Below are 57,671 nucleotides of genomic sequence, written 5' to 3'. Positions count from 1 at the left end.
GCTTATTTATACAGCTCTGTAGCTAGACGGAAAGCCAAAAATCCAGGAATCAAAGCGGTAAACAAAGCCACAAAGATTTGAGTATCTGATAAAGACATGATCAAACGTCTCCTGTTAGATTCGAGATGCCCATATATGACGGGTTGTTCACCAATTTCTGATAAATTCTGCTATTGTGGAACGACTTGTTACAAGCCGTAATAAATTTCTTGAATCAGATCCTCAAAATCCCATTAACAACAAGATTGCTTAAAATAAAATTAATTTCTATAAAGTATAGAGGTCAACCTGAAGTTCACCATGATGTCCGCAACGGCGTTGGGACCCAAACCAGATATCAACTAAAAATCGTTAGCCAAAAAATAATTGCCATATCGGCGTAATCTAACAAAGGAGTGATCTAGTAAACCGTTCAAGTTCGACGGTTCAATTATTATTTATCTAAAAGTTCTATTCAAAATCCTTCCCGCTCCTTCAGCCATCTCACACTGGCTCTCTCCCCCCAGAGAGACGGATTGAGAAAACGATTGAGATACTCTCAGGTCATTACCCACAATGGGCGATCGCTAAAATTGCACTATCTCCATTTTTTAACCGTTTTTAAAATGATTTAAACCACTGGGTGACTTCTTTTGGATATTTCTAGACCTGCTCGACCTCAGTTTGACCGTCAGATCAGACGGGTACAGCGAGATGTTTTGCGTATGGGCGCGCTGGTAGAAAATTCCTGTTGGCTTGCCCGCAAAGCTTTGTTTGAACGAGATTTAGAAGCTGCAACCCAAGTCGCAATTCAAGACAAACAGGTGGACCAATTTTATCGCCAGATCGAAGTCGATTGTGTGAACTTGATGGCGCTACAATCTCCTGTGACGCAAGACTTGCGGATGCTCAGTGCGATTATGCAACTGGTGCGCGATCTCGAACGCATTGGCGACTATGCCAAAGATCTGGGGGAAGTTGCCGTTAAACTTTTTCCCTACCCGCCCCACCCTTGTATGGATCGGATTCAAATCATGACCGATCGCTGTCGAGCCATGCTGGCGATGAGTTTAGAAGCCCTATCTGAGCTGGATGCCGAATCGGGATTGGATATGAAAATTAAAGACGATGCCGTAGATTCTGACTACGACAGTCTTTATAAATTGCTGGCGCTACAAAATAATGTTCAAGGGGTGATCGAACCGATCGTGTTGATGGTGCTAGCCATTCGCTATTTAGAACGTATGGCAGATCACGCGACCAATATTGGCAAACGAGTGGCTTATATTGTCACCGGGCAACGATAGGCTGACACTCTAGTGGTGTTGATTCGTTGGAGAGACGCGCTCTGGGAGTCTTGGCAGAAAATTAACAACATATTTGAAGCACGACCACCCGCAGAAATGGCTGGGATACAAATTCGCCTGAGATTTGCCTGAGAAACGTGACGAAATTTGTCAACACGATAGAATCTACGGGCGGATAAATAAAATAAAATGGAAAAAGTGCGAAATTACTGATAATGTTTGCACTTAATTGTAGAAATACCTGTTCATGGCTACGACTCACCCCCCTGGAGGTACTTCGTAAGTGTTACAGGATGTGGATTTGCTCTTAAATCTTGAGCCTGGAGCAATTGCCTTGCAGGTAAGTGCCAAATCGTGTGGGTCGTTTTTAGGAGGTTCCTATTCCAATCAATAGATTTCTTGTCGAGAGGAGTAAACGGTGGCGCAGCTGCCGCAATCCCAACCATCTCATGGACAAGAGGTCTAATGTAGGGACATTCTGATGCGAGTGGCGTATGTCATGGGAACAGGGATACCTCTTGACTCAGCAATCAAAATTTTGATTGTCAGATCGAGCAGGGTTATAGTGTGGAGGGCTAGAGGACGACTGACTCTAGTTCTATAGCGATCGCCAAATCAGTTAAGACAGGATGCAGGGGTGGAACTCCTGGCTGGGAGTGTAGCCTTCATACCCCCTGGCTTAAATGGGATGGCTAACGCTATAAAACACAAACTTGACTCTATCGGGTTAAGAGGTGTGTGTATCAGCAGTGCAAGGAGAGTCTAGTAAACCCAAGCAAAAAATTGGAAGGGGGTGAAGAGGGTCAACCTCTTTGTAGGAGCGTAGCTTCTAAACCTCCAGGTCGTATAATTTGGTGTTTGCCATACTAGTTCTTTTTATTAGGACTGCGTCGCTGGGGTAAGCTGGATTAGCACAACCGTTTCCGGTAAAGTTCATCCCTATTCAGGATTAGCCAGAGATTGGGGTTTACAGAACGGGTTGAGATAAGTCAGATACCTGAGATTAGTTTGGTGTGCATAGTGGCATTTAGCTAAGCAACGGATTTGGTTAAGTGCTCTTTTGCTAGATGGGTTGCTGCGAGTCTGACTTAAGTTGTGTGCTGTGTCAGACGCAAAGCCAGCAATGTTTCTATGCTGCTTCAGACGCGGATGAAGACGTTTTAGGACACCGTTGAGTCTTCGTTCCATCGGCAGTCAGTTGCGATCGCCAATGGGTTTGAACGGGGGTAGGGAGTGCGCCCTCACACAGAGAGACCACCTCTGCATCCAGTTCAGCCCTGAGGATCATCAATTAAATAAAACCCAGAGGTCTATGTTTGCAAGTACAGCCACGCCGTGCTGACAACCATACCTCGCCGGTTTTATAAAATTCACCGATCCGTCCGTAACAGATCGCTACCGGAAACAGTTTGAGGAAAGGTCAGGAAACCGCAATTCGATAGATCAAGGATCAATCGCTACATGGAATTTTCAATCGCATCGCTACTAGCCAATTTCCCAGACGATAAGCTGGTAGCCCCTAAGGTCTTAGAAAAAAAGCTCAATTGTGAGGATGAGTTTAGTCTTCGAAAATTACAGATCGCACTAGATGCTTTAGAGAAGATTGGCATCTTAGTCAAAGATCGAGGCAAATATCGCCGCATATTTGAAGAAGATGTCATTGAAGGCAAGCTCCGGTGTTCTAGTAAAGGCTTTTGCTTTGCCATTCAAGATGTTGAAGGCACAGAAGATGTTTATGTGCGCGAAAGCCACTTGAATACCGCATGGAATGGCGATCGCGTCCTGGTAAAAGTCACCAAAGAGGGCAGTCGTAGACGTAGCCCCGAAGGTGAAGTCCGCCTGATCTTAGAACGAGCTAACTCATCGGTCTTAGCCAAAGTCAAACAGGTTGAAGATGCCTATCACGCCGTTCCGTTAGACGATCGGCTGCTGTTTGAGCTTGCTCTCAAAGCCAATGGGGTCAACCTGGAAGAAGCGGTTGAACAACTCGTTCATGTTGAGATCCTGCGCTATCCCTTAGGGCAAAATCTACCCGTCGGACGCATCGCCAAGATTTTAGGAAGCGACGCTCAAGCTGCTTCAGATATAGACATTGTGGCGTGCAAACACGACTTGCCCCAGGTCTTTCCCGATGCCGTGATTCAGGCAGCGAAAGCCCTTCCCAGCAAGCTGCGCAAGACGGACATGAAAAAGCGGCTGGATCTGCGCAATGTGCCGACTGTCACGATCGATGGTCCACCCAGGGCAAACGGGCCTGCCATTGACGATGCCCTGACGGTAGAACGGTTGGATTCGGGGCAATGGTTGCTAGGCGTGCACATTGCTGATGTTTCCTTTTATGTGGCAGGTCAGTCATCCATCGATCAAGAAGCCCAACGGCGGGGTACGTCGATCTATTTGGGTGAAACGGTTTTGCCCATGCTCCCGGATGCCGTCCATCGCTGTTGTGCCCTCGAAGCCGGACAAGACCGCCTGGCAATTTCGGTTCTCATTACCCTGACGGAAACAGGGGAAGTGGTGGATTTTGAGATCCAGCCCAGCGTGGTCAATGTAGATTATCGGCTGAACTATCAACAGACCCAGGCGATTATTCAACGCAATAACCCTGAAGAGTTGGCAGCCCCGTCGGCTTATCCCCTGCCATCGGTCGATGAGTTGCAGCAATTCAGCCCGATTTTTGAAATGCTGGATCAACTGTTTACCGTCAGCCAAGCGATCCGCATCCAGCGGCAACGTCGGGGTGCGTTTGATCTCAACCTGCCCGAACGGATCTTCCCAGATGAGGCAAATCCAGAATTAGGGAAGTTCCTTTCCACCAAGTTTCAGTATGACGATGAAGGCGCATTGGGGGCGATGGTGGTGTCGTCCTTTTTGCCTGCGCGCTCGATCGTGACAGAGATGATGTTGTTAGCCAATCAACTCATTGCCTCTCATCTCAAAGCGCTCCAGGTGCCAGCGTTGTATCGGGTGCATCGCACCCCTGACCCCGGCGATGTTCAAGAACTGCTAAAACTGATCAGCAACATGGGGATCGACTATCACCTCGATAATGAGGAAGTGGTCAGCCCGATGGACTATCACCGTTTGACACAACAGTTTTCCCAGTCTAAGGCTGAGAAGGTGTTGACCTATCTGTTGCTGTCTACGCTGAAACCCGCCGTCTATAGCATCACTCCCGGTAGCCACTTTGGGCTGGCGTTAGAAGCGGGTTATGTGCATTTCACCTCACCGCTGCGACGCTATCCAGATTTATTGATCCATCGGGTGCTGCATGCGGTGTTTGATCATGGGCGCGATCGCAAATCCAGTCGGTCTAAAGAGCAGGTTGATTTGCGCAGTAGCTCTTGCCACGACAAAATTAGCTGGAATGTTTTGCCCCCCGATGTGCAAACCCATCTAGAAGAACATTTTGCCGCGATCGCCATGCATTTGAGTGAGCGCGAAAAACTGGCTCAAGAGGCAGAGGCAGATCTGGAAGGGCTGAAAAAAGCAGAGTTCATGCAACAGCACACTGGCGAAATCTTCCACGGGTTGATTACGGGGGTGCAGTCCTATGGGTTCTTTGTTGAAATCGAAGAGTTGCTGGTCGAAGGCCTGGTGCATGTCAGTTCCTTAAAAGATGACTGGTATGAATATCGCTCGCGTCAACAAAAACTCGTCGGTCGCAAAAACCGTAAGCAATATCGGTTGGGCGATCGCGTCGAAGTTCAGGTGAAGAGCGTCGATTACTATCGTCAGCAGATTGACCTGGTGGCAGTGGGTGGTGGTAGTGAAGCCGGAGATGAAGATGGCGATGAGCCAATCTCCGAATCCTATAACTCGGAACCCTATAACTCCGAACCTTACATCTCGTTGCCTGATGATGACCTGGATCCAGAATTTGACGAAACCGGCGATCGCCGCGAAAGCAACAGCGAATTTGTCGAAGACTACGATTAGGCTCGTACCGAATTTTGGTTGAGAGAGCGGCGAAGCCGCTCTCTCAACCAAAATTCCAGGGTCATGCATCTCAGGATCGCTATAGAATCAGAAAAAATCAACGTTCTGAATCAGATGAATGGAAGCCATGCTTTGCATGGCTTCCATTCATCTGTCTGTAATTTATTAGGGCGCAAAGCGCTATCCAAAACGTGTCTCTTTCTTCCTCTTCTTCTCTGCCCTTGATCTTGGGGATCACCGGAGCATCGGGTTTGATTTATGCGGTGCGGGCGCTCAAATTTTTATTAGCGGCTGAGTATGCGATCGAGTTAGTTGCCTCAAAATCTACCTTTATGGTTTGGCAAGCAGAACAGGGTATGCGGATGCCTGTAGAACCCAGCCAGCAAGAGGCGTTTTGGCGACAGCAGGCAGGGGTGGAAACGGCGGGTAAGCTGCGCTGCCATCCTTGGGGCGATGTCGGTGCCAATATTGCCAGCGGGTCATTTCGTACCTTAGGTATGGTGGTGATGCCGTGCAGCATGAGTACGGTCGCAAAACTAGCCGCCGGACTCAGTTCTGATTTGTTAGAACGGGCAGCGGATGTGCAGTTAAAAGAAGGACGTAAGTTGGTGATTGTGCCCCGCGAAACCCCGTTTAGCCTGATCCATTTGCGCAACTTGACCACACTGGCAGAAGCGGGCGCTAGAATTGTGCCAGCTATTCCTGCCTGGTACCACAATCCCCAAACCATCGACGATCTGGTCGATTTTGTCGTAGCACGGGCGCTGGATCAATTGAATGTAGATTGTGTCCCCATCCAGCGTTGGCAAGGGCATTTAGCAGAAGAGTAAAGTGCAGCCGGAGACTGTATGCCCGAATCCGGCAGACCGTTCCGGGAACACGATTGAAGGTATTTTCGAGCTTGAAGGTGTACCAGATTGCCTCCGAACAAGATCACTACGCTCAGCTTTATCAGCGCTGTCGAGATACTGAAGGGGTGGAATATATCGGCTCGTTGCCGCAACCTGCTTTAGCCCAAGAACTGCAACAGGTGACGGCGCTAACCTATCCCAATATCTATCCGGAAACCTTTTGTAAATCTGTTTTAGAAGCAATGGCGTGTGGTCGTCAGATCATCACCAGTCATCTGGCAGCATTACCGGAGACTACCGCCCGGTTTGCCCGACTTGTCCCGATCAACAGCACCGTCTCACCTCTTTCTAAAACCGTTGAGCTAACGCTTGCAGAACGGACAGACTATATCAACCACTTTGTTAGAGAAACCGTCGAGATCTTGCAAATGGCTCAGGCGGTTACGACTGATTGTCAGACGCTTCTTTGCAACGACAAGTCAGCTACATTCAGCAAAACTGTACGTGGTCGGTGCGGGCGCAAGCCTGGATCCAATGGTTGACCCAGTTAAGCGGCTAAGAGACTTGCCTGTCATTCCTGGTATCCAGGCTCAGCCTGAATATCACTCTAATGCGGCTCAGCCGTTAGACTAAGGAGGCGGAGCTAGAGAATTTCAATGCAATGCATTGGAATAAGAATTGAACCAGAATTGGCGAAAGATGTTTGCCCAAAAACATCTCGTCTATGATCCACGCCCAACTCCTATGCCCGAACCCCTATAGCAGTCGAGGGGTTGATTAAGACTAAAGTTGTGTGAGAACCCTCGCGGAGCAAGGGTTCTCACACAACTTCCTGATTTAACCGTCTCGACAATTGCTATGGATATCAGAAGATATCAGATCCTTTCTGATTGCTCTATGCTGTCTCGTAAAAAGTGAAGTAGAGCAGTGATCAACCCATCACACGAAACCACACGAGAGACGAGCGTTCTCAAACCCTCGTGGTCTAAGATAGCGTTAACCGATTTCGTCATCATTTTTTGCGGCAATGGTTAGGGAACCACCGAGGTGATTTTGCAGCATCGTCAGTCTAAAGAACCGCATCGTTCAAAAACATTTCGTTTCTGGCGAAGATCCATTCAGCCTGTCAGCTTGCGAGTCAAGCTACTGATTGGTTTTAGCATTATCTTTAGCGTTGTGTTTGCTGGGGCTTTTTTTTGGTTTTATACCTTTGCAACCGAAAAAACTCTGTCTCGCTTAAAAACGGATATGCGATTTACCCTGCAAGGAGCGGCAGCGGGTGCTGATGTTGATGAACTGCTTGCCTTGTATCAAAGTGGCGATCGCAATCCCAATGGCTTTTCCGATGACCCGCGTTACCGTCGTCAATTAGATTGGTTTGAAACCGTTCACAGCATTGAACCCCGCGCATGGCTCTATTCCTACGTTGTTGGGTTGCCAGAGTCCAATCGCCGGGTGGGTTCGACGACTAACACCAAAGAGCAGTTAGAAATTGTCTATCTTGTTGATTTGTGGGCAAATTATGACGCCTCAAAAGCCGCACACTTTCTAGAATCGCAGCAGGCGGGTCAGGTCGCGCACCACGTCTACCGAGACCGACAACTGTATGAAATGCCCGACATCTATCAAGACAAGTGGGGAGCATGGCTTTCGGCGGCGATTCCGCTACGCACCCTGGACAACCGAAGCGTCGTCGTTTTGGGGTTGGATATCGAAGCCGACTATGTGTTGAAAGTTCAAGATGCTATCCGCAGCCGCATTTTGATTTCTTTCATCATCACCTACGGCATCTTGTTTATCTTGATCTACATTCTCTCGGGGATGCTGACCAAACGCCTCTCGCAGTTAACGTTGTCGGCAGAGCAAATTGGTAAAGGGAACTATGGGCTAAATTTGTCTTCTTTAACTGGGGGGCAGTTTCCCGATGAGATGAGTACCCTGGCAAAGGTCTTTGAGAGCATGGTAGACAGCATTCGCACCCGTGAGCGTTTGATTCGAGAGGGCAAACAAGCAGAATATGAAATGCGCCTTGCCTTGCAGCAAGAGCGAGAACTGAATGAACTGAAGTCGCAGTTTGTGTCGATGGTGTCTCATGAACTGCGGACGCCTCTAACCGTCATTCGTACCTCGTTAGAGTTGCTAGAGCGATATGGGCACATGACGACGGAAGACAAGAAGCAAGAATATTTTCAACGCAGCCGAGTTGCCGTCGAAAATATGACGCAATTGTTGGAAGATGTGCTGACCCTTGGCAAAGCCGAAGCCGGGAAGTTAGAGTTTAAACCGATCCTGTTGGATTTAGAGCAATTTTGCCAGGAAATTGCCCAGGAAATTCAAATGGGAACAGGCTCCAAGCATATTGTGTTGTTTCAAAGTCAGGTGAGGTGCGAAAAAGCAGCGGTAGACCCCAATTTATTGCGATCGATTCTGACCAATTTGCTGTTTAATGCGGTGAAGTATTCTGAAGAAGGCAGCAAGGTAGAGTTTGCCTTATCGGTTTTGGATACGGAAATCATGTTTGAAGTCCGGGATCATGGCATTGGCATTCCGTTTGAAGATCAGCCGCGTTTGTTTGAATTGTTTCATCGGGCTAGCAATGTCAGGATGATTCGGGGCACTGGGTTAGGGCTGGCGATTGTCAAACAATGCGTGGTGGCGCATCAGGGCACCGTTAAGTTTAATAGCCAGGAAGGGGTGGGCACCTCGTTCACTGTTCTGTTGCCCCTGCTGTGTGAAGATGCCCTAGAAACTTATGAAAATGGTGCGGATGTTGCTTAATGGTCGCAGATTTAATTAGCTCAGAGATTTAAGTTTAACAGCACGGTGCCGCTGCGCTTTCGAAAATAATGGCTCGAAAACAGTCGTCCAAACATAATCGTCGGTTTTTCTTGATGTCGTGATCGCACGATCACCCGTGGTTGAGGTTTTTTAAAGAGGTTTTCGTATATGAGTCGTGGCATTTATATCACTGCTAACGATAAGGTGATAGACCAAGCGATCGCCCTCCTCAAAAGCATTCGTCTCTATGATTCAGAAACTCCCGTCATCCTGATTCCCTACGACGATCATTATCACAATGCGGCTGCCGTACTGGGGCAACAATTTGGCGTCAAAGTCTACGACGATCTAGAGTTTATCGATCGCTTATCCAAAAAGCTACAACAGACGTTTGGCGAAGCTTTTTTTGCTCGACCCAACCAATTTCGTAAACAAGCCTGTTGGTATGGTCCCTTTGATGAGTTTCTGTATATCGACACCGATATCGTCGTTTTCGAAAAGATTGCCGACACCCTCAACTATCTTGCGGATTACGATTTCATTTGTTCGGACTATCAACATGCTGGCGGCATTAAAAATGTATTCAGTCCGGTTGTGTTAGACCAAAACGTATTTACCGAAGCAGAGTGTCAGGATATTTTTAATGGTGGGTTTTGGGGGTCTAAAAAGAATTTGATCTCTGAATCAGAGTTGTACGAGACGTTTAGCGAATGTGCTAGCCATCCCGATTATTTTGACTTCTCTGAAAAAACATCTGACCAGCCCATCATCAATTACATGATCTTAAAACGGGTGCCCCGTCGTCTCAATCTCGTCCGTAAACCGGGTAAGGGACCTGGTAACTGGGCTGGCAGCTCTCACTTCATTCAGAAAGACTACGTTCTGGTTGATCCTAAAGTCGATCAGCCGCTTCAGTATTTACATTGGGCTGGCATTCGCATTCAACCGGGTTGCCCCTATTGGACAATTTGGGAACATTACCGTTATCTCAACGAACCAAAACCAGAGTATGTTCCGCCGCCGCCAGCGTCCAAGAGTCTTTGGCAGCGTATTTTGGGCAAACTCAACGTGAAGTAAACCATCATCCTCAATTCCCATGACAACTAGTATTGTTACCGGCGTAGCAGGTTTTATTGGCTCTCATCTAGTAGAAGCGCTCCTGAACCGGGGTGAGCGAGTGATTGGTATCGATCACTTCAATGACTACTACGATCCAATGCTCAAACGCAAAAATATTGCCACGTTTGCCAATCATCCGTCGTTCCAACTTATTGAAGGCGATATTCAACAGCTTGACTGGAATGGATTATTCCAGGATGTGGACGTGGTGTATCATCAGGCGGCTCAGGCAGGGGTTAGAGCTAGCTGGGGCGATGGGTTTCGCTCTTACACCGAGCGCAATATTAACGCGACCCAGGTCATGCTAGAAGCTGCCAAAGATGCCAAACAACTGCAACGGTTTGTTTACGCTTCGACCTCATCGGTCTATGGCAATGCCGAAACCTTTCCTACGTCTGAAACGGTTTGCCCCCAGCCCGTCTCGCCCTATGGCATTACCAAACTGGCAGCCGAGCGGCTCTGTTGGCTGTATCAGCAAAATTTTAAAGTGCCTGTCACCGCACTCCGCTACTTTACGGTCTATGGACCGCGCCAGCGTCCGGATATGGCATTCCATAAATTCTTTAAAGCGGTGATTGATGATCAAGCGATCCCCGTGTATGGAGATGGGATGCAGACGCGAGATTTTACCTTTGTTGCCGATGCGATCGCCGCTAATTTGTTGGCGGGCAGTGTGCCGGAAGCAGTGGGTCAAATGTTTAACATTGGCGGTGGTAGCCGGGTGGTGTTGATGGATGTGTTGGCAACGATGGAAGAGATCGTCGGTCAACCGATCAAACGCGATCACAAAGGGTTAGCCATGGGCGATGCACGGCATACGAGTGCCGATGTCTCGAAGGCTAAAACGATACTGGGCTACGATCCTCAAGTCCCATTGCGCGAGGGGCTAACGAAAGAATGGGAATGGGTCAAAACCTTATATTGCTAAGGATCATGGATTTAATAACCTGTAATTCTTAGGTAAGGGCGCACAGCGGTGCGCCCCTACAGAGCACTTGACTCATAGAAATTATTTAATCCGCGATCCTAATGCCAATTTTTTAGGAAGACACGTCCAACCGATGACCCCCTGTAGTCCCCCTTGGCAAGGGGGACGGCGACAGCCGGGGGTAAATCAGGCGCAGCCTCATCTAAAAACGGTATAAGGCTTCCAGATTTAGCCTTACGCATTCAGGTTAGGACAAAGGGGCGTGGGGGCGTAGCCCCACGCAGGGGTTTTACCCCTGCACCCCGTCCTAACGTCAGTGCGTAGCACTATATTTTTTGAGAAAGCGATCGCCAAAGGCGATCGCTTTCCGGTTATTTACGAGTGTTGTGGGGCGCAGAGCGCCCCACAACACCGGACTGAAGCAATCTGCCCAGCGCTACAGAAGCAGTATTATTTCCCTTTTTGTTGGCTATAGCGTTGCTTAAAGATCTGTTGTTGTTTCTTATGATCGACGATGGCAGATGGATAGTTACAGCGATCGCGTTCTCGTTGTGGAATCGCTCCGGTCACCAGTTCTTCGGTGTCTAGGCTGCGTAACTCTGGCAACCACTCTCGAATATATTCTGCATCTGGGTCAAATTTTTGTGATTGACTGGCAGGGTTGAAGATGCGCAACGGTTTGGGATCCATGCCACTGGAGGCACTCCATTGCCAACCTCCATTATTGGCAGACAGATCGCCATCCACCAACTTTTGCATAAAGTAAGTTTCGCCCCACTGCCAGTTGATGATCAGATCCTTAGTCAAAAAACTAGCGACGATCATGCGGCAACGGTTATGCATCCAGCCTGTTTCGTTTAACTGTCGCATGGCTGCATCGACGATTGGGTAGCCCGTTTTACCTTCACACCATGCCTGAAAGTGATCGGGATTATCGTCCCAGGGAAAATCTTTAAAGGGAGCGCGATAGGGACCGTCAGCTAAAGCTGGAAAAAAGTAGAGTGCATGTTGATAAAACTCACGCCATGCCAGCTCTTGTTGCCAGGTTTGAATATTGGTTTGAGTTTCGTCGCTGCGGCTACGCTGATAGGCAGCATGGGCAGATGCCCAAACGGTACGGATGCCGATCGTGCCAAATTTTAGGGCAGCGCTGAGGTAAGAGGTGCCGGGAGTAGCAGGAATATTGCGTTGTTCGTCGTATTGCTCAATCGTGTGATGGCGATCGCAAAAGTCTTCTAATCGCTCTTGTGCGGCTTGCTCTCCAGGTGGAAGATAGAATTCGTTGTCCCAAACAAACCCCAAATCTTGAGCCGTTGGCAGGGGGATGCTTCCAGCCGCTTTTGCCTGTTCTAGCGCTTTGGCAGACAGTCCCTCTGCGTTTGCCAGAGCTGCGAACGGTGCCTGTTTGGGTTTGCTCTGCCAGTTGCGCCAAAACGGTGTGTAGACGGTGTAGGGATCGCCTCCGCCGGTGCGAATCTCGCCCGGTGCGTGTAGCAGTTGATCCCAGCTGGTATGAACTTCGATGCCTTGAGTTTTGAGGGCGTCAGTTAATTGGCGATCGCGTTCTTTGGCATAGGGTTCGACATCGAGATTCCAAAATACTGCGGTTGCCTTGAGCGCAGTCGCCAGTCGGGGCAGGGCTTGGATGGGTTGATCGTGCACAATCAACAACTGGCTTCCAGCTTTGGCATAGCTTTCTTGCAGTTCTTGCAAACTGCTGATCATGTACTTGACCCGAGCTGGTGCAATATCGCCTCGCTGCAAGATATTTGGGTCTAAACAAAATACCCCAACGACTTGAGGACTCCGTTGTCGTGCCGATGCCAACCCCGCATTGTCGGTTATCCGGAGATCTCGACGATGCCAAAACAAAACTAAATCAGACATAGCGTATCTAAAGAGCGTGAGTCTAATAAACTATAGCGCTTCGCACTCGGATAGGTTGCGGGTCTGGAGTGAGAGCCGCACTGTGTATTTCACGCCATTGCGCCGTGCTGTGGCAGTCGAGGGTTGTATTAAGACAAAGGTTGTGTGAGAACCCGCGCTCCGCGCGGGTTCTCACACAACCTCCTGATTTAACCGTCTCGACGGTTGCTATATATCTTTCAAAGATCAGTTAAAAAGGGACGTGCTAACGCAAAGCTCGCGATCGACTTGGCATCAATGGGTTCACCCGACAAAATTGCCTTTTCAAACTCTTGAGGGGTCATCAAGACCGTCTCAATGTCTTCATCCAGGTCTTGTTGAGGGGGTTGCTCCAGCTTTTCTAGCTCTTGCGCCAGGAACGCATAAATTACTTCATCAGAATAGCCCGGAGCCAGAAAAAATTTGCCGAGCCGATGCCATTTGTGCGCCCGGTAGCCTGTTTCTTCTTCAACTTCACGCTGAATTGTGGTTGCCGGATCTTCGTGTTTTTCGACGGTACCTGCGGGAAATTCGAGTAAGCGACCGCAGGCAGCAAACCGATATTGCCGAACTAAAACTAATTTTCCGTCGGGTGTCACAGGAATTGCTAATGCCCCGCCGGGATGGCGAATGCATTCCCAGTTACCTTTGGCACCATTGGGCAGACGCAGACTGTTAACTTCAAAGTTAAATTTGCGACCGTGATAAAACAGTTTTTGTTTGAGTAATTGAGGCGGTTCTTGACCAACAGACATGGGTAAAGAATATAAGGGGTTAGGGATTACAAATCGGGGCAGAGTAGAGGATTCGTGTTTTTGAGTCATCTTCCCACATCTGACACCCGGCACCGGACATCTGACACCTGTTATATGTGTCAATCGTTCACGGTTATGGCTCATTCGTCAATTGTTCCAGTAGTCGGATGACGGGTAAGCCGGTCGCGACGGATCGCTAATTAATCTTTACAAGTGTTTAAGAGCACAACCCGTCAATTTTGATCACTCCCGATCGATCGATTTGCTGAGCCAGGTCGGCGATCGCCTTTCTAGAAACCGGATCAACCCAATGCGGGGCAATTTCGGCTAGAGGAACCAACACAAAAGCACGTTCGTACATGCGAGGGTGGGGCACCTGTAACCGGGGTTCATTTAAAATTTGGTCATCAAATAAAATTAGATCCAGATCGAGTAACCGGGGTCCCCAGCGTTCCCGCCGGACTCGACCAAACTGGATCTCGATGTCTAGTAAGGTCTGGAGCAATTGTTGGGGGGTGAGATGGGTCGAAAGCAGAGCGCAGGCATTGAGATAGTCTGGCTGCGGGGGACCCACGGCAACCGTTTGGTAATAGTGCGACTGGCTGTGAAGGGTAATGCTGGGCGTATGGGCGATCGCCTTTAGCGCAGACTCCAAAATCTGGTGGGAGCTACCCAGATTACTACCCAGGGCGATCGCCACGCGCTCTCCCACATATTGAATTTGCGTCACAGCAGTAGGTTCCTAAACGAATTCGCAGGCGTTGGTTGAGGGTTTACCAGGTCGGGTCTACATAGAGATTGATCGTCATTTGGTTACAATCTGGCGGCACTGCACTGATACAAGCGCAGACGGTTTCATCTCCATTTACTTCGACTTCGCAGGCATGGCAAGACCCCATCAAACAGCCAGTCGGAATGGATAAGCCAGCACGATGAGCTATTTCTAGCAAGGGTTCTCCAACCTGTGCATCTACTGTCACGTTATCGGGTAAAAAAAGAACCTGGACAGTCATACGTTTGTGAGCAATAAACGACAAGTTACTCGCTGACCTTTGTCGATTCTAAACGGAGAAGCAACTGTACTGATACCCATTGTCATCTGCCTGAGCAGGGTCAGGCTTCTCAATCTGTTCTGTAGCACTTCGTTCTATAAGCGTTAACTCTAATGAAGCATTGCATCTTAAAAATAGTCAGCTATTCCGAAGCCGCATCTGATATTCAATCGATTCGGTATACAGTGTTTCAGCTTGAACAAGGGGTCGATCCAGGCATCGAGTTTGATGGTCAGGATGATACCGCAACCCACATTATCGCGTGTCTAGATGGGCAACCTGTGGGGACGACCCGAATTCGATTTTTGAGCAATGAGTTAGCTAAGATTGAGCGGGTAGCGGTTTTGCAGAAATATCGCCGCAAGGGTATTGGTAAGAAATTGATGGCAGAGGCGATCGCCTGGTTGAAAACTAAACATATCCCCGAAGTCAAGATCAACGCCCAAACCCATGCCAAAGCGTTTTATCAGAAACTAGGGTTCCACCAGGTAGGCGCTGAATTTAATGAAGCCGGAATTCCTCATATCGAGATGCGCAAGTCTCTAACGTAAGAGATCGATTTCACCTGAGAGATCTGCCAGTTAAAAAACTCCCAGTGTTGTGGGGCGCGGAGCGCCCCACAACACTGGACTGAATCAATCTGCACAGCGCCATAAGCGGAATGAAGCTATATGGCAATTCTTAATTGTGTGCAGTATGGGGTGATGGGTGAGAGCCTCGCGGAGCGAGGCTCTCACCCATCACCCGTAATCTCTCCAGGTGCGAAGCGCTATGGTTCTTGACGCCATTGGGTTTAAGACAGGGATGAGTTGAACTCGATGGCGTAGAGTGCCACGGTTCAACCCGACAAAAAATAGGGAAGTTCTCTATCTAGTTTGGGGAGAGATGCAACAGTTCTATGCCGTTAGTTCTATGCCGTTAGATAGAGTACCCAAAACTTTTTTTATCTATCTTAAGTTGTGTTTAAAGGGGGCTGATTAATCGTTACGTTTATCGATGTAATTCATCGGTTTAGAACGCTGCTTTTTGTTGCGTAGACTACATTCAGCCAAGTGACTATTATTGCCTCTCTATTTTGGCTGATTGACATCTGCCAAATGTAGTGTTCGATACCAGATATCTAAGCCCTTGGGGGCAATTCTAAAGACTTTCTTAAATTTTAAGAATTACATCGACTGAGGCAGAAAAACAGAGTGGTCAATCCTGCTGAAATAGACCTGTCAAATCTATAACTCGTGTTCTGCGATCGCTATTCTGTAAGGGTTTTAAGATTTTCGCTAAAAGAGAAAACCAATTGATCAAGACGATAGAAAAAATCTTGGAATAGGATAGACAGCAGTTTATGAAAAAATACTTCACATTCAATATTTAAGAAAGCTTCAGCGTTAACAGTTTTGCATAATTGTCAAGATTATTATGGGTATATCCCCTCTAAACATTAGGTAGGCTTCTCGTTGAATTTGCGGAGGATGTTTGTCATCCTTAAGTGTGTGAGGGGAAGAATGCTCTGCAACAGCAAAACTTTTTAACCAAAACAACCTTTGAATCAATAACTTTACTGAAAGCCATGAATACTTGTCCTTGCTGTTCTTCTCAACTTTTACGCCACGCTCGTCATAATCGCGTCTATTGGTTCTGCTCTCATTGTTGGCAAGAAATGCCCAATCTATCGATGGCGATCGCTAACAGTAAATCATCCCTATCTCAACTTTCCACATTCAGCGAACATCTAGAAGTCGCTCGTTAACATTAAGTCGGCGATTCATTGCCTGTTGTTAGCCATCCAGTCGTAGAGAGCTTTCTGATTCATTGATTGGATCACGATCAAATTTTTGTTGATTATGGGATATGTATTGTTGTCAAATCATTGCACTCCATAAAGAGTCTATTGGACGAGAAATATTCCATACTTAGTTCTTGCTAAAGCCTATTTACCTGACCCATGCAACTTCGTGTTACTGCCAGTAAAAGTCATTAGATGTGATCGAACATAAAAATTTTTAAACGTTTAATAAAAATATGGTGCGGCTCAGCCGCACCATATTTTTGTTTAAAGTCAAGTACATTCGGGGGCTGGAGATTGTCTAAGAGCAGCCCCAGCCTGTTAATCGAGTAGTTTGTTATAGGTATGAATCTGACGGTAAGCCAGTGGGGTTTACGTTCAAACTCACATCAGCAGTTGGAACTGTTTTACGTTTAGCCGAGGTTGAAGTCTTGGGCAAACTGCGCCAGTAGATTTCTTGTGGTCTACAGACCTGAGCGTTGGTAGACAAGGCTTAAAACGGTTTGTGTGGGTGAACGTTTATGGAGAATTGCAACCCCTCCAGGATTATGTTGTCCCAGAGCTTATAGACTTGGAAGAATTAATTCACAGACGCACAAATTTGCCTGTCTATCACGACAGAGTTAGTGTTGCTGCCTAGGAGCCAGATTAAAAATGACGTTACCATTTGTCGTCGATGTTGCGATCGGACTAATTTTTATCTACCTGACGTTGAGTTTATTATCATCAGAAATTCAAGAAATTATTGGCACTATTTTGCAATGGAGAGCAGAGCATCTCAAGAAATCTATTCAAAACTTGTTAACAGACGAAACCTTAGCAGATAAGTTATATCAAACCCCCTTTATTCAGTCCTTAAACCAGGAAGGGCGCGGTAAAATCTCAGAGTTTTTTAGAAAAATCGTTCATGTTGTGCTGGATGCTTACTATTCAATTTCTGGTACACGTAGCGTGTTTGGTAAAAACAAGAGTGGACCGTCCTACATCCCTTCTGAAACGTTCTCTGCGGCTTTGTTACGTCAGGTTAATGTCCAAGAAATCAGTCAAAAAATTAGCGAACTGACGATCAAAAAGTTTGTGGAGGACAAGCTAAACCGGATCGAGTCAATTTTAGATGCCTTACGAAATAGCGTTGGTGACTATTCTTTACTAGAGGATGAGTTTTCTAGTCTCCGGCAAAACTTACAAGAGATTGCCGATAATTTTATTGATGGTCGAACCTCGCTGACAAAAAGCATTGAACGGACAACCGACCAACTTCAACAATTTTTAGACAATACGGAATCGGTATTGTCCGATAACAATCATTGCAAAGACATCATGCGGCGGCGATTGCCGTATCTTAAACAGGCAATCCTGCGTCAGGAATTTGAGCCGACCGTTTCTGAGGTATTACGGCTTATTTTTTATATTGCTGAGACGAATAGATTCAGTGAATCAACCGACAGTAGATCGCCTGATAGTGGATCATCGGATAGTGGATCGACGAGTGTAAGACGTCCTCTATTAGTACCTAGATTGGCTGAATTGGTGGATGGCATGCAGCACGATCATCCCGAATTAATTCAGCATATTGTTAACCTTCCGCCACCCCTCAAAACCAATTTGATTACCCTTGCCGAGCAGGCTCAAAGTAAGTCAGACAGCTTAGAACAAGGGGTTTTGCAGCTTGAAAAAGAGGTTGCCAACTGGTTTGACAATTCCATGGAAAGGGCATCAGGTGTATACAGACGAAATGCCAAAGGCATTGCCATTATTATTGGCTTTTTAATTGCTGTAACGGTTAATGCAGATACGCTGTATGTCGTCAGTCGGTTATCTAAAGACACCACATTACGAACCACGGTGGTGCAAGTTGCCGATCAGATTGCGGTCCGTGATACGTCGCCAGGGAGTACCGCTGCCGACCTGGAAACGGTGAAAAATCAAGTCGATCAGGTGTTAAAGGGGTTGCCCTTGCCGATTGGCTGGGATGAGGTCAATGTGCGACAACAAACGCTGGAAAGTCAGGCGTGGGGCATCCCGCTGTTGCGTAAAATCGTAGGCTGGGCTATTACGGGGATTGCGTTGTCGATGGGGGCTTCGTTTTGGTATGACCTGCTCAAAAAGGTGCTCGACGTTCGCAAACCTAAAAATTCCGAAGAACCGAAGTGAAGGAGGTTCCACGGTGTGAAGTCCAAGCTATTGAGTGAGAGCCCTAATTTATCCTGAGCTTGAAGCGATCGCATGTCAGATTAAGCGACAGGATAGGCTAGGGTAAATAAGTGGAATAAACTTCGCGGAGTACCACTCGATGTTGGATCTACAAGCCATGCGTGAGCGTGTCAAAATTATCGAAAGCAAGCGTGAATCGCTGCTGAAGTTGTTAGAGCAACCTAATTTAGGAACGCTCAGAATCGATGTGAACCAGGCAATCGAAGAAATCGACGATTTATTGGATGAGTTCAAACGAACGTTTCCTGAAAGCGGCGTGGCTTAACAACTGAATAGAAGATTGCTAATTACTTCACCTCTGTTTAAGGTCTATGGCAAACACTTACACAATCGAAATCAATCACCAGGGTAACACCTACCATCTGACAGCACCCGACGATCAAACCGTTCTGGCAACGACCCAGGCGGCAGGTCTAGATCTGCCCACCTCCTGTGGGGCAGGGGTCTGCACTACCTGCGCCGCACAACTGCTAGAAGGAACTGTAGAACAGGGCGAAGGCATGGGCATCAGCCCAGAGTTGCAAGCCAAGGGATATGCATTGCTATGTGTAGCGTATCCTCGCTCTGACCTGAAGATAGAGACAGAAAAAGAAGATATTGTCTACCATCTACAGTTTGGGCAATTCCAAACATGATGCATTTCTAGGACGTTGCCCCATGATGACGACCCGATTTGTTGCGATTGAGCTAGATCTAAAAACGCCAACGGCAGCCTTAGAACAGGCGATCGCCACTGAGTTAAGTCACTTTGGCGAACCGCTCCGCTGGGCGATTACTCGGGTCGATAAAGAGCAACAAAAAGTCCAGATCGAAGCTGTAGTTACAGTTGCCAGCCGTTTAGATGTCATCCCTTCTACATCTGTGGTAACGATTTGAACGCGCGTCCTTATACGGTGGTTTTGGTGGTGCCCACGGGAGTTGGTGCAGCCATGGGTGGGTATGCAGGCGATGCATTACCCATTGCCCGGGCGATCGCTCAGGTTGCCGATCGCCTGATCACTCACCCCAATGTGCTCAATGGTGCGCAGCTATATTGGTCATTGCCCAATGCCTTTTATGTCGAAGGCTATGGGTTAGACCAGTTTGCTGCCGGTAAATGGGGCTTACGACCTGTCCATCAAAATCCCATTGGGTTAGTTCTTGATCAGGCGATCGAACCCGATTTACGGCTGCGTCATCTTCAGGCTGCCGACGCGGCACGAGCAACGCTGGGGCTCAATCTAACCGATTATGTCGTAACCGATGCTCCCTTAGGGGTGGAACTGCGAACCGCAGACTCTGGCGCAACCTGGGGTACGATTCAAAATCCAGATAGCCTTTTGCGAGCAGTCGAAACGTCAATCACTCAGGCAGGGGCAAAGGCGATCGCCGTTGTTGCCCGATTTCCTGACGACGATATTGGCAGCATTGCTTTGCAAAACTATCGCCATGGGCAGGGCGTTGATCCGTTAGCCGGAGCCGAAGCGGTCATCAGCCACTTAGTTGTGCGCACCTTTCGGGTTCCCTGCGCCCATGCACCTGCACTGATGCCGTTGCCGCTTGATCCAGAACTGTCCCCCCGTTCCGCTGCCGAAGAATTGGGTTATACCTTTTTGCCATGTGTGCTGGTTGGGTTGAATCGTGCCCCTCAATTCGTTACGACGCCTCCGCTTCAACTGGGCGATATTTGGGCAGATCAAGTGGATGCGATCGTCGTTCCAGATACTGCCTGTGGTGGCAGTGCTGTTTTGAGCTTGAGCCAATCGGCTACCCAAATTATTACCGTTCGAGAAAACACCACTCGAATGAAAACACAACCCGACGATCTCGGAATTCGAGCTTTACGAGTAAACTCATATTTGGAAGCGTTAGGAGTCCTGGTTGCCCACCGTTCGGGCATCGATATCCAGGCGCTCAGCCCTCATAGCCATTCTATTCAACCTTTAATAGCTAGTAGCTAATAGCTGTTAGCTGTTAGCTACTAGCTAACGGCGATCGCAAATTTTATATAACGTTACAAATTACGGCTTAACGGCTCATTTCTTCCCGTTTCACTGTACTGACCGAATCCCCGTCCATATTTTCTAACCCTTATTTACCTCCTCATACGTTGAACTTTTTATTAAACCGTGAATGATCCATCTTCTAATCAGCCTCCTGTCGATTCGTTGAATCGTGTGCAAATTCTTGCCGCCATGGGCATTACGGCGATCGCTTTACTGGTCGTCTCTCGTCTGTGGTTGTTGTTCGCCAATATTCAACCTTTAGCCTTCACCTGGACGAGCCTCTCCGTGCTGATGGGCATTGGTTTGGGGCTTGGCATTGCGGCTGCCAGTGCCCTGGCCTACTACACCTGGGAGGCATATCGCCAAAGTGCCGATTTCTATTTAGAGTTAGTCCTAAAACCATTGGTCTGGTTCGATTTGATCTGGCTGGGGCTATTACCCGGATTGAGCGAAGAACTCTTATTTCGAGGGGTGATGTTGCCAGCGCTGGGGTTGAATGCGATCGCCCTGTTACTTTCTAGCATCTGCTTTGGAATTTTGCACTTCAGTGGTTCTCAGCATTGGTCGTACGTCATCTGGGCAACAATCATTGGGTTGATGTTGGGCTACAGCGCACTGTTGACAGGTAATTTGCTGGTTCCTGTTGTGGCGCATATCACAACCAACCTGATCTCTAGCCTGGTTTGGAAACTGAAAACGAACGTTTAGGATGACAAATGAATGAACCTGCAATTTGTGTCGAACACCCGACGGCTTCGCTGTCGAGCGCTTAAGTAAGAATTGTGGAACTGCAGTGTAGGGATGGCGCAGCTCTGCTGCGCCATCCCTACGAACTACAGCTGCTTCAAATCGTGTTATGCTGAATGTGACCTGGACCTACGCGATTACAACGCCCAAACTTTGTCAGGACCGGAAGGTAGCAGCAATACGGGATGCTTGTGATAGGCGTAGACTCCGGGTCTTTTTGTATGGACACGGTGAGCCGCACCTCAACCTCCCTAGCGCTACATCAGGGAGTGTTCGTGTTGCCTCAACGATTAGAACAGCGGAACTTTATTAAATCTCACTTTTTTGAGCGCGCGATAACTTCGCCATCGCGCTCAAAACCAATGACAGGGTTATTGATTTGTGATCCTCACAGGCGATCGCTATCCCTTTTGCCCAGTCCACACTATAGCGGCGTGCAAGTTTGTTCAGGACAGAAACGGTGTTGTGGGGCGCTCCGCGCCCCACAACACCGTATTGAATCAACCTGCATAGCGCTATATAACCGTCGAGGGGTTAAACCAGGAGGTTGTGAGAACCCGCGCTCCGCGCGGGTTCTCACACAATTTAGACGTCTCGACGGTTGCTTTAGAGTCCGATTTGTATCGTAGAAGACTCTAAAGAGAAGATTAAAATCCAGCAAGTTTGTCGATAACTATTTGTAAACTCATATTAAGAATGAGTACAAATACTTAAAAAAGTCTGAGGTCGTTTCATGTGAAACGGCACCCTTTCTGCTGACAAATAAAATTATATGCAGAAGATTACTGTTGAACAACTGTTAGAAGACTATCGTAAAGGCAGACGCGATTTTAGTGATCTAGACCTATCTCAAATCAATTTATTTGAATGCGATTTTCAAGACATTGATCTGCGAGGCAGTGACCTGAGTTATTCCTATTTGCCCTATGCCAACTTTAGTCGGTCAAACTTAGAAGGAGCCATCTTAAAAGGGGCTGAACTGAGCAATGCTCGTTTGCATTCTGCTCGGCTGGCGGGGGCAGATCTGCAATTTGCCAATTTATCGCGCACCAATCTGTGTCATTGCAACTTTCGGCAAGCCAAGATGCAAGGAATTAATTTTCAAACGGCGGATTTGCGCCATGCCGATTTGAGTGATGCCGACCTGAGAGACGCCAATTTTTCGGGTTCTAATCTAGAACAAACGCGCTTTACTGCCGCTAAGATTGGGGGCTGCAATTTCTCGCGAGCAGTTTATGCCAACCTCTTAGACGCCGAGTATGATGCCTCAACCATCTTTCCCGATGGACATCGCAAATAAGCGATCGCCACGCACTTCATCTGATTCCTAGCAGATGGATATTGTAAATGAGCGATCGCCAGATTTCTTCTGTAGTGGCGGATCTTTGGGGATTGATTGAGATTACAGATCTCTGGGATGCAGAAAATATAATAAAGGCATTCCTCCACTACATAATTCTTCCACTACCTAACAGAGGTCAGCTTATGACGGTTGCCCTTCCCATTAAAACCATTGAGCTATCCCCGGGTAGCCATGTTCTGATATCAGGAGTGACTTGGGAGCAATATGAGGAATTGCTAGAAGAACAGGGGGAGGAGCGCAGCGTTCCCCGGATTAACTACTGCAACGGAACCCTGGAAATCATGTCGCCCTTGCCAGCTCATGAACGCCCCCATCGCATCATTGCCGATATTGTCAAAGTAATTTTGGATGCTCAGAATCGGGACTGGGAAGATTTTGGCTCAACCACGTTTAAGAAACCTAAAAAAGCTGGATTAGAACCCGATACCTGCTTTTATATCCAGAATGCAGAACGGGTGCGATCGCTCATGCGAATGAACATGAACGAAGATCCACCGCCAGATCTGGCAATTGAAGCCGATGTCACCTCAACAACAACTCTAGAAGCCTATGCCGTCTTGCAGGTGCCAGAAGTTTGGCTTTACGACAATAACAGGCTAAAAATTAACCTCTTACAAAACGGAGATTACCAGGAATCAGCAACCAGCTATACCTTCCCCAATTTACCAATTTGTGACTCAATTCCCCGATTAGTGAAGCAGGCATTTCAACAGGGAACCAGCACCATGCTACGGGATTTGAGACAACGAATGCAGGCAGGAGGACAACCATGATAGTAAGGGCTCCTCTCTATCAAAGTCAGCCAATCCGTAGTTTTGGAAGCGCAGTATCGCTGCGCTTCCAAAACTAAACTTTTACTTGAATGCCAGGAGGCGGACTTGAACCGCCGACACGAGGATTTTCAGTCCTCTGCTCTACCAACTGAGCTATCCCGGCGAATGGCACTGCTACAAAATTCTACACGAGTCTGGTCGAAAAATACTGAGAATTTTTAGCCAGGAACTTGCGCAAGAAATTTGACGCTTAACTAAGCTAACAGAACTTGTGTAATCTTTGCAAGTAAAAATTTTAGAGTGGGCGAAATATCTCTAATTTTTTCTGAGAGAGCAACGGCTTCGCTGTTACTCTCTCAGAAAAAAAGGCGTTGCTGATGTTGGGGATGAATTTGAATGTGAAACCGAAGGTTTCACATTCAAATTCATCCCGCTATTAAGCAATGCCGAAAAAAATGACGGGTTTATTCAGATGTGTTTCTCAGAAACCATGCGGCTAGATCGGGCGGAGTCGCGTCAGTTTCAGGTTAAAGCTGCCCATCCCCTGCCCTGCATAGGGGCGAACTCGCAAAATGTAGTCCCCGGCGTTACTGATGCGGGCAAACAAAAGTGAATTGGTGGTGCCATCAGGCCCATCATCGTTTTCCCCCATGGTTGAACCATCGGGGGCGATCAGGGTAACAATGGTGTCAAATTCATCGGAGGTCAAATCAATCACAACTTGATCGCCTCCTTCCAGGGTTACCAGATAGTCGCGGGCAAACCCACCAAACCCGGTTGGGATATCTTTCTCGGTTAAGGTATCTGTAATTTCGTTGCCAGCCGGTAGCCGAACTGGATTGTACATCGCTTGAGCGTTTGCGCTCAGCGCACTCATGCCAATTGTCAGTGCGGTGAAGGGGATGAGGAGGGGAAGACTGAGCTTGGATGGCAAAACTCGATTGATATGCATGAAAGCCCCCAACAAGGTTTTAGTTGCGATTAGAATCTCGTCAATTATGCCTTATTTTTTTCTAGGTCGCTTGAATATCAATGGTTTGTTAAGCCGTTGCTGGCTAAAATGAATCGTCTCCGGTCAGTTCTGCTTCCATGGTGTCTGCGGTATCGAGCACCGCATATAAGGCAGATTGGAGGGCTTCGGCATCGCTATTGGCATCAATCCGGGCGGCAAAGACGGCAAGCGATCGCGTTTCGTCACTAAAGGTTTGCCATGCACCTAAGCCGAGGGTGCTGCTGTTTTCTAATAAGCGGTTGGCGACGGGTGCGGGTAAGGCTCCTGTGGCTAAATAGGCGGCAGAGGTGATTTCTCGAATTTCTAAAGACCCTACCATCGTTGTTTGGGAGCTAATCCAGGCGACCTGGGTGCGGGTGCCATCGGGCGATCGCATTAGTACGCGGTAGTCGCCATTGTTATCAATTTCATAATCCAGGTCTAATTCTTCCAGGGCAAGTTGAACCCGTGGATCGGCGGCTAAGGTGGCAACGCTATGACCTGGATCGGAGGTGATTGGTTTGGCTTGAGCGGGGTTGCTGGTGGGGATGGCGATCGCCAGTAAAGTAGCAGCAGATAGGGTTAAGAGTTGGATACGGCGGTGCATGGGGATTTCTCCTGGGATGAAGAAAATAGAAATCGGATGTATTTCATCCTATTAATCAATACGTCTGAAATAGTGAAGCCTATGCATCAGTCTTGTGGTTCTTTTGACTACATCTTCATCGCTTATTTCTCCGTGCCATGACGCATTAAACTAAGGGTCTATCCGAAACATCAATTTTTGTGAGCTGATTGACTGACAGATCTTTGTAAGGATCGTGGATTAATGGACTGTCTGCGCCGCAAGGGATGCGGAGTCGTTGGGGTTTAGAGTGAATTGTGGCAATCGATTTGATTCAGGAGACTGGCGCTGTGAAATTCACAACCTGGATGCTGCTGTTATTGGTGTTGATTGGGATGATCTGGAGCAGCGGCTTAGGGCGATCGTCTTTGGCACAATCGGCAGATCCTTTAGCAGGGGTGCGGGTGGTGGATCTGACCCAACCGCTCACTCTTACCATGCCCATTTGGTCAGGTGATCCGGCGATCGCCATTCAACCCTGGGCAGAGTATGCAACGGATGGGTATTTCATTAACCGCTTGACCATTGGCGAACATAGTGGAACCCATTGGGGTACACCCAATACGTTTATTGCGGGGGCGACGTCTGCTGATCAGGTGCCGGTGGAAAAGTTGTTGCTGCCTGCGGTAGTGTTCGATAGTCGCGATCAGGCAAAGCAAAATCCAGACTATCGCTTATCGGTAGCAGATATTCAAGCCTGGGAAGCCAGCAATGGCAAGGTGCCGAGTGGCAGTATGGCGATTTTGTGGACGGGTTGGCAAGATAAATGGACGGACGCGATCGCCTTTTTTAATGCAGATGCTGAGGGAACCTATCATTTCCCTGGATTTAGTGCAGAGGCGGCAGAGTTTTTGGTTCGCGATCGCCAGATTGCTGGGTTAGGGACGGATACGCACGGGGCAGATCCCGGCAATGATGAAACCTATGGCGCAAGTTATGCCATCTATGCCGCAAATGGCATGATTTTGGAATGTTTGGCTGGGTTAGAGCAACTGCCGCCAGTGGGGGCAACGTTAATCATTGGAGGGCTACCGATTCAGGGTGGGTCGGGCAGTCCGGCACGAGTGCTAGGGTTGGTGCCGAATGAGTCGCCAGCACGTTAAGATGGCGATCGCAGAACGAACGGGTTTTCGCATCAATCGCGATCGCCACGAGTATAATCGCCAGGAGTATAGTTGTAACAAAGTCCGGTTAGCTTGGCTGATCAACTGTAACGGTTAGACTATTGAGCTCGCTTTGGTGAATCATCCGATTGTATTGTTTCCTCAGGAATGGGAATTTAATAACTCCGGTGATTTGTTATACGGGCGAACGGCCGTTCGCCCCTCCAAACGATTCAATATTCGATCTTATTTAATCCACGATCCTCAGCAAACGTTGAATGCAGGCGTCCCCTATTTCTGATTCTCCTCAAACTCCCGTTTTGCGCCCTTATCAGGTAAAACTGATCAAAGATCTCTACGATACGCTGGGTCAGGGATACACGCGGGTTGCCGTGATTGCGGGTACCGGAGCCGGAAAAACTGTAATTGCCGGACAAATCTGTGCCCACGCTGAGTCGCGGGGCTGTCGTCTGCTATTTCTTGTGCATCTGGATGTGTTGGTGGGGCAGACCTACGACAAGATGAAGTCGTTTGGGTTGCATTGCGGTTTTATTAAAGCGGGCTGGCGGGAAGACCCATCTGCACCGATCCAAATTGCCAGCGTCCAGACCATGATGAAACGCACCTGGTGGTGCAAGTGGCATGCTGACGTGGTGCTGTATGACGAGGGGCACACAACGATTTTTAGCCAGGTGGGGCAAAAGCTGTTGTATGAAACCCATCGGCAATCGGTTCATTTAGCTCTGACGGCTACGCCCTATCGGCTGGGAAAGGGACAGTTAGGCGATCATATGCAGACATTTGTGGCGTCACCCGTGCCTTCTGTGCTTCAGCAAATGGGCTTCTTGGCACCCATGAAATATTACGGCATGCCTGCGGAAGAACAAATTGATTTGTCAGAGGTGCGTACGGTTGCCGGAGATTTTGACGAACGGGATTTGAAAAATGCCTGCGATCGCCCTGAATTGATCGAACGCATTGTTCAGGAATGGTTTCGCCTCACCCCCGATCGCCGGACGATCGCCTTTTGTGTCGATGTAGATCATGCCCGTCACGTTGCCGATGCCTTCCGTATGGCAAATATTCCGGCGGGTGTGGTGGATGGCAGTACCGCAATTAAAGATCGTCAGCGACTCTATACCGATCTGCGCTTGGGGAAACTGCTGGTTCTAACGTCCTGCAACGTGATTAGCATCGGCTTTGACGAACCCAGTGTGGAAGTGGGCTTATTGCTGCGGCCAACTCAATCTAAAGCGTTGCACCATCAGCAAATTGGGCGGGTAATGCGGATCTCGCCCCACACAGGCAAAACCCACGGCACGATGCTCGATCAGGCAGGCAATCTATATCGGCTGGGATTTCCTGAAGATCTGACGGAATACAGTCTACCCACCAGTCGCAAATCTGGGGAACCGGGAGCAGCCCCAAAGAAATTGTGTCCGGCTTGCAGCATGGTGGTTTATGCCTCGGTTATGGTCTGTCCGGGCTGTGGTCATCAATGGCTGATCGAAGCACCCCAGATTCATACCGAAGATCTGGTGGAAGTGCTCAACGAATCTCGCGAAGTCCCCACCGTTGATACTGCCCATGAGATGCGGCAGTTTTTTCATGCCCAACGGCGCAAGTGTTTTCGGGAAGGGGCAGCACCCAATTGGGCAATGCGCATCTGTTTTGAGAAGTACAATATTCTGCCGGAAGATTCCTGGTGCCTGGGTTCCACGTTTGGCGCTAATCCAACTCTGGCAGAAAAACATGCGTATAAACGGTATTTAGCAGCGATCGCTCAACGTCAGGGCAAGTCGATTTCCTGGGTGATCAGCGAATTTCAAAAAGAGTTTGGCAGTCAAAACTGGCAAGAAGTTTTTCTCAAAAACTAATGGGGCAGAAGGGAACGGTAATCCCGTCACGAGTTTGTAGGACGACCGGGCTGTGAAGTTCTAATACAAGAATTCACCGAATTAAAAACTGTATTTTACGATACAGAAACGAAGTGATTTTCAAAAAATGAGGGTCGTCATTACCCGCGAACGTAATCCTATCCGACATGACTGAATAGTGGCATGGATTTGACCGTGAAACCAAGGTTTCACGGTCAAATCCATCCCCAAGATCAGCAACGTTTATGATCGTTCGCTCTGGTTTTGCTAGCCCATTGCCGCATCGTCTCGCATCAACCGCTATCACTTGGAGCAACCGACCGTGACTTATAGCCTTCCCTGTTCAACGTCAGAACCACTCGCCTCATCTTTTGCCATTCGTTCGACTGCTCAGACCTATGACACGCGATCGGTTGCTCATCTGCAAGCAGGCTACTGGGTACAACTTTTAGAACTGCCCAGTCCCTTTAGTTTTGATGAAGCGTTGCTTCTCTGCCCCTGTTCAGATGACCATTGGCTGGTCTGGATTCCCGATCATGGGGAAATGACCTTACATATTCGTCAGTTTTGCGCTCGAGGCTAACTCAAACCCTGCCTCCTTCCTCTCAATTAGGAGCAGAGCTTAAAGACCTGTCGAGTCATCCTGAAAAAGTAATGATTTTGGGTGGCGCGGGCTTTGCCCGCGCCACCCAACATCATTAGATCCCTTGCAGATTAGTTTGGGCGGGGGCGAAGCCCCCGCCCAAACTAATGCCAAACCCTTAATTTGCAATCCACCGTAGGGGCAGGTTTTGCCGAAACGCTGACTGTAAACCGTTCAATAATTTGCTAAACCTGCCCTTACAAAGATCCGTCAGTCAATCAGGTTTGAGAGGGGGATCTAGACGTGTGTTTCTCTTCCTTAAGACGGAGATTTTACTAAATCCATGATCCCAGCCTGATTAACTCGTGAAAATATCAACGTCTTCGGATAGTATTCGTCACCCTACGATTAATCGTATTTTTACGAGATAAGTGAAAGTGAGTTGCTCATCTAAAACAAATGGGTGTCTGTCCAGCCCATTGGCAAGGGTCTAGAGGTCTGGGTAATGGTTGGAAAATGCTCACTCAGCCAGCATTTCCGCCATCAACAGACGGCGTCGGAAGGCAATCGTAAGATGGAAAGCAACCCTACACTTTGCCACATAACTTTTGAGAGGATGCAAACTCATGATTTCTAATCAACGCAAAGGGCAACTCGTAATTATTGGTGGGGCAGAAGATAAGGAAGACAAGTGTACGGTCTTGCGAGAGTTTATTCGCTGTGCTGGTGGCGTGAAAGCTCATATTGCGGTATTGACAGCAGCAACAAGCCTTCCTAGAGAAGTCGGCAATGACTACATTCGAGTGTTTGAACGGTTGGGTGTGGAATCTGTAGAGGTGATTGATACAGAGCGACGGGAAGATGCCGATCGCCCAGAATCGTTAGAAATCATTCAGAGAGCATCGGGAATTTTCTTTACCGGGGGTGACCAAGCGCGGATTGTGGAATTTATTAAAGGCACACAGCTCGATGCAGCGATTCACGATCGCCATGCAACCGGAGCCGTGATTGGCGGAACGAGTGCCGGAGCTGCCATGATGCCGGATGTGATGATTGTAGAAGGGGAGTCGGGTACCAATCCACGGGTGGAAGTGGTAGAAATGGGGCCGGGAATGGGCTTTTTGCCCGGTGTCGTCGTCGATCAACACTTTGCCCAGCGGGGGCGGTTGGGGCGATTGCTGACGGCATTGCTAACCCAGCCAACAGTGCTGGGCTTTGGTATTGACGAAAATACAGCGGTCATTGTCGATGGCGAAGAATTTCAGGTGATTGGGGAAGGAGCAGTTACGGTTGTCGATGAGTCGCAAACCACGTATAACAACATCGATCGTTTGCTGAAGGATGAGCCGCTGTCTGTATTTGGTGTGAAGCTACATATTTTGCCGCAGGGATATCGCTTTAATTTAAGTACTCGACAACCGATCGCCCCCTGACCGTTAAGGCGATTTTTCACCCAGAGTTTACTTGGTCGGTTGCCCTTCGACTTCGCTCAGGGCGCGTGCTGGTTGAGCGGAGTCGAAACCAGCGGGGAATTTGTTTTCTAGAAATCTCCTGAGGTCTGATCTCTAGAGAAAGGATGGTTCGTACCCAAAGGGCACGAACCATTCATTCTCGTGTGGGTGCCTATGGGTGCCAGTGTGGGCGGGGTGGATCGGTTTGGGCAATCAAGATTCCGTTGGAAATCACATAATGTACGGTTGCGCGGCGACGAATGGCGTCATATCGACTGTCGGCATCTAAAACGATCAGATTGGCTGGCTTACCCACCTCAATGCCGTATTGATCGTCTACTTGCAACGTCTTGGCAGCATTCCAGGTCACCATGTCATAGCAGGCATCGATCTCCGTGGTTCCCGTCATCTGACAGACATGCACTGCCATACTGGCAACATCTAACATATTGCCTGTCCCTAACGAATACCAAGGATCTTGCACACAATCATGCCCCAGGCTAACGTTTTGTCCTTGCTGCCAGAGTTCTTTGACCCGAGTAACGCCGCGCCGTTTGGGATAGGTATCGGCACGCCCCTGAAGGGTAATGTTGATCAAGGGGTTGGCGATGAAATTGATCGCTGTGCGTTGTAAAAAGCCCATGAGTTTAAATGCATAGGCATTGTTGTATGACCCAAAGGCAGTGGTATGGCTGGCTGTTACCCGCGATCCCATGCCTGTTCGAATGGCATTTGCCACGATCACTTCTAAAAAGCGCGACTGGTCATCATCAATTTCATCGCAATGGACATCGATTAATCGATCATACTTTTCTGCTAAAGCAAAGATGTGATGAAGCGATCGCACACCATCTTCACGAGTCAACTCATAATGAGGGATGCCGCCTACGACATCGGCTCCGAGCTTCAAGGCTTCTTCCATCAGCTCTTGATTGTGAGGGCTGCCATAGATGCCATCTTGAGGAAACGCCACAATCTGCAAATGAATCCAATCTTTGACCTGCTCTCGGGCTGCCAATAGACCTTGCAGAGCAATCAGATTTTTTTCGCTGACATCGGCATGAGACCGCACAAATAACACCCCCTGCATCGCTTGTTGTTGCAGTGTGGCGATCGCCCGTTGAGTGACATCGTCGAGGGTGAGAGATTGCTTGCGATCGCGCCAGATTTCGATTCCTTCAAACAACGTGCCCGATTGATTCCACCGGGGATCACCGGCGGTCAGGGCAGAATCGAGATGAATATGGGACTCCACAAACGGTGGGCTGACCAGTTGACCACGGACATCTAATTCTCTCTGGGCAAGCTGATCAATATGGGGATCAATTGCCACAATCATGCCATTGGCGATCGCAATATCAACCGTTGCTTCTGATACACCCGCAGGATTTAGCAAACGGCAATGACGTAAGAGTAAATCGTAAGACAGTAAAGCCATAATTCATCTCAATTTCAAGCCAATGCAAAGTAATTGTAAAGCATGGCTTTATTCTCAATTTGACCCAGTTTTTTATCAGTATCTTTTAGGAGAAGGTGCAAGAAATATATCAGAAGTCTATCTAATCTTTAAAACTGGACTGAGCGATGTGGAAAGGATATTGCCCCTCCCTACCCATCCTCTCCGTAAAATCACGATAGATAGGAAAAGCGTTCGTTAGGCTACTGAATTTATCTTGCGTAATCCTGGATTCTGGATAATAGGCTTTTTATTTGGATTTCAGGTGCGTTCTACCAAATACCTCTTCTTTGCTTCATCTTCTTTTAGCCGTCAGGATTTTTCTACTCAACGTTGTTGTACTCAAGTAATGAGTCGTCTCGGCACTGATAACAGTCTTAGCTAAGAGGTCTCAGGATAGTTTTAAGACTGCTACAGTCAGGCTTTAGAAGAGAATCAAAGAACTGTTTCGAGCTGAATAGTTTGGTTAAAGCCTTTATCAATTACAGCTCAACCTTAGCCATATTTGGTATTTTTCGCGTGATTCCTATTACCGCATCGATTGCCGAGTGGTTTGATCAGAGATTTCGTCAGGCAGATTGGAAAAGTACATTTTTTAGCAAAATTGTGGATCGAATTCGCAACTCCTTAGAGTTGAAAGTCGTTCTGCAAACGGCTACCGATGAAGTTGCCCAATTTCTCAAGGCAGATGCTTGCCTATTTTTCTGGACTTTTAACGACTTACAACAGATTCATATCGTGTGTGAGTGCGTGACGTCGGGGCAGAAAACCTATGTGGGTCACTATCCCTTCGATAAACTGGGTGATAGTGCAGCACTCTTGCAAACTGAGGAGCTGATTGCCAATACGGGATACCTTTCAGCAGCATCCGGCTTAGCACGGATTGCCCAGGCATTCGCCCTTCAGGCTTCAGTCCCTGCTCCTGGTCAGCCCTCACTCCTGGGGGCGCAGGCAAGTCTACTGGTTCCGGTGAAGGAATTGCACGGGTGTAGTGGCTTTATGGTGTGTCTGATGAACCAACCTCGGCGTTGGTTGCCGTCAGAGTTAGAGTTTGTGCAAATGGTGGCGCAACAGCTTGAGATTGCCATTCGACAGGCACAACTCTACGAAACAACGCAGAAACAGGCGCGCCGTGAGCAATTGGTCAATCAAATTACAACGCAAACGCGTCAGAGCTTAGATCTCAGCACGATTCTGCGACAGGCGATCGCCCAATTGTTGGATGTGCTAGAAGTCGATCGCTGTCTGGTGCATTTGGTCGAAAATGTCGAACAGTCGCCTAGCAAAGACGACAATCTGGTTGAGTTAGCGCATACGAGCTTTCGCCGTCGCCACTTGTTTGAGGCATTTCGTAATCCCTTTTCGCCTTCGATCGAACACTTTGATACCAACGGACCGATTACTCAGTGGGTAATCCAAAATCGTCAGACGGTGGTAATTGCAGATATTACTCAAGATCCGCGGATTGCGCCGGATAACGTTGAATACCAGCTGGCTCAAATTAAATCGTCTCTGGTGCTGCCGGTGCAAGCCAATGGCAGACTCCAGGCAATTCTCTATCTCAACCAATGTGCGCATGTTCGCTATTGGTCAAAAGACGACCAAAAATTAGCGCAGGCGGTTGCCGATCAACTGGCACTGTCGATCAAACAAGCCCAACTCTATGCCCGGACTCAACAACAGGCGATCGCCAGTGCGGCTCAAGCCCAGCACCTGAGTGCTACCCTGGATAATTTGAAAAAAGCCCAGTCCCAACTGGTACAGAGCGAAAAAATGTCGAGTCTGGGTCAGATGATCGCAGGCTTAGCCCATGAGATTAACAACCCCATCAGTTTTATCTACGGCAACATTCCCTTTGTCGATCAGTATGTTAAAGATCTGGTGCGGCTGATTGAGGCGTATCAAACTCGTTTGCCCCAAACGGATGCAGCTCTGACTGCTTTGACCGAGGAAATTGAGTTTGAGTTTCTTTTAAACGATTTACCCAAAATTCTTACCTCGATGAAAGTTGGGGCAAGCCGAGTGCGCGACATTATTGCCACTCTGCGCAGCTTTTCGCAGGTCGATGGTGCCGAACGGCAAGTGTTGCAATTGCACGATGTGATTAACAACGCCTTATTTGTGTTGCAAAACCACATTCCAGAAGGGATTCAATTGAATTGCAACTACAGCTCTTTACCCCTGATGGAAGGGTATCCCCGGTTGCTCAGTCAGGTGTTTATGAATCTGCTGATTAATGCTGCGGAAGCATTGGCTGAGTCATCGCAGTCGCCGAAAACCATTCACATCACCACCGAACACCAGATCGACGAATTAACCGAAGCTGACTGGATACAGATTATCGTAGCGGACAATGGTTGCGGAATTTTGCCGGACGTGCAGCCCAAGATTTTTGATCCCTTCTTCACCACTAAACCCGTGGGCAAAGGCACCGGACTCGGTTTAGCCGTGTGCTATCAGACGATTGTGCATCAGCACAAGGGTCATCTCAACGTTAGCTCTCAGCCTGGAAAGGGAACGCAGATTACGATCAGACTCCCGATCAAACATACAGCCCTGGTTCGGAGCGATCGCCCTAGAGTTAGTCAAGACCCTTTATCGAATGAGACTGCTGGATTCGTGGAAAGCGATCGCTCTACTATTCGTCCCAGCATCCCAGTTTCGTAAGCCGCGTGGCGTGAATCAACCCCAATTCCGTGAGGGCGCAGCGGCAGAGCCGCTGCGCCCTCACACCACCACCGAACTCTATGCAGAACCGGGCTAAATGTGAGCACTGTTGAGATGCTTCACTAACGTCGCTGGCGGCAAGGGTCCCTGAATATGGTGCCAGGGGAGGATTTGGTCGGTTGCCCACTGCTGATGCACATAAAAATCTAACTCGGGCACTTGACCCCGCAATTCCTTAAACGCACGACGGTAACTTCCTAAAGAATCGCCATAGTGACGCACCAGCTCCAGCACCTTTGAAAGACGGCGATCGCCCCGTGAGATCAATGCCTGAATGACCGACCAGTTATAGCTTTCGGGACGAACGTCAACCCCTTGCGACCGCAACTGTTTTTGTAAAAATTTCAAGCGTTTTTCGGCATCGGGATTGACCCCAAACCATTGAAATGGGGTATGGGCTTTGGGCACGAACGTACTGCATCCCAGAGTCAGACGCAAGCCGGGGGCGACTTGCTTCAGGGTATGCATCAGGGTAACGGTCTGTTCCAGGTCATCCCACGCTTCACCCGGAACCCCAACCATGCCATACAGTTTGATGTTACTTAACCCGCCCGCCTTGGCATTCACGGCTGCCTGAAGAATCTCGTCATTGGTCAATTTTTTGTTGATAATTTGGCGCAAGCGATCGCTACCACTTTCGACGGCAATGGTGATTGAGCGCGTATCATGCTTGACCAGGGTTTCCACCAATTTTTGCGTCACCGTATTCGTTCTCACCGACGCAATACTAAGTCTCACGTCGTCATATTGAGGAGCATTGAGATGGTCGAGCAACGCTTCAAATTCTGGATGTTGGGTCACCGAAGCACCGAGCAAACCCAGACGATGGGTGACGTTCAGACCTTTTTCAATTGCTGGGATTAACGATGCTTCCAGGCTGGCGGTGCGAAAGGGCAGGGTGAGATAGCTGGCAAGGCAAAAGCGGCACATCTCCGGACAACTGCGCACCACTTCCACCATGTAAATGCTCTCCCAGGCAGCTTTTTCTGTCACCACTGTGGATGCCGATAAAACATTGCCCCGATAGGTTTGTTTTTCAACCTCTGCCGGAATGTCTGATGCTATGGGTTGAATGCTGGCGATCGCGCCATCCGTACTGGTGTAGTTAACCTGGTAAAGGCTGGGTACGTAAATCCCCGGAATCTGGGCTAGATGATGAAGTTGCGTACTGCGATCGGCAGTTTTTACAGCTTGGTAAGCGCTGATAAAGTCATCGACCAGGGTTTCCCCGTCTCCCAGTAACACCAGATCAAAAAAGTCGGCAAAGGGTTCGGGGTTCGCTGTTAAAACGGGACCGCCACCAAAAACCAGAGGATGGTGTTCAGTTCGATCTGCCGCACGCAGGGGAATCTGCAAAACCTCTAGCAAACTCAAGAGATTGGCATAATCCAGTTCCCACGACAGAGAAAATCCAACCAGTTGCGGCTGTGTGGGTAGGGGCTCATGACCATCGGTAAACAGCCGACTCACCTGCACATCGCGGCGCGTTGCCAGGGTTGCCCAGACCACTTGATAGCCCAGACTGGTGATGCCAACACTATATTCATTGGGAAAGGCAAAGATGGTGGCGATCGCATCCGATTCAGGTGATGCCGGTTGAAACAGGAGATGCTCAGCCTCAAACAGAGAATTTTTCATATTGACTTTAATAACGCACGCTAATGTGACAGATTCTCCGGATAGCTCTATCTCCTGGCAGATCAAGCATGGCAAAGATGCAACCCTGACTCCGAGTTTCCTCGGATAATGCACGGAGAGCAATTTATGAACAAATCTTCGCAGTTCAGAACATATACCGTGGGCACTTTAAAGATTTACAGATAAACCTGAAGATATGCATAAATTATCAAACTCCTATTGCAATCACCTTAACAAGTCAGCCTTAAAACTGGTTTCAGGGACAGTGTGATGACGATGTCTAAACCCTTTGATGAATACAATAGTACCTACGTCCCACCGACTGAAAGAACCTGGGATGAGCAACGCTCGACGCAAATCAAAGATTCTCCCCGTAAGGCAGAAGCCGATCAACTGTTAGAACTGGGCATTGAGCAGCACCAGATTCGAGAATTTAACAAGGCGCTTAAAACCTTTGTCAGTGCCCTAGCGATTTATTGCGAAACTCAAGATCTGCCAGGAGAAGCCAAGGCATTGGTGGGTTTGGGCTTAGCTCACTATGCACTGAGCAATTATGGGGATGCGATCGCCTATTCGCATCAAAGTTTGGCGATCGCCCGACAAATGATGGATCGCCGCACCGAACGGCAAGCATTGGCGACTTTAGGCAATGCCTATCGCCATCTTGAAGACTATTCCCGCGCCATTGAGTATAAGCGCCAGAGCCTCATGGTTTCCCGCGAAATTGCTGATCGGCGGGGTGAGATGGCGGCATTAAACAATTTGGGCATGGCATACAAAGCAATGGGAGATTGCTACGCTGCCATTAACTATTATGAGCAGAGTTTAGCGATCGCCCGCGAACTCAAAGACCATCAGATTGAGGGACAAGTCTTACGCAATTTGGGTAATGCCCACCATGCGCTGGCTAACTATGCCCGCACGGTGGATTGTTATGAACAATTACTCTCGATCGCGCGCCAATTGCCCGATCGCCATATCGAAGGACAAATTCTCAAAAATCTGGCAAGCGCCTGTTACACCATGGGCGATTACATTAAAGCGATCGCCTACCACGAACAACGCCTCACCATTGCCCATGACTTGCGCGATCATCGCAACGAAGAACAAGCCCTGGAAAGCCTCGGTGTGATTTACGATGCCATGGGAGAGTACAACAAGGCGATTGACTGTTATGAAAAACGATTAGTCGTTGCCCGCACTGTCCAGGATGCAAAGTTAGAACGACAGGCGATCGAAAGTCTAAAAACAATTTGCTATGCCATCGGCGACTTTGCCAAAGCCTGCCAATATTAATCACGACTTAGGATCGTGGATTGAATAAACCCGAAGATTCATTGTTGCAAGCGCGGCGTCGCCGCGCTTGCAACAATGAATCTTCGGGTTTTAATTAATTTGTCATTCTTAGCCTGCGGCAGGTTGAAGCGATCGCTCATCTGGCACCAACGGTTCACTGGGAAGATCAAACTGCACAATCTGATCGGCGTTGTCGGCTTCAAGCGATCGCGCATCATCACCCTCCGGGTCAGGAGCTGAGCCAGACGATAAGGCTGCTGGCACGTTGGCTATAGGGGTTGGTTGATCGTCTACCCCAGGTTGGGCATCGATAGCTCTGGCGATCGCCTTCAGTCGGCGTTCCTGATCGGCAGTAATGCTTTGCACCGTATTGCCTAATCCAGGTGCATTCCACTTATTGGTATCAGGATCAAGGAACGAGCGTGTCCGTGCCCACAAAACAGCTTCGCTGCCGGTCAACCCCATTTCCCTGGCTTGTTTCAGCCGATCGACATATCCCCCTGCATTTAATGCGGCTCTGGGCGATTGATTTGCCAGATCTAGACCATTCAGTTTTTCTTCGGTGTTGAGCTGGATGCCTGCCTGGGTTGCTTGCTGCATCAACGTTTGCCCCTGCCCTTGCAATCGCTGAAGTTGTTTTTCGTCGGCTTCTTCCGGTGAATTGGCTCCGTGTTGATAAGAGAAAGTCCCAAGATTCCAGTGCCCGTTCCCCGGATCGGTATGACCTCTATAAGCACGAGTCCGACCTCCGTCAGGGGTGCGTGTCCCTTCAGCTGCTCCAATGGCACGGGCAACTAAGGAATTAGGCCCTCCAGAAAATAACGCTTCTAGTTTGGGTGCCGCTGCTTGATCAGTCCTGTCTGCCGATGGATTGGGTGCAGCATTCTCGTTATTGAAACTATTAGAACTATTGGAACTGTTGGGACTGTCTTGAAACAACGGTAGGTGGCTGATGCTATCCAGTTCAAACGGCTCGAATTCCAGATCTGCCGTTCCGGTCGATGGATCGGGTTCAGGTGCGGCAGCCGCCGATAACGGTGCCTCTGGGGCTGGATCGGGAGCGGTTCCGGTCGATGGATCAGGTGCAGGTAGGGTTGCTGTGGATAACGGTACTTCTCGATTTAGATCGGGATCAGGTGGGGTTGCTATAGATAACGGTGCCTCTGGGGTTGGATCTAGGGTTGAATCTGGTACTGGTGCTGGATCTGGGGCTGGCTGGGCGATCGCCGGTTGTTGTGCCACTTCTATCTCTTGGGCAGGGGGTGGGGGTGGCAGTTCTGCATAGGCTTTGTCGCTATCAAATCTGCCCAGGGGTGCCAACTCGCCGCTGTTGGGAATGGCTAACGGTTGCTCGTTTACCCTCGCCGTTGCCGTTGGATCGGGCACATCAGATTTGCCAGGGGAGAGAGAAAAGTCTAAGGCGACAGATTCTATGTCGGTTGCTTGGGCAGGCACAGCACCCAGGGCGATCGCTGCCAACGTGAATAAAACAAAGCAGTACAACTTGGCGTTTTTCATAAATCTATCGCAGCCCATACTTCAACCATGACTATCGCTGGAACACAAAGGAATACCCGGCATATTCATCGCCCTCATAGAGCACGACAAACCAGGTTTGCGGGTCAAACTCCAGGGGGTATGCCTCTCGGGTTGCTTCTACACCTGCCCGAATTTCCAGGCTGGGTAAGGTGCAGTAAGGGTCACTGATCTTGTCTCGAACGGCATCTTTGCGATCGCGTTCGGGTACGGTCAGCAATTGAGCCAGTTCATCTCTAGACAACACCGACTGTGGGGCAACCATGGTTTCACAGACGTGACTAGAGGTTGTGGCAGGAGGTTTGATCAATTCTCGAAAATCAATCAGCACTCCCATCATTGCCAGCATGGAACCCCCGGCAATCAGGTAGCGCACGTCAATTTTGGGGTCGGCAGAGGAGGGGTGAGGTCGTCGCGATTTTCGTCTCATGGGCGGTTCCTCCGGCTTGCCATCACCAGACAAGACAACACAACTGTCAGCCAGACTGCACTGATCATCAGCGTCATAACCGTCCTCCTAATAACAAACCAAACATCACCAGCACCAGTCGATAGCCCACCACCCAACTTAACCGAGGCATAACGGTCGCTAAAATCAATGCGATCGCCGCTGGAATCGACAGCACAATAATGCTGGGAATCCACAACCCAGCCGAATAGGTCAGCATCAGATTGACGCCCAACCGCAACACGACGGCTCCGCCAATCCAGGCAATCCCATCCCATAACGCCGAAGCAAAATCGCTGGGGGGATGCAAAATACTGCTATCAGAGGGCGATCGCCGCGATACAGGCGCTTGAGGTGGCAAATTGACATAGGTTTCTTCTAGCGGATCGGTTTCTGTGGGTAGGCTCCACGGGTCTTGCTTAATCTGCATGGTGAAAACTCCTGATGGGGCGTGGGTGGTGAGGGTGAGTGATAAGAATTAAGTGGATAAGAGTGCGTCAAACGAGAGTGAGAAAACGTATGTTGGCGAAGTCATCGGCACAACTCGTTTCTCACTCAACTAACTGAGATGGGTAGATGTTTAATATCTCTGTGCTTTGCCCAGTTCCAAACGTGTGACGATGTCCGGTCGTGTGACGGTGGTTTTACGAGACAAAATCGCAGCTTTGTAAAAGCTTTATAGTACTAATGTATTTATTCAGTTTAGTACATATGTACCGAAAAGCAAAGGGATGGGGCAAAATTGCTGGGCTACTGTCTCAGGTACGGTTTAATCCAGCAATGCAATTTAATGTGAGCGCTGCACTCTGTGCGGCGCTCACACTATGGCGGTGTTGTAAGTGCGTTAAGCACAGAAACGGTGTTGTGGAGCGCGGAGCGCTCCACAACACCGTTCTGAATCAACCCGTACAGCGCTATAACTTCCATTGCCCCAAGTCACCAATGCCCACCAAAACAAGCGTTCAGCAGTCTTTTAGTACAAAAGCCGGAGTTCTTCCTCAGGAAGAACTCCGGCTTTTACGCTCGGTTGGGTTTAATCTTCAGGATTAGGGCGTCTATTCAATCACTCTGCCACGCCAGGGGCTGACCTCGACCACGCCATTGGGTCGGAAGACAACCCGAAATTCTGCGATCGGTTCCTGACGGTTGGCAGCTGCGTCTACCGGCTGATAGAGCAAGCCCAGTAACGGGGTTTCGTCGGTATAGTCGATGGCAGCCTGATCGGTTTGCTTAAAGCCTAAAATATCCCCGTTTTCTGCCACACCTACCCGATATACCAGATCCTCAGAGAAAGTCAGGTTCTCTCGCTCCCAGGCACTCGAAACTTCATCTCGCAGTGTCTCAGTGAGTTGATCGATGGTCTCGGGATCGGTGATTTGTGGTGCTGAATTTAACAGGGTTTCTAGAGACTGTTGGGCGTCTGTCGGGCTGACATTGGCAGGATCGGGAGACTCCGTCGCATTGGATTCAATCGGCTCTGGAGATGGAGAGACATCGTCTGGAGTTTCTGGGGTAGAAGTCGGGGAAGGTAGTGGCGTTCCAGATGCGACAGGGGTGGGAGAGGTCGGAGATTCTTGGGCAGCAGGTTCGGGTTCGGGTTTGCGAACTTCCGGAACGGGTAAGAAGAACAGAGCGATCGCCGCTGCGGCTAAACCCGAGAAACCGATGGCAACTGGAGTTGCCCGTTTCAAGAGAGGTTCTTGTGAAACCACATAGCGCTTTGCCAGGGGCGATAGCTTCAGCGTTAAATCTGGTAAGGTTTGGGCATCGGCAAACAGCTGATCGACCGCTTCGACTAAATCAAAAATCTGTAAGGTTCGCAGGTCAAGCTGCACCACTTCCCCGTGTCCATTCACGTTTCCGGTATGCTCTGGCTTGGGGTCATAGCGCAAACGGTGTAGGTTAGGGGCAATTTTATGGATTTGCACCATCTTAGAGGCGCTATACAAGGGAGGGCGAGGAATTCCGCTCAAGCACTCTTGCGCATACTGACTGGCAGCGGTGACCAAACTCTCTAAAAATTCACGTCCGCCACTGAGAGATTTTTCACAGCCAATAAAGTGACACTCGGCATTGACGACGATAGACACTAAGGGGCGACCTGTGGTGGGTGAGACAGACATTGCCTCATCACCCAACCCTTCTAAGATCAGCTTGCAATTGGGCAAACTATATTGCCGTTGGATCGTCATGCCACTTCTCCATCAAACAAGCTATTCCAGAGCCGTTGGACACCTGCTGTCCCGGTGCAAAACAATAACTGGTTGAGCAACGATATTGCCAATAAATTTAACTTTTCGTCTGTACTATAGGTCATAACCGCCGCTCGTTTCGGATTCATCCGTGAGCGGAAGTGCGCCCGAAACCGTTCCAGATAATCTGCCAAACGGAAGTGATGATCGAGTGACAGTTGTTTTTCTTCTAACTGTTGGTGTGCCAATAATAGCGATCGCACCAGGGTCGTGAGTCGGCGTGCGACATGGCAAGTAATCAGCACTAATGCCTTTGCCTCGGTCAAATTTAATGGATTACGCTGACTAAACCGCCTGAGAGGGTTGGTGTTTCGTAATCGCCAAAGACTAACCCGATTTTTTACAATTCCTTGCAGATCTAGCTCTTGAGCAGCTTTGAGCAACGCTTCAGAACCACCTAAGTCCAAAGCCTCGATTGCCAGAAGCAATAGATCAAGCTGCATTCGCGCTCTGCGAGGGCAAACCTCATCTGCTATGGACGGATCGGATAACAGATCTAGCATCGCCGGATTGAATTGAGTGGGTGAACTGTTAACTTGCATTACCCTCACGTAAATGTTCAGCAGGATTTTATCAAACTACGCCCTCTCTACCTCTGAATCTCAAACTGAGAGAGAGCAAACTCAACGCTTTGATGCCCAACCCTTGAAAAATGCGGAGTCAGATGAGGATGCTACAACGCAACAGCAGCCTCCATCATACGCAAATAGTATGCCCAAATTTATACCGTCAAGGATCAAGGCTGGAACAACTGCTGGGAATCAATCAACAAATTGACCGATTGACCGATAGTGACAGATTAAGACTCAGGCTCGCCAATTTTAGATAAAAACTGGGCGTTAAGGGGTTGGGCAGGAGGGCAACGCCGATCTACTAAACCAACCGTTTGGTTTTAATTAAATCTACGATCCTCAGTCAAACAAATCTGTTCTTCATATGTTGTATTGAATCGTTATGTTATTTCAAACTTCAACATTGACCCCCCGCCAGAAGGCAACATAGCCTTTGATTTGTTTAGCCGCATCTTTGGGGTTTGGGTAGTACCAAGCAGCATCTTTGTTGATCTGTCCATCGACATCAATGCTGTAATAGCTGGCAATCCCTTTCCAGGGGCAGGTGGTATGGGTGTCACTTGGCTTGAAATACTCTGATTTGATGGCATCCGGGGGAAAATACTGATTGCCTTCTACCACTTCACAGTTGTCGCTTTCTGCAATGACCGTACCGTTCCAGATTGCTTTGGGCATAAATGAAAGTCCTAGAATTTCCTAACTGGTGTTTGAAATGGGTTGGGAGGAGTGTGGCTGTTGTCGGATCGACAGCTACAAACATACTGAGAGACGGATTGGGTTTCTGTCCCACCAACTGCATATTCTAGCGCTCTAAGCAATAAGGTATAAACAAGCCGAGATTCTGATCCTCATCTTCCCGTATGTGTGCAAAATTGAGGGAGCGATCGCCCCTGCAACGACTAATTTTCTCTGAGGATCATAGATTTAATTAAACCAACGGGTTATTTTTGGAAGCACGGCATCGCCGCAGTTCTAAAAATAAACGTCCAGGTTTTGGGAAGGGTTGACGGTGAGACAATCGTTTTGACTCTGGGCAGTGAAGACGATAGTCCTGTTCAAACCGTTCAATGTTGTCATTGCCTCGTCCGGGAATATTACATGGGGGTGTGGGTCTCGAACGGGAGATCAAGGGTGGGAAACGCTCGCTTCGCGAGCGTTTCCCACCCTTGATCTCCCCGTTAAAACTCCATCTTCAGGTTCAGTAGAGGCACCGAAATAATGACATACCCTATTTTTTAGGAGTGAGTGCTGAAGGCGCGCTTCTAAACACTGCGTCATTTATTTTGTTTAGCTACTTATTCAAGATTGTGGATTGAGTAAAACCGCAGGGTTATTTTTGGGGGCGCGGCGTCGCCGCGCTTCCAAAAATAAACGTCCGGGGTTTAATTAATTTGTGATCCTTAGTCACTTAGTCAATAGGCTGTTTGGGAGTCATGAGTTCAATGAGTCGTCTCGCTAGCCCGTCCGTTTCGCCAGCTCAGGATGCATCTCAGCATTTTATCCATTGGCATACTATTCAGTCTGTTCCTCAGGTTTGGGCGATCGCTGCCCAACAGTTTAGCCAGATCGTTGCCGTACGCGACCCCCATGTCAAACCTGCGGTTCAGCTAACCTACGCTGAACTCTATCAGCAGATGCAGCACTTTGCTGCCGGGTTGCAGTCACTGGGGATACAAGCAGGCGATCGCATTGCCCTATTCTCTGACAACAACCCCCGCTGGTTGGTGGCTGACCAGGGGATTATGATCGCTGGTGCAGTTGATGCGGTGCGGGGTTCCCAGGCAGACCGAGAAGAATTGTTGTTTATCCTGGCTCATAGCGATAGCGTGGCGCTGGTGATTCAAGACCAGGCAACCCTGAAAAAGCTGGCGGATCAATTAGCTAATTTGCCTCTGCGGTTTATTGTGCTGCTGTCTGATGAACATCCGATGGCGATCGCAGACCTGAAAGTGTTTAACTTTAAGCAACTGCTAGACGTAGGGGCAACGCATACCCTGCAACCCGTTTCCCAAACCCGTGAAACCCTCGCCACACTGATGTATACCTCTGGCACGTCGGGAATGCCCAAGGGAGTGATGCTCAGCCACGGCAATTTAATTGCTCAAATGTCGGCGTGTCCAACGGTGGTGCAACCCCAGCCCGGTGATGGCGTGCTGAGTATTCTGCCGATTTGGCACTGTTACGAGCGCACCTTTGAATATTTCATCTTCTCGAACGGCTGCACCCAGATTTACACCACTATCCGCCACGTCAAAAAAGATCTACAAACCTTTCAGCCGCAGTATATGGTGGCTGTGCCCCGCTTGTGGGAGTCCATCTACGAAGGCGTACAAAAGCAATTTCGGGAGCAACCCGCCAGCAAACAGCGGTTGATCAACTTTTTTCTGGGCATCAGCCAGCGCTATATCCAAGCCAAACGAATCGTTCAAGGATTGAGCTTAGAAAATCTTCAGCCCTCAGCCACCCAAAAACTGAGCGCTTGGCTGCAACTGCCGTTTTTAACGCCTTTGCATCGGCTGGGTGACAAACTCGTCTACAAAACCGTCCGGGCAGCAACTGGGAGCCGCATCAAGTATGTAGTCAGCGGCGGTGGTTCAATTGCCGAGCATCTAGAAGATTTCTTTGAAATCATCGGCATTGAGATTTTGGGTGGGTATGGGCTAACGGAAACCTCTCCCATTACCCATGTGCGTCGTCCCTGGCGCAATTTGCGGGGCGGAGATGGGCAACCTCTGCCACTGACTGAAACGCGTATTGTTGATCTGGAAACGCGCCAGCCGTTACCGCCACTGAAGCAGGGGTTAGTCTTGATTCGCGGCCCGCAAGTGATGCAGGGTTACTACAAAAATCCCGAAGCAACGGCTAAAGCCATTGACCCGGACGGTTGGTTTGATACGGGTGATCTGGGGTGGGTGACTGAGCAGGACGATTTAATTATTACCGGACGAGCAAAAGACACCATCGTATTAACGAATGGTGAAAATATTGAGCCACAGCCGATCGAAGATGCCTGTTTGCGGAGTCCGTTTGTCGATCAGATTATGCTGGTAGGTCAAGATCAGCGATCGCTGGGTGCCTTGATCGTTCCTAACCTGGAAGCCTTAGAAAAATGGGCAACCGAGCGAAATCTATCAATTCACAATCCCGACCAAACGCTTGATCTGGGGAATAAAGCAGTTCAAGACCTCTTTCGTCAAGAGCTGACCCGCGAAGTTCAAAATCGCCCTGGCTATCGTCCCGACGATCGCATCCATCCCTTCCGCCTCATGGCAGAACCCTTCACAATAGAGAACGGTACGCTAACCCAAACCCTAAAACTTCGCAGACCCGTTGTGATGGAACGCTATCGCGGTATGATTGACGAGATGTTTGTCTGATGGTGCAACAGCGCTGAAGCCTATGCACCACAATCGTTCTTTAATCTTTAGTTGTTGTTCCTCCACCAGTTCCTCATGGATGCTTCAAAGCCTCATTTGCTTCTCAAACGAGCAGTCAATATTAAAGCCATCGTTACCCCTCGCTGGAAAGAAGAAGTGCAACAGCAGTTGCAAACCCAAATTAATCAGCTAGATGCTCAGCTTCAGCAACTAGAAAACCAGGGTCAACGCATGGCTGCTGAATTGCAAAAGCAAAGTGGTCAAGCAGCTGACACTGCAATACAGCAGCAAGTTGGGAATATCCAAGCGCAGGTCAATCAAAAGAAAAGTGAAATTTTAGAACGCAAGAACCAGGTCTTGCAACAACTCCAACAAGTTCAACTGCTAGAGATGAATCAGGAAGTCAACCAAGGACAGATTGAAGGATTCTTCCGGGTCGAAACTGGAGACAATATGGTTCGCAAAATGCAAGTTGAAGTCTTGTTAAAAGATGGAGTTGTAGAAGAAATCCGGGGAGAGTTGTAACTCCCGTCATGCAAAAGGTTGATTTTCAGGAACGCGGCGTCGCCGCGTTCCTGAAAATCAATCTCCGGGTTTTATTAATTTGTGATCCCAAAAGGATGTGGGGACGACGTTCCCATCAGGCGGCGTAGCCCTCTGACTTCCTTTTGTGCTCAATCAAGAGTATGAGTAATCGCTGATGGCGATTGGTTCACAACCGTCTGGTGTATGTCATGTAATCTAATACCCATTTCAACAAAGGTTACGATGGATAAAGGGATGTGGGGGTGCAATCTCCACCTCGCCATCGGTCGCCGTTGCTCTGGTTCTGGGTCTTAGATTCTGTTGTATCGCTGAGGCGACTGTCACGATACAATTCTGTTTTGCTGCTCTATTGTTGTTTATAGTTCAGTTGTTGTTCGTTATCTAAATTATTTGGAAGCCGCTCCATGATTCACGAAGTCTTCATGCCTGCCCTCAGCTCTACCATGACCGAAGGCAAAATTGTCTCCTGGGTCAAATCGCCGGGAGATAAAGTAGAGAAGGGTGAAACGGTTGTGATTGTCGAGTCTGATAAAGCAGACATGGATGTGGAATCGTTTCAGGAGGGATATTTAGCAACGATCATTGTGTCTGCCGGAGAGAGCGCTCCTGTGGGTGCGGCGATCGCGTTGGTCGCTGAAACAGAAGCTGAAATCGAGACTGCAAAGGCTCAGGCGAGTCAAGTCCAAGCCCCTGCTCCAACCGCAGCACCGGCACAACCTGTTGCGGCACCTGTTACGGCAGCCACTACATCTGAACCTGCCAATAATGGTGTATCAGCCCCCAGCGGCAGAATTATTGCGTCCCCTCGGGCACGGAAAGTCGCGAAAGAATTGAAGGTCGATCTGGCAACTGTCAAAGGTAGCGGTCCTCATGGTCGAATCGTGGCGCAAGACGTAGAAGCCTCGGTGGCTAAGATTAGTCAACCAACGGCTGCACCAACCCCGACGCCGATCGCAACCCCGGCACCAACCGCAGCACCGGCACCTGTAGCCGCTAAACCCCCCGTCGCTGCAACCCCTGCCCCCGCAGTGCCCGGTCAGATCGTTCCGTTTAACACCCTACAGAATGCGGTTATTCGGAATATGATGGTTAGCCTTCAGGTGCCGACCTTCCGGGTGGGCTACACGATCACCACCGATCAGCTGGACAAACTCTACAAACAAATTAAGTCCAAAGGGGTGACGATGACAGCGCTGTTAGCTAAGGCAGTCGCTGTTACCTTGCAAAAGCATCCGCTAGTGAATGCCTGCTATACCGATCAAGGGATCCAGTATCAGAGTGAGATTAATGTGTCTATTGCTGTAGCGATGGATGATGGCGGTTTAATTACCCCCGTGTTGCGTCGGGCTGACCAGGTTGATATTTATTCGTTGTCGCGCACCTGGAAAGACCTGGTGGATCGGGCGAGAAACAAGCAACTGCAACCCGAAGAATACAATACAGGCACCTTCACCCTATCGAATTTGGGTATGTTTGGGGTCGATCGCTTCGATGCGATTTTGCCACCGGGTCAAGGCTCTATTTTGGCGATCGGGGCATCTCGTCCGCAGGTGGTTGCCAGCCCAGATGGGATGATGGGAATGCGTCAACAGATGCAGGTCAATATTACGTGCGATCATCGTGTCATCTACGGTGCTCATGCTGCTGCTTTCCTCCAAGATCTGGCAAAACTGATTGAAACTAACCCGCAGTCATTGACCCTATAAGCCTTAAATGGTCTAAAAATAAACCTGGGGCTAGATTAAACAACGAATCCCTAAGGAACACAGATTAATGAACTCAATGGTTTTGAGAGCATAATGACTTCGCCGTCACGCTTTCAAAACCATTGGGTTTTATAGCAATATGTACCGGATCAGACGGATATACTATGTCTGATTAGATATAGCGCTACGCACTTAGGTTAGGACGGGGTGCAGGGGTAAAACCCCTGCGTGGGGCACCGCCCAACACCCCAACGTCCTAACGTGACTACGTAAAGCTATACATCATTCATCTTTAAATCCCAAGAAACTTAGTGCCTCCTATGTCCGTCATAGAGGTATAGGTTTAATAAAGCCGAAGATTTATAGCACTTCTCAATGGCGTGCAGTACAAGGTATTAAGTAAGAGTCACGCTCCGGGCAGCTCTCACTCAATACTCGTAATCTATCCAGGTGCGAAGCGCTATAGTTTTAACCGTGTAGTGTGGTCGTGTTGCTAAGGATCACAAATTAATTAAAACCCGGACGTTTATTTTTGGAAGCGCGGCGTCGCCGCGCTTCCAAAAATAAATCTTCGGGTTTATTAAATCCACGATCCTAAGAATAGACATCCGGGTTTTATTGAATTTTTTATACTAAGTACACTTCGCCACCAGTCGGTGCTGGAATTGAGGTGCAGGGGGTAGTGCCCCCATCTCCCCTCATATCCGAATCCTACGTGTGCAGAGCAGTACTAAACACTATCTCAAACGCTTGAGACTACTGTGGTGAACTGACGTGAAAAGACTGTCGCTAGTTGCTATGGTGTTAGCAACTGTAACGTGTGGCTCTATATTATCTGTGCCTGTGGCTGCTTCAGCAAATCCGATGGGACATCCTGGAGCCGACACAGCACTCAAAGATCATAACGATGACGATGATGATATTCCCTCGCGGTTTGATCGGTATACGGTGCTTTCACCTGTACCCCTTTTTGAACGGCGTTTGTTTGGGTTAGAACCCGTTCGTACAGTGTTTCGAGGGGATATGGTGTATGCCGATCTTTCGGACGATATCCGAGTGGATAATGTGACGTACGTGCAGGTGTACCTCGACGGGGATACCTATTTCATGCCAGTTGGGGCGATCGCCCCAGATAGGGAGCATTATGACGACGATGACGATGATGATGACGATGATGACGATCCCTGGTATTCCTCCGATGACGATCGCGATTGGCAACGGGTAACTGTAACCGAGCAAACAACCGCTCGTGCTGCCAATGGGCGAGAGTTATTTGAGTTTTACCGAGGGGAAGATGTTGAGGTGAATTGGGATGATACTCGTGAAATTGACGATCGCGAGTATGTATCTGCCGTCGATAGCATCGGGCAACGCGGTTACATCCGCACTGACCGCATCAACCGTCGCTCTCGATCTCTTTTCGATCGGATTACTCGTCCCGATCGCGATGACCGTGATGATCGTGACGACCGCGATGATCGTGATGACCGGAATAATCGAGATGAACGGGATGATCGTCCTAATCGACGCGATCGCCCACCTTCAATAGATCGGGGGCGTCTGCCTCGCCCCACCGATCGGTAATCGGTAGGTTTGCAAAGGGGTTGTTATTGTTTTGGAAAGGCGCGCTCCGCGACCTTGCGAAACCATAACACTAGATCTAGAACATCCCCTGGTGATCTATACTGCATCGAACTTGAGCACTAGAGGGTTCCCCGTCGGGGAACCCTCTAGTGCTTTTGTGCAGATCTTCATAATCCTGATGTATAGTTCTACTCAATCTAGTCAGGATAGTGGAGGCGTGGGGGCTGCGCCCCCAGCCAGGGGTTCCACCCCTGCACCCCGTTCAACCCGTCTCTCGGCTGCTATACATAATCTAGTCAAGACATCAGGAATGTGAGGGCACCGCTCCCACGCAAGGGTTTCATCCCTGTACTCCGTCTTAATGAACCATTCAGTTGCTACATCAGCCCATTGTGCCAGGACAAATAACGGGAGTGATGTGAGAGCCTCGCTCTGCGAGGCTCTCACATCACTCCATTACAGCCATTTTCAATTGATTGAGCCACAGATTTTTTGTTGTGTGCCGCGCGGAGCGCGGCACACAACAAAAAATCTAAACATACTCAAACGCGAAGCGCTGTAAACATTGCGATACGTGGCTCTAAATCCTTTTCTATAGGCAGGGTTCTGGCGTCCAGGTTTGTGCCCCTCGACCCTGCCAACAGATCTGCTGCTGTCCGACCCATACGATTTGCCATTGAGCAGATTCCGTCGTATCCGTGGGTTCAAACTCAACCCGGTAGCGCATACCTCGCACCGAATCATCACTCAGATTCATGTGGGTAATCGTTACAACCGGCTGGTCTGCATCGCGGGTGTCGAGATCGACGGTTTGTTCAAACGCCCCTTCTTGCTCCTCCGGATTTCTACCCCATATCGTCAGGGCGATCGCCACTGGATCGGTTCCAACTAACACCGCATTCGACGGCAGGCTATCAAGGGCGATCGCTGCATAGTCATCCCTGCTGGCAGCAATCGGTTCAATCTGGGTTGCGGCTGAAGTTGGCGAGGACTCAGGGTTGGAACTGGGGTTAAACCAACACGCACTGAGTAGCAGGCTCAGGTGCAGTAACCCCAAAAGTGGGAAAACTATTTTGAAGTGAGTCGTGAATAATGCCATGAGTTGAGTTGCTTGTGGGTTTCTAGATTTTTCGGTCAGCATACGTTGAACAAACCCTGGGTAAATCAGCCTGTGCCAGCTTGCCATCTGACTAGCGCCTCCCGGCTTAACTGTTGCTGCCGCATCGCCTAACTGAAGGATGCATCGCTCTTAGGGTATAGATTACAATCGTGTTCTTGATTTCCGGATTAATCGAACCATCATGTAACAGTTGTTCAACTCACCTGATAGTGTCCCTGCTGATTATGGCGATCGCAGAAGATTGTAAGAATCAAAAAGACCTCGAAGCCTCGCACTACCCCACTACCTTGGGATTGTGGATGCGATAAAACCCAACATGAACGTCCGGGTTCTATCTAATTTGTCATCCATACCCATTATTCCGATCTTGCTACCTCAGGAAGTCAGACGCCCTATGCACACTCAAACTATGTTTAATTCTGTGTTGGCGATCGCCAAACGCTCTACCCTTCGCCTCACCGTAGGACTCGCCGCGACTACCGCACTGTTGAGTGTGACCCTTCCTACCCTGGCACAGACTACTCCCCCAACCTCCCAAAACCGCAACGCTTTTCCGGGCATCCTTTTAATTACCCGACCTGCCAGTTCGCCCAACCCGACCCCCACACCCCAACCCAGCTCGTCTCCCGGTCAGCCTAACTTTAGTGGTTATACCCAAGAGCAAATTAATTACTTTCTAGAAGTTGCTATGGGTGCTGAATTTGGCTCCTCCAGTTCATCGATTAGAAAGTGGAGCGGTACCATTCGCATCAAAATCAATGGCAACCCAACCCAAACCGACCTGGCTACCGTGCGATCGGTTGTGAACGAATTGAACACTTTGACCGAAGGAATCGATCTGCAAATCACCGACTCCAATCCCAATATTGAAATTTACTATGTCCCCGAAAGGCAGTTCAGCCAATATGAGCCAAACTATCGCCCTATCAACATGGGCTTTTTCTGGACATGGTGGAGTAACAATATTTTGAATCGTGCGAGAATTTTAGTCACAACCGACGGGGTGACTCAACAAGAACGATCTCATTTGCTGCGGGAAGAGTTAACCCAATCTCTGGGGTTAATGCAAGACTCTAGCCGCTACAGAGACAGTATTTTCTACCAGGGATGGACAGATGTAACGCAATACACTGACCTTGATAGAACGGTGATTTCCATGCTCTATCGTCCCGAAATTCAAGCCGGAATGACTCGTGCCCAGGCGATCGCCACACTTCAACAAGTCAACCTGGCGCAAAATTCCAACCGCTAGAACCACAGATTAATTCATCTGTAATTCTGTGGGAGCAAGTGACACCGGAGATGTCACTTGCTCCCATGTGCAAATGCATCCCGCTATGAAGCCATGCCAGATTGCAAAGGCTGATCGACTGACAAAAGCGCCAGAAGGCGTATTCCACCGTAGGGGCAGGTTTTACCGAAACGCTGACTGTCAACCGATCAGGAATTTGCTAAACCTGCCCTTACAAAGATCTGTCAGTTAATCCGTTGCAAAGGAGAAGGGCATCGGCTCAGCCGATGCCCTTTCTAGAATTTATGAGAAGTTTGGAAGCGGGTAACGCGATTCGAACGCGCGACATTCACCTTGGCAAGGTGACGCTCTACCACTGAGCTATACCCGCGAATTTAGGCGCTTATTTAGAATCTCAAAAACTAAACGGTATGTCAAGCCACAAACCGCAAAGAATTCAATTTTTTTGATCGGGTTCAGTCATCGGTTTAGATCAACCGTTGATCTAGGGCTCTGATTCAGTTGCCGCGCTCTTGGTTGGTGCCCCCGGCAGGGGCTGCGCTTGAGTCCCTCCTAATAAATTGTTATAAGACTCACCGTTTAGAGTTTTGACCTGTTTCATCAGGCTTGCCATTTCGATCGCACTCATGGCAAAGTCCCAACCTTTGTTACTTTTGATGCCGGCACGTTCCAATGCCTGTTGCAACGTATCAGTGGTCAAAATGCCAAACACAACCGGAACCCCAGTTTGATACCCAGCAGCGGCAATGCCCTTTGAGACTTCTGCGGCGACATAGTCAAAATGGGGCGTTTGCCCTTTAATGACAGCACCCATGCAAATAATGGCATCGTAACGGTTAGATAACGCCAATTGACGAGCCACTAAGGGAATCTCAAAGCTACCGGGTACCCATGCATAATCGACTTGCGTGCCGTTAGGATCGGGGTCAATGCCATGACGTTTGAGACAATCCTGACAGCCTTCCAAAAGTTTGCCCGTGACCAGATCATTAAAACGACCGATGACAATGGCAAATCGGAAAGACTCGGTTTGTGTAAAAGTGCCCTCGAAAACTGTCATAACGGTTTCAATTAGAATTGCTGTATATCAAGCTTAGGATCAATACGCAGTAAAACCCAGCTTTTTAGATAGAAGAGAAGCAGCCTAAACCATCTAAAAAGTTGGGTTTTAGTGGAGATATAGATGTTTTAAACAACCAGATAATTGAGTCCGCCGACGACTAACACCAACACAACCCAAACCAACGAACCCAATAGGATAAGACGCTTGGATTGATCCCAATTTTGGGGAGAGGCATATGCAACCGGAACCCCAACAATCATGGCAAATGACAAAATCACTAGAGCAGCTAAAGCTAATTGAAACAGAATAGACATCAGTTTTTCCTCCCAGAAAACGAAAGGGCTTTAATAACGGCTGATAAATGACTGATAAGTCCAAATAAATATTTTGTTCTTATAGCCCTCCAGTTAGTAAGCTATCAGAAATTGCCACCCCTCGATCCTTTCTCTGTCAAGATCGTTGTAACGAATGGCAACTTCAACCCAAAGGGGTGGGGCACAGCCCCCATGCCGGGGTTTCCTCCCTCTGCGTCCTGATGATTTCTCGTCATAGTAATAGGTAAAGGGGGCGAGTAAAGCTGGTTTTCCTGCCAGGAGTTGTGGCATTAGGATCACAGCCCCATTCTTTAAGCGGATCGTGATTATCGATGGATCTGATTCTTTGTCATACTACGGCTGATTTTGATACGCTGGGCGCGGCGGTGGGTCTGAGCCGTTTGCTGCCTGGAGCAAGAATTGTGCTGACGGGTGGATGCCATCCGACGGTGCGAGATTTTTTGGCATTGCATCGCGATGAGTATGCTCTGATCGAACGGCGATCGGTCAATCCGCAAACCATTCGATCGCTGTTTGTGGTGGATACGCAATGGCGCGATCGCCTGGGTAAAGCTGCCGAGTGGTTTGATTTAGCGGATATCGACATCACCCTGTACGATCATCATCTCAATCTGTCTTCTGATATTCCGGCTCACCATGTCCATGTTGAATCGGTAGGGGCAACAGCCACGTTGATTGCCGAGCGACTTCAGGCTGAACAGATGACGCTATCGTCGATCGAAGCGACGGTGATGGCATTGGGCATTCATGTGGATACGGGATCGTTAACGTTTGATCACACGACGGTGCGGGATGCGGCAGCGTTGACCTGGTTGATGCAGCAAGGGGCTAGTTTACGGGCGATCGCCGAATATGTGGAACCGGGATTATCCCCCCAGCTGCAAGATGTCCTGACGATCGCACTAGATACGCTGCAAACCGAAACGATTCATGGCTTAACCCTGGGCTGGGTGATGCTGCAAACGGAGAACTATGTTCCCGGTTTATCAAACCTGGCATCGCGGCTGATGGATCTGACCGAAAGTGATGTGCTGTTATTGGCAGCTCGATATCCCTCGACCGATCCATTAGAAGAACGCTTGACGCTAATTGGTCGGGTGCGGGGGTGGTCATCGGGAGGGTCACACATTAATCAAATTGATCTGCGATCGCTGTTTGCACCTCTGGGTGGGGGTGGTCATGCCAAAGCGGCAGCGGCGGCTCTACGCAGCACCGACCCCCAAGCCGTGCTGGATAACCTGTTGCATACCCTTAAGGATCATATTCCCCAAGCCCCGACAGCTAGAGAGCTGATGTCGTCTCCGGTGCGCACGATCCGGCCTGATACGACGATTGCCGAGGCTCAGCGTATTCTGCTGCGCTATGGGCATTCGGGATTGTCAGTCGTGGATGAGGGCGATCGCCTGGTTGGTATTATTTCGCGGCGAGATATTGATATTGCTTTACATCACGGGTTCAGCCATGCCCCGGTCAAGGGCTACATGACCCCCAATCTCAAAACCATTACTCCAGAGACGTCATTACCCGACATTGAGTCCCTGATGGTGACTTATGATATTGGACGCTTGCCCGTGCTGGATCAGGGCGAATTGGTCGGAATCGTCACCCGTACCGATGTGTTACGGCAACTGCACCAGGAAAAGGCGATCGGGGGCAAGTCGTGGGCAGAGGATGAAGTGCTGGCAACCTGTAGCGTGCCGCAAATGGTGCGGGATCTCTTGCGCGATCGCCTGGCTCAACCGTTGTGGATGGTTTTAAATGCGGCAGCGGTTGAAGCTGACCGACGGGGTTGGCAACTGTATTTAGTCGGTGGTGCAGTGCGTGATCTTTTGCTGGCAGATCCCGATGAATCGTTGCTGCTGGATGATATTGATCTGGTGGTCGATGGATTTCATCGTGCCGCCGACCAGGGAGCAGGGGTAGAACTTGCCCGGACTCTGCGACAGCACTATCCCCATGCCCGATTGCAAGTGCATGGGCGGTTTCAGACGGCAGCATTGCTCTGGCACAATGACCCGGAACTCGATTCCTTGTGGATTGATATTGCCACGGCTCGCACGGAGTTTTATCCTTATCCGGCAGCCAATCCAGAAGTGGAAGCCAGCTCGATTCGGCAAGATCTCTATCGCCGCGATTTTACAATCAATGCTCTAGCCGTGCGGTTAACAGCTCCCCGTACAGGTGAATTGCTCGACTTTTTCGGGGGCTTAATGGATTTGCAAACGCGACAAATTCGCGTGCTGCATGCCAATAGTTTTATTGAAGATCCAACTCGGATTTATCGGGCAGTGCGGTTTGCGGTGCGTTTGGGTTGCCAACTCGAATCCCAAACCGAAGGGTACATTCGCCATGCGATCGCCAGTGGCATTTATTACCGTATTCAGTCAGAAATGGAACGCACCCCAGCGCTGCAAACCCGTCTGCGGCGTGAGTTGAAATATATTTTGCAGGCACCCTACTGGCGACCTGCCATTCGTCTATTGGCAGATCTGGGGGCATTGCGCTGTATTCATCCGCAATTGGAATTGAGCGATCGCCTGTGGAAAAAACTGAAATTGGTCGATCGGTGGTTGAAACGGTTTGACCCTGATCACACCTTAGATCATTGGCTGCTGCTGTTAGAATTGCTGATTCTTGATGTGCCTGCCGACGATCGAGGCAACGTTGCGACAAATCTGCAACTGCCCGCCGATAGCATGGAGCGCTTACAAGACTTTGTCAATCTGCAACAGACGATGGAGCGATCGCTACCTCACTACAGCCGCCCCAGTGAAATCGTTGCCTGTCTCAATTCCCACAATCTGGCAACCCTGACGCTATTGGGTGTCAATCTGCCCCGATTAGTGCGTCAACCGATCTGGCGCTATTTAACTTGCTGGTCGCAGGTCAAACCCTTATTAGATGGCAATGACTTGAAGGCAATGGGCTATAAACCGGGTCCCGGATTTAAGGTGATTCTGGAGGCGATGCTGGCAGCTACGTTGGATGGTGTGGTGAGCGATCGCGCCGAAGCCGAAGCATTTTTGCACCGTCAATTTTCACCCAGAATTTCCTGAAAGCGATAGCATAGTTGGAAGTATTTTCTTGAATTTCTAATCAAGTTTTCATTCTTAGCTGAGATTCTTATGACCCTAACGGCTGGCTCGACGCTGCAAAGTGGTAAATATGTCATTCAGGAAACCCTGCACCAGAGTGACTTTAGTATCACGTATCGGGCTGTACACCCTTACTTAAACCATGCCGTTCTGATCCAAAGTTTTAACGAGTGCTTGCGCGAGCACCATCGGTTTGAGCAGTTGCGCCAGTTATTTATTGCCGAAGTACGGCGACGTTCCGGTGGGCAAAACGACTCTGGTCTCAGGATTTTAGACGGCTTTGAAGAAGCAGACATGCCGTTTGTGGTGCTCGAAATCGTGCCGCAACAACCCTTGCCCAAACTACGAGACTGGCTGCCCCTGACTCAGTTAATCACGGCTGAACCCACAGCAACGCCCAGTTTGCCTCCTGAACCCAGCATCCCGGAACGGTCGGATTTCACACCATCACCGATTGTGATGGAATCATCTAATACGGTTCCTGCGGCAGGGGTAGAAGCTGCTATTGATGCTGTTCCGCACTCTGAACAGACGCCTGTGGTGTCTTTATCAGACGGGGTGATAGAGCTGGAACCTAATCCGCAGAATGGGAAGACCTCGCCTCCTCAAGCGGCTGTAGACTCGGGTGTAAATGGTAAATCAGCGCTATCAGGAAAGCCAAAAACAACGGTGCTTGTCAGTGGGCAAAAAGGCAAAGGGAAAGGTAAGACGGCACCTCCCTCATCGCCTCAGTCTGGCTTTCAGCCTCAGCGTTTGCTGCCCCTGGCACTGATGGTGACTGCCATCGTGGGGGGCTTAGGCGGAGCCAGCGTGGGTTGGGTCTTACGGTTTGGTCAAACCAGTGATGCATCTCCGACCGAAGCTGCCGGTGATACGCCCTTGTTCAATTTTGGTAAAGAACAATCCTTCCCCCCGTTAGAGGATTGGCCGGTTACAGATACGTCTGACTTTTCTACCACCGATGAATGGGAGCCATCGAATGCGATCGCCGCTCCCCGACGAGATCGGGTGCAATACAATCGCGTTCCTGAACCTGCCGCCGTGGAAAACCCTGGATATTCCGCTCCAGACCGCGCCTCAGACCGTGCCTCAGACCGTGCCCCAGAACCAACTGTGGAAGCACCCCCTAAAGAAATCGAGCCAACTAGCTCAGAGTTTGAACCGCCTGATAAACAACCGCCTGAGGTAGAACCACCAGCCGACGTTGCGCCACCCGCACCACCGCTTCCTGAGCCAGTTGCCCCTGCCCCTGCCCCCAACAACGGAGCCAGTAACGCAGCTCCCTCTTCAGAAAGAGAACCCGTCTCTACGCTCGACTCATCCGACAACGTGCAATAAAAGCCTATTCAGAGAATTAGCGGGGCTAATTTTTTCGTAAATCTGGACATGAACCCTTTGGGTTCATGTCCAGATTCATGCCCTGTCAGGCAATACCGATCATTAAGTCTTCTCATCCCGTGTCGCTGTGCGGGTTGATCCAATACGCTGCTGTGGAGAGCTCTGCGCTCCACAGCAGCGTTTCTGGACTTAACGAACTTGCACACCGCCAGGGTCGGATAA

The 57,671-nt window shown here is 49.1% G+C and carries 50 protein-coding genes, 2 tRNA genes and 1 other RNA gene; 32 read left to right on the top strand and 21 right to left on the bottom strand.

Annotated features, from left to right (window positions below; translation table 11 throughout):
- Nucleotides 1-2: 2 nt before the first annotated feature.
- Entirely contained in the window at nt 3-98 is a 96-nt protein-coding gene (psaM, locus tag ACR6Z4_RS22660) for a photosystem I reaction center subunit XII (RefSeq protein WP_479719598.1), read from the bottom strand.
- A gap of 534 nt (nt 99-632) precedes the next feature.
- Between psaM and phoU the strand changes: the two genes are divergently transcribed.
- Nucleotides 633-1,286, top strand: coding sequence for a phosphate signaling complex protein PhoU (gene phoU / locus ACR6Z4_RS22655; protein WP_479719597.1), 654 nt, complete (start codon nt 633-635; stop codon nt 1,284-1,286).
- A 1,129-nt stretch (nt 1,287-2,415) separates the two neighbouring features.
- Here the strand turns inward: phoU and ACR6Z4_RS22650 are convergent.
- The gene (locus tag ACR6Z4_RS22650; protein WP_479719596.1) at nt 2,416-2,574 is read right to left on the bottom strand and encodes a hypothetical protein; all 159 of its coding nucleotides are present in this window, start codon (nt 2,572-2,574) and stop codon (nt 2,416-2,418) included.
- Between the two features lie 173 nt (nt 2,575-2,747).
- Between ACR6Z4_RS22650 and ACR6Z4_RS22645 the strand changes: the two genes are divergently transcribed.
- From ACR6Z4_RS22645 to ACR6Z4_RS22620, 6 genes are all read left to right on the top strand, one after another.
- Nucleotides 2,748-5,225 carry a ribonuclease R family protein gene (locus ACR6Z4_RS22645; RefSeq protein ID WP_479719595.1) on the top strand — a complete coding sequence of 826 codons (2,478 nt, stop codon included), beginning with the start codon at nt 2,748-2,750 and terminating at the stop codon, nt 5,223-5,225.
- A gap of 191 nt (nt 5,226-5,416) precedes the next feature.
- On the top strand, nt 5,417-6,055 hold the full coding sequence (locus ACR6Z4_RS22640) for a flavin prenyltransferase UbiX (RefSeq protein WP_479719594.1): 639 nt from the start codon (nt 5,417-5,419) through the stop codon (nt 6,053-6,055).
- Nucleotides 6,056-6,132: 77 nt separating this feature from the next.
- Complete coding sequence (locus tag ACR6Z4_RS22635; RefSeq protein WP_479719593.1) at nt 6,133-6,618, top strand: glycosyltransferase; 486 nt, start codon at nt 6,133-6,135, stop codon at nt 6,616-6,618.
- A 505-nt stretch (nt 6,619-7,123) separates the two neighbouring features.
- On the top strand, nt 7,124-8,854 hold the full coding sequence (locus tag ACR6Z4_RS22630; protein ID WP_479719592.1) for a sensor histidine kinase: 1,731 nt from the start codon (nt 7,124-7,126) through the stop codon (nt 8,852-8,854).
- A gap of 168 nt (nt 8,855-9,022) precedes the next feature.
- Nucleotides 9,023-9,931, top strand: a complete 909-nt coding sequence (locus ACR6Z4_RS22625; protein ID WP_479719591.1) for an Npun_R2821/Npun_R2822 family protein — start codon at nt 9,023-9,025, stop codon at nt 9,929-9,931.
- A 19-nt stretch (nt 9,932-9,950) separates the two neighbouring features.
- Nucleotides 9,951-10,901 carry an NAD-dependent epimerase/dehydratase family protein gene (locus tag ACR6Z4_RS22620; RefSeq protein WP_479719590.1) on the top strand — a complete coding sequence of 317 codons (951 nt, stop codon included), beginning with the start codon at nt 9,951-9,953 and terminating at the stop codon, nt 10,899-10,901.
- Between the two features lie 450 nt (nt 10,902-11,351).
- On the opposite strand, the gene ACR6Z4_RS22615 is transcribed toward ACR6Z4_RS22620, so the two are convergent.
- The 4 genes from ACR6Z4_RS22615 to ACR6Z4_RS22600 all read right to left on the bottom strand — a co-directional run bounded on the left by ACR6Z4_RS22615 (nt 11,352) and on the right by ACR6Z4_RS22600 (nt 14,574).
- Complete coding sequence (locus tag ACR6Z4_RS22615; RefSeq protein WP_479719589.1) at nt 11,352-12,788, bottom strand: FAD-binding domain-containing protein; 1,437 nt, start codon at nt 12,786-12,788, stop codon at nt 11,352-11,354.
- 218 nt (nt 12,789-13,006) lie between these two features.
- Nucleotides 13,007-13,561 carry an NUDIX hydrolase gene (locus ACR6Z4_RS22610; RefSeq protein WP_479719588.1) on the bottom strand — a complete coding sequence of 185 codons (555 nt, stop codon included), beginning with the start codon at nt 13,559-13,561 and terminating at the stop codon, nt 13,007-13,009.
- 217 nt (nt 13,562-13,778) lie between these two features.
- Complete coding sequence (gene folK, locus ACR6Z4_RS22605) at nt 13,779-14,291, bottom strand: 2-amino-4-hydroxy-6-hydroxymethyldihydropteridine diphosphokinase (RefSeq protein ID WP_479719587.1); 513 nt, start codon at nt 14,289-14,291, stop codon at nt 13,779-13,781.
- Nucleotides 14,292-14,334: 43 nt separating this feature from the next.
- A complete protein-coding gene (locus ACR6Z4_RS22600; protein WP_479719586.1) occupies nt 14,335-14,574 on the bottom strand; it encodes a 2Fe-2S iron-sulfur cluster-binding protein in 240 nt (79 codons plus the stop codon).
- A 152-nt stretch (nt 14,575-14,726) separates the two neighbouring features.
- Here ACR6Z4_RS22600 and ACR6Z4_RS22595 point away from each other — a divergent pair, with 152 nt between their 5' ends.
- The 11 genes from ACR6Z4_RS22595 (at nt 14,727) to ACR6Z4_RS22545 (ending at nt 23,478) form a co-directional block, all read left to right on the top strand.
- The gene (locus tag ACR6Z4_RS22595) at nt 14,727-15,164 is read left to right on the top strand and encodes a GNAT family N-acetyltransferase (RefSeq protein ID WP_479719585.1); all 438 of its coding nucleotides are present in this window, start codon (nt 14,727-14,729) and stop codon (nt 15,162-15,164) included.
- Between the two features lie 1,016 nt (nt 15,165-16,180).
- Complete coding sequence (locus tag ACR6Z4_RS22590) at nt 16,181-16,360, top strand: hypothetical protein (protein ID WP_479719584.1); 180 nt, start codon at nt 16,181-16,183, stop codon at nt 16,358-16,360.
- A 690-nt stretch (nt 16,361-17,050) separates the two neighbouring features.
- Nucleotides 17,051-18,550: a hypothetical protein gene (locus ACR6Z4_RS22585; RefSeq protein WP_479719583.1), complete on the top strand. Its 1,500-nt coding sequence runs from the start codon at nt 17,051-17,053 to the stop codon at nt 18,548-18,550.
- A 139-nt stretch (nt 18,551-18,689) separates the two neighbouring features.
- Nucleotides 18,690-18,875, top strand: a complete 186-nt coding sequence (locus tag ACR6Z4_RS22580) for a hypothetical protein (RefSeq protein WP_479719582.1) — start codon at nt 18,690-18,692, stop codon at nt 18,873-18,875.
- Nucleotides 18,876-18,921: 46 nt separating this feature from the next.
- Nucleotides 18,922-19,245, top strand: coding sequence for a 2Fe-2S iron-sulfur cluster-binding protein (locus tag ACR6Z4_RS22575; RefSeq protein WP_479719581.1), 324 nt, complete (start codon nt 18,922-18,924; stop codon nt 19,243-19,245).
- A 22-nt stretch (nt 19,246-19,267) separates the two neighbouring features.
- Complete coding sequence (locus ACR6Z4_RS22570; RefSeq protein ID WP_479719580.1) at nt 19,268-19,486, top strand: hypothetical protein; 219 nt, start codon at nt 19,268-19,270, stop codon at nt 19,484-19,486.
- On the top strand, nt 19,483-20,550 hold the full coding sequence (locus ACR6Z4_RS22565) for a DUF3326 domain-containing protein (protein ID WP_479719579.1): 1,068 nt from the start codon (nt 19,483-19,485) through the stop codon (nt 20,548-20,550). The genes ACR6Z4_RS22570 and ACR6Z4_RS22565 overlap by 4 nt, the downstream gene beginning before the upstream one ends.
- A gap of 168 nt (nt 20,551-20,718) precedes the next feature.
- Nucleotides 20,719-21,303, top strand: coding sequence for a CPBP family intramembrane glutamic endopeptidase (locus ACR6Z4_RS22560; protein WP_479719578.1), 585 nt, complete (start codon nt 20,719-20,721; stop codon nt 21,301-21,303).
- Between the two features lie 159 nt (nt 21,304-21,462).
- Nucleotides 21,463-21,559, top strand: an RNA gene (gene ffs, locus ACR6Z4_RS22555) — signal recognition particle sRNA small type.
- 555 nt (nt 21,560-22,114) lie between these two features.
- Nucleotides 22,115-22,642 carry a pentapeptide repeat-containing protein gene (locus tag ACR6Z4_RS22550; protein WP_479719577.1) on the top strand — a complete coding sequence of 176 codons (528 nt, stop codon included), beginning with the start codon at nt 22,115-22,117 and terminating at the stop codon, nt 22,640-22,642.
- 185 nt (nt 22,643-22,827) lie between these two features.
- The gene (locus tag ACR6Z4_RS22545; RefSeq protein ID WP_479719576.1) at nt 22,828-23,478 is read left to right on the top strand and encodes a Uma2 family endonuclease; all 651 of its coding nucleotides are present in this window, start codon (nt 22,828-22,830) and stop codon (nt 23,476-23,478) included.
- A gap of 90 nt (nt 23,479-23,568) precedes the next feature.
- On the opposite strand, the gene ACR6Z4_RS22540 is transcribed toward ACR6Z4_RS22545, so the two are convergent.
- From ACR6Z4_RS22540 to ACR6Z4_RS22530, 3 genes are all read right to left on the bottom strand, one after another.
- Nucleotides 23,569-23,641, bottom strand: a tRNA-Phe gene (locus tag ACR6Z4_RS22540).
- A gap of 333 nt (nt 23,642-23,974) precedes the next feature.
- Entirely contained in the window at nt 23,975-24,430 is a 456-nt protein-coding gene (locus ACR6Z4_RS22535) for a PPC domain-containing protein (protein WP_479719575.1), read from the bottom strand.
- 103 nt (nt 24,431-24,533) lie between these two features.
- Nucleotides 24,534-25,076, bottom strand: coding sequence for a hypothetical protein (locus ACR6Z4_RS22530; protein WP_479719574.1), 543 nt, complete (start codon nt 25,074-25,076; stop codon nt 24,534-24,536).
- A gap of 308 nt (nt 25,077-25,384) precedes the next feature.
- On the opposite strand from ACR6Z4_RS22530, the gene ACR6Z4_RS22525 reads away from it, so the two are divergent.
- From ACR6Z4_RS22525 to ACR6Z4_RS22505, 5 genes are all read left to right on the top strand, one after another.
- Nucleotides 25,385-26,197 carry a cyclase family protein gene (locus ACR6Z4_RS22525; protein WP_479719573.1) on the top strand — a complete coding sequence of 271 codons (813 nt, stop codon included), beginning with the start codon at nt 25,385-25,387 and terminating at the stop codon, nt 26,195-26,197.
- Nucleotides 26,178-26,315, top strand: coding sequence for a hypothetical protein (locus ACR6Z4_RS22520; protein ID WP_479719572.1), 138 nt, complete (start codon nt 26,178-26,180; stop codon nt 26,313-26,315). The genes ACR6Z4_RS22525 and ACR6Z4_RS22520 overlap by 20 nt, the downstream gene beginning before the upstream one ends.
- Before the next feature lie 160 nt (nt 26,316-26,475).
- Nucleotides 26,476-28,074: a DEAD/DEAH box helicase gene (locus ACR6Z4_RS22515; RefSeq protein WP_479719571.1), complete on the top strand. Its 1,599-nt coding sequence runs from the start codon at nt 26,476-26,478 to the stop codon at nt 28,072-28,074.
- A 322-nt stretch (nt 28,075-28,396) separates the two neighbouring features.
- Nucleotides 28,397-28,657, top strand: coding sequence for a hypothetical protein (locus tag ACR6Z4_RS22510; RefSeq protein WP_479719570.1), 261 nt, complete (start codon nt 28,397-28,399; stop codon nt 28,655-28,657).
- Between the two features lie 626 nt (nt 28,658-29,283).
- Nucleotides 29,284-30,090: a cyanophycinase gene (locus tag ACR6Z4_RS22505; RefSeq protein ID WP_479719569.1), complete on the top strand. Its 807-nt coding sequence runs from the start codon at nt 29,284-29,286 to the stop codon at nt 30,088-30,090.
- A 190-nt stretch (nt 30,091-30,280) separates the two neighbouring features.
- Here ACR6Z4_RS22505 and codA read toward each other — a convergent pair whose 3' ends face one another.
- The gene (gene codA / locus ACR6Z4_RS22500; protein ID WP_479719568.1) at nt 30,281-31,546 is read right to left on the bottom strand and encodes a cytosine deaminase; all 1,266 of its coding nucleotides are present in this window, start codon (nt 31,544-31,546) and stop codon (nt 30,281-30,283) included.
- A 480-nt stretch (nt 31,547-32,026) separates the two neighbouring features.
- On the opposite strand from codA, the gene ACR6Z4_RS22495 reads away from it, so the two are divergent.
- Nucleotides 32,027-34,231, top strand: coding sequence for a GAF domain-containing protein (locus ACR6Z4_RS22495; protein ID WP_479719567.1), 2,205 nt, complete (start codon nt 32,027-32,029; stop codon nt 34,229-34,231).
- A 93-nt stretch (nt 34,232-34,324) separates the two neighbouring features.
- On the opposite strand, the gene ACR6Z4_RS22490 is transcribed toward ACR6Z4_RS22495, so the two are convergent.
- Nucleotides 34,325-35,929: a B12-binding domain-containing radical SAM protein gene (locus tag ACR6Z4_RS22490; protein ID WP_479719566.1), complete on the bottom strand. Its 1,605-nt coding sequence runs from the start codon at nt 35,927-35,929 to the stop codon at nt 34,325-34,327.
- A gap of 270 nt (nt 35,930-36,199) precedes the next feature.
- Here ACR6Z4_RS22490 and ACR6Z4_RS22485 point away from each other — a divergent pair, with 270 nt between their 5' ends.
- The gene (locus ACR6Z4_RS22485; protein WP_479719565.1) at nt 36,200-37,225 is read left to right on the top strand and encodes a tetratricopeptide repeat protein; all 1,026 of its coding nucleotides are present in this window, start codon (nt 36,200-36,202) and stop codon (nt 37,223-37,225) included.
- A 108-nt stretch (nt 37,226-37,333) separates the two neighbouring features.
- Here ACR6Z4_RS22485 and ACR6Z4_RS22480 read toward each other — a convergent pair whose 3' ends face one another.
- The 6 genes from ACR6Z4_RS22480 to ACR6Z4_RS22455 form a co-directional block, all read right to left on the bottom strand.
- The gene (locus ACR6Z4_RS22480; RefSeq protein ID WP_479719564.1) at nt 37,334-38,743 is read right to left on the bottom strand and encodes a hypothetical protein; all 1,410 of its coding nucleotides are present in this window, start codon (nt 38,741-38,743) and stop codon (nt 37,334-37,336) included.
- 31 nt (nt 38,744-38,774) lie between these two features.
- Nucleotides 38,775-39,191 (bottom strand): hypothetical protein, encoded by a 417-nt coding sequence (locus ACR6Z4_RS22475; RefSeq protein ID WP_479719563.1) that lies wholly within the window; start codon nt 39,189-39,191, stop codon nt 38,775-38,777.
- A gap of 73 nt (nt 39,192-39,264) precedes the next feature.
- Nucleotides 39,265-39,639: a hypothetical protein gene (locus tag ACR6Z4_RS22470; protein WP_479719562.1), complete on the bottom strand. Its 375-nt coding sequence runs from the start codon at nt 39,637-39,639 to the stop codon at nt 39,265-39,267.
- Nucleotides 39,640-40,264: 625 nt separating this feature from the next.
- Complete coding sequence (locus tag ACR6Z4_RS22465) at nt 40,265-41,401, bottom strand: DUF4335 domain-containing protein (RefSeq protein WP_479719561.1); 1,137 nt, start codon at nt 41,399-41,401, stop codon at nt 40,265-40,267.
- Nucleotides 41,398-42,003 carry a DUF3038 domain-containing protein gene (locus tag ACR6Z4_RS22460; RefSeq protein ID WP_479719560.1) on the bottom strand — a complete coding sequence of 202 codons (606 nt, stop codon included), beginning with the start codon at nt 42,001-42,003 and terminating at the stop codon, nt 41,398-41,400. Before ACR6Z4_RS22460 ends, ACR6Z4_RS22465 begins: the two co-directional genes overlap by 4 nt.
- Before the next feature lie 420 nt (nt 42,004-42,423).
- Nucleotides 42,424-42,708 (bottom strand): DUF427 domain-containing protein, encoded by a 285-nt coding sequence (locus ACR6Z4_RS22455; protein ID WP_479719559.1) that lies wholly within the window; start codon nt 42,706-42,708, stop codon nt 42,424-42,426.
- A 767-nt stretch (nt 42,709-43,475) separates the two neighbouring features.
- Here ACR6Z4_RS22455 and ACR6Z4_RS22450 point away from each other — a divergent pair.
- From ACR6Z4_RS22450 to ACR6Z4_RS22435, 4 genes are all read left to right on the top strand, one after another.
- Complete coding sequence (locus tag ACR6Z4_RS22450; RefSeq protein ID WP_479719558.1) at nt 43,476-45,410, top strand: AMP-dependent synthetase/ligase; 1,935 nt, start codon at nt 43,476-43,478, stop codon at nt 45,408-45,410.
- 75 nt (nt 45,411-45,485) lie between these two features.
- Nucleotides 45,486-45,935, top strand: a complete 450-nt coding sequence (locus ACR6Z4_RS22445) for a YlqD family protein (RefSeq protein ID WP_479719557.1) — start codon at nt 45,486-45,488, stop codon at nt 45,933-45,935.
- Nucleotides 45,936-46,360: 425 nt separating this feature from the next.
- Complete coding sequence (locus tag ACR6Z4_RS22440) at nt 46,361-47,662, top strand: dihydrolipoamide acetyltransferase family protein (protein ID WP_479719556.1); 1,302 nt, start codon at nt 46,361-46,363, stop codon at nt 47,660-47,662.
- A gap of 774 nt (nt 47,663-48,436) precedes the next feature.
- Nucleotides 48,437-49,246, top strand: coding sequence for a hypothetical protein (locus ACR6Z4_RS22435; protein WP_479719555.1), 810 nt, complete (start codon nt 48,437-48,439; stop codon nt 49,244-49,246).
- A gap of 592 nt (nt 49,247-49,838) precedes the next feature.
- Here ACR6Z4_RS22435 and ACR6Z4_RS22430 read toward each other — a convergent pair.
- A complete protein-coding gene (locus ACR6Z4_RS22430) occupies nt 49,839-50,432 on the bottom strand; it encodes a hypothetical protein (protein ID WP_479719554.1) in 594 nt (197 codons plus the stop codon).
- A 328-nt stretch (nt 50,433-50,760) separates the two neighbouring features.
- On the opposite strand from ACR6Z4_RS22430, the gene ACR6Z4_RS22425 reads away from it, so the two are divergent.
- Nucleotides 50,761-51,618: a DUF2927 domain-containing protein gene (locus ACR6Z4_RS22425; RefSeq protein ID WP_479719553.1), complete on the top strand. Its 858-nt coding sequence runs from the start codon at nt 50,761-50,763 to the stop codon at nt 51,616-51,618.
- Nucleotides 51,619-51,916: 298 nt separating this feature from the next.
- On the opposite strand, the gene ACR6Z4_RS22420 is transcribed toward ACR6Z4_RS22425, so the two are convergent.
- From ACR6Z4_RS22420 to psbZ, 3 genes are all read right to left on the bottom strand, one after another.
- A tRNA-Gly gene (locus ACR6Z4_RS22420) sits at nt 51,917-51,988 on the bottom strand.
- A 114-nt stretch (nt 51,989-52,102) separates the two neighbouring features.
- Nucleotides 52,103-52,678, bottom strand: a complete 576-nt coding sequence (ribH, locus tag ACR6Z4_RS22415) for a 6,7-dimethyl-8-ribityllumazine synthase (RefSeq protein WP_479719552.1) — start codon at nt 52,676-52,678, stop codon at nt 52,103-52,105.
- Between the two features lie 128 nt (nt 52,679-52,806).
- The gene (psbZ, locus tag ACR6Z4_RS22410; RefSeq protein WP_479719551.1) at nt 52,807-52,995 is read right to left on the bottom strand and encodes a photosystem II reaction center protein PsbZ; all 189 of its coding nucleotides are present in this window, start codon (nt 52,993-52,995) and stop codon (nt 52,807-52,809) included.
- Between the two features lie 332 nt (nt 52,996-53,327).
- Between psbZ and ACR6Z4_RS22405 the strand changes: the two genes are divergently transcribed.
- On the top strand, nt 53,328-56,072 hold the full coding sequence (locus tag ACR6Z4_RS22405) for a CBS domain-containing protein (RefSeq protein ID WP_479719550.1): 2,745 nt from the start codon (nt 53,328-53,330) through the stop codon (nt 56,070-56,072).
- Between the two features lie 69 nt (nt 56,073-56,141).
- Nucleotides 56,142-57,449, top strand: a complete 1,308-nt coding sequence (locus ACR6Z4_RS22400) for a hypothetical protein (protein ID WP_479719549.1) — start codon at nt 56,142-56,144, stop codon at nt 57,447-57,449.
- Nucleotides 57,450-57,671: the final 222 nt, after the last annotated feature.

This window comes from Calyptranema fuscum S582, assembly GCF_055793305.1.
This window is presented reverse-complemented; position numbering and strand designations above follow the sequence as displayed.

Coding starts and splice junctions, on each gene's coding strand:
- psaM (WP_479719598.1), bottom strand. CDS start 98: ATGTCTTTATCAGATACTCAAATCTTTGTGGCTTTGTTTACCGCTTTG.
- ACR6Z4_RS22650 (WP_479719596.1), bottom strand. CDS start 2,574: ATGATCCTCAGGGCTGAACTGGATGCAGAGGTGGTCTCTCTGTGTGAG.
- ACR6Z4_RS22645 (WP_479719595.1), top strand. CDS start 2,748: ATGGAATTTTCAATCGCATCGCTACTAGCCAATTTCCCAGACGATAAG.
- ACR6Z4_RS22625 (WP_479719591.1), top strand. CDS start 9,023: ATGAGTCGTGGCATTTATATCACTGCTAACGATAAGGTGATAGACCAA.
- ACR6Z4_RS22620 (WP_479719590.1), top strand. CDS start 9,951: ATGACAACTAGTATTGTTACCGGCGTAGCAGGTTTTATTGGCTCTCAT.
- ACR6Z4_RS22615 (WP_479719589.1), bottom strand. CDS start 12,788: ATGTCTGATTTAGTTTTGTTTTGGCATCGTCGAGATCTCCGGATAACC.
- ACR6Z4_RS22610 (WP_479719588.1), bottom strand. CDS start 13,561: ATGTCTGTTGGTCAAGAACCGCCTCAATTACTCAAACAAAAACTGTTT.
- ACR6Z4_RS22600 (WP_479719586.1), bottom strand. CDS start 14,574: ATGACTGTCCAGGTTCTTTTTTTACCCGATAACGTGACAGTAGATGCA.
- ACR6Z4_RS22595 (WP_479719585.1), top strand. CDS start 14,727: ATGAAGCATTGCATCTTAAAAATAGTCAGCTATTCCGAAGCCGCATCT.
- ACR6Z4_RS22590 (WP_479719584.1), top strand. CDS start 16,181: ATGAATACTTGTCCTTGCTGTTCTTCTCAACTTTTACGCCACGCTCGT.
- ACR6Z4_RS22585 (WP_479719583.1), top strand. CDS start 17,051: ATGACGTTACCATTTGTCGTCGATGTTGCGATCGGACTAATTTTTATC.
- ACR6Z4_RS22580 (WP_479719582.1), top strand. CDS start 18,690: ATGTTGGATCTACAAGCCATGCGTGAGCGTGTCAAAATTATCGAAAGC.
- ACR6Z4_RS22575 (WP_479719581.1), top strand. CDS start 18,922: ATGGCAAACACTTACACAATCGAAATCAATCACCAGGGTAACACCTAC.
- ACR6Z4_RS22570 (WP_479719580.1), top strand. CDS start 19,268: ATGATGACGACCCGATTTGTTGCGATTGAGCTAGATCTAAAAACGCCA.
- ACR6Z4_RS22550 (WP_479719577.1), top strand. CDS start 22,115: ATGCAGAAGATTACTGTTGAACAACTGTTAGAAGACTATCGTAAAGGC.
- ACR6Z4_RS22545 (WP_479719576.1), top strand. CDS start 22,828: ATGACGGTTGCCCTTCCCATTAAAACCATTGAGCTATCCCCGGGTAGC.
- ACR6Z4_RS22535 (WP_479719575.1), bottom strand. CDS start 24,430: ATGCATATCAATCGAGTTTTGCCATCCAAGCTCAGTCTTCCCCTCCTC.
- ACR6Z4_RS22530 (WP_479719574.1), bottom strand. CDS start 25,076: ATGCACCGCCGTATCCAACTCTTAACCCTATCTGCTGCTACTTTACTG.
- ACR6Z4_RS22520 (WP_479719572.1), top strand. CDS start 26,178: ATGAGTCGCCAGCACGTTAAGATGGCGATCGCAGAACGAACGGGTTTT.
- ACR6Z4_RS22515 (WP_479719571.1), top strand. CDS start 26,476: ATGCAGGCGTCCCCTATTTCTGATTCTCCTCAAACTCCCGTTTTGCGC.
- ACR6Z4_RS22505 (WP_479719569.1), top strand. CDS start 29,284: ATGATTTCTAATCAACGCAAAGGGCAACTCGTAATTATTGGTGGGGCA.
- codA (WP_479719568.1), bottom strand. CDS start 31,546: ATGGCTTTACTGTCTTACGATTTACTCTTACGTCATTGCCGTTTGCTA.
- ACR6Z4_RS22490 (WP_479719566.1), bottom strand. CDS start 35,929: ATGAAAAATTCTCTGTTTGAGGCTGAGCATCTCCTGTTTCAACCGGCA.
- ACR6Z4_RS22485 (WP_479719565.1), top strand. CDS start 36,200: ATGACGATGTCTAAACCCTTTGATGAATACAATAGTACCTACGTCCCA.
- ACR6Z4_RS22480 (WP_479719564.1), bottom strand. CDS start 38,743: ATGAAAAACGCCAAGTTGTACTGCTTTGTTTTATTCACGTTGGCAGCG.
- ACR6Z4_RS22475 (WP_479719563.1), bottom strand. CDS start 39,191: ATGAGACGAAAATCGCGACGACCTCACCCCTCCTCTGCCGACCCCAAA.
- ACR6Z4_RS22470 (WP_479719562.1), bottom strand. CDS start 39,639: ATGCAGATTAAGCAAGACCCGTGGAGCCTACCCACAGAAACCGATCCG.
- ACR6Z4_RS22465 (WP_479719561.1), bottom strand. CDS start 41,401: ATGACGATCCAACGGCAATATAGTTTGCCCAATTGCAAGCTGATCTTA.
- ACR6Z4_RS22460 (WP_479719560.1), bottom strand. CDS start 42,003: ATGCAAGTTAACAGTTCACCCACTCAATTCAATCCGGCGATGCTAGAT.
- ACR6Z4_RS22455 (WP_479719559.1), bottom strand. CDS start 42,708: ATGCCCAAAGCAATCTGGAACGGTACGGTCATTGCAGAAAGCGACAAC.
- ACR6Z4_RS22450 (WP_479719558.1), top strand. CDS start 43,476: ATGAGTCGTCTCGCTAGCCCGTCCGTTTCGCCAGCTCAGGATGCATCT.
- ACR6Z4_RS22445 (WP_479719557.1), top strand. CDS start 45,486: ATGGATGCTTCAAAGCCTCATTTGCTTCTCAAACGAGCAGTCAATATT.
- ACR6Z4_RS22440 (WP_479719556.1), top strand. CDS start 46,361: ATGATTCACGAAGTCTTCATGCCTGCCCTCAGCTCTACCATGACCGAA.
- ACR6Z4_RS22430 (WP_479719554.1), bottom strand. CDS start 50,432: ATGGCAAGCTGGCACAGGCTGATTTACCCAGGGTTTGTTCAACGTATG.
- ACR6Z4_RS22425 (WP_479719553.1), top strand. CDS start 50,761: ATGCACACTCAAACTATGTTTAATTCTGTGTTGGCGATCGCCAAACGC.
- ribH (WP_479719552.1), bottom strand. CDS start 52,678: ATGACAGTTTTCGAGGGCACTTTTACACAAACCGAGTCTTTCCGATTT.
- psbZ (WP_479719551.1), bottom strand. CDS start 52,995: ATGTCTATTCTGTTTCAATTAGCTTTAGCTGCTCTAGTGATTTTGTCA.
- ACR6Z4_RS22405 (WP_479719550.1), top strand. CDS start 53,328: ATGGATCTGATTCTTTGTCATACTACGGCTGATTTTGATACGCTGGGC.
- ACR6Z4_RS22400 (WP_479719549.1), top strand. CDS start 56,142: ATGACCCTAACGGCTGGCTCGACGCTGCAAAGTGGTAAATATGTCATT.